Source organism: Lactiplantibacillus plajomi, from assembly GCF_005405405.1.
GTDB classification, from domain to species: domain Bacteria; phylum Bacillota; class Bacilli; order Lactobacillales; family Lactobacillaceae; genus Lactiplantibacillus; species Lactiplantibacillus plajomi.
In genome coordinates this window covers 1-44,953 of record NZ_BJDZ01000025.1, presented here as the reverse complement: position 1 = coordinate 44,953, position 44,953 = coordinate 1, and the positions used below count along the sequence as shown (strand labels likewise).

39 protein-coding genes and 1 pseudogene are annotated in these 44,953 nt (G+C 43.8%); 33 read left to right on the top strand and 7 right to left on the bottom strand.

Features of this window, described 5'->3' with window-relative positions; all coding sequences use genetic code 11:
* Positions 1 to 108: 108 nt before the first annotated feature.
* From FFM82_RS10325 to FFM82_RS10265, 13 genes are all read left to right on the top strand, one after another.
* A complete protein-coding gene (locus FFM82_RS10325; protein WP_137645757.1) occupies positions 109 to 2,070 on the top strand; it encodes a BglG family transcription antiterminator in 1,962 nt (653 codons plus the stop codon).
* A 1-nt stretch (position 2,071) separates the two neighbouring features.
* Positions 2,072 to 2,356 (top strand): PTS sugar transporter subunit IIB, encoded by a 285-nt coding sequence (locus FFM82_RS10320; RefSeq protein WP_137645756.1) that lies wholly within the window; start codon positions 2,072 to 2,074, stop codon positions 2,354 to 2,356.
* 36 nt (positions 2,357 to 2,392) lie between these two features.
* On the top strand, positions 2,393 to 3,760 hold the full coding sequence (gene ulaA / locus FFM82_RS10315; protein ID WP_137645755.1) for a PTS ascorbate transporter subunit IIC: 1,368 nt from the start codon (positions 2,393 to 2,395) through the stop codon (positions 3,758 to 3,760).
* Between the two features lie 29 nt (positions 3,761 to 3,789).
* Positions 3,790 to 4,635: a transketolase gene (locus FFM82_RS10310; RefSeq protein ID WP_137645754.1), complete on the top strand. Its 846-nt coding sequence runs from the start codon at positions 3,790 to 3,792 to the stop codon at positions 4,633 to 4,635.
* A gap of 5 nt (positions 4,636 to 4,640) precedes the next feature.
* On the top strand, positions 4,641 to 5,603 hold the full coding sequence (locus FFM82_RS10305) for a transketolase family protein (protein WP_137645753.1): 963 nt from the start codon (positions 4,641 to 4,643) through the stop codon (positions 5,601 to 5,603).
* A 29-nt stretch (positions 5,604 to 5,632) separates the two neighbouring features.
* Positions 5,633 to 6,307, top strand: coding sequence for a deoxyribose-phosphate aldolase (gene deoC, locus FFM82_RS10300; protein WP_137645752.1), 675 nt, complete (start codon positions 5,633 to 5,635; stop codon positions 6,305 to 6,307).
* 50 nt (positions 6,308 to 6,357) lie between these two features.
* Positions 6,358 to 6,696 (top strand): HAD family hydrolase, encoded by a 339-nt coding sequence (locus tag FFM82_RS10295; protein WP_137645751.1) that lies wholly within the window; start codon positions 6,358 to 6,360, stop codon positions 6,694 to 6,696.
* Between the two features lie 1,444 nt (positions 6,697 to 8,140).
* Positions 8,141 to 9,388 carry an NAD(P)H-dependent oxidoreductase gene (locus FFM82_RS10290; protein ID WP_137645750.1) on the top strand — a complete coding sequence of 416 codons (1,248 nt, stop codon included), beginning with the start codon at positions 8,141 to 8,143 and terminating at the stop codon, positions 9,386 to 9,388.
* Positions 9,389 to 9,544: 156 nt separating this feature from the next.
* On the top strand, positions 9,545 to 9,907 hold the full coding sequence (locus tag FFM82_RS10285; protein WP_137645749.1) for a PTS glucitol/sorbitol transporter subunit IIA: 363 nt from the start codon (positions 9,545 to 9,547) through the stop codon (positions 9,905 to 9,907).
* 23 nt (positions 9,908 to 9,930) lie between these two features.
* Positions 9,931 to 10,506 carry a PTS glucitol/sorbitol transporter subunit IIC gene (gene srlA, locus FFM82_RS10280; protein WP_137645748.1) on the top strand — a complete coding sequence of 192 codons (576 nt, stop codon included), beginning with the start codon at positions 9,931 to 9,933 and terminating at the stop codon, positions 10,504 to 10,506.
* A gap of 2 nt (positions 10,507 to 10,508) precedes the next feature.
* Complete coding sequence (srlE, locus tag FFM82_RS10275; RefSeq protein ID WP_137645747.1) at positions 10,509 to 11,516, top strand: PTS glucitol/sorbitol transporter subunit IIB; 1,008 nt, start codon at positions 10,509 to 10,511, stop codon at positions 11,514 to 11,516.
* Between the two features lie 23 nt (positions 11,517 to 11,539).
* Entirely contained in the window at positions 11,540 to 11,911 is a 372-nt protein-coding gene (locus tag FFM82_RS10270) for a transcriptional regulator GutM (RefSeq protein ID WP_137645746.1), read from the top strand.
* Between the two features lie 107 nt (positions 11,912 to 12,018).
* On the top strand, positions 12,019 to 12,966 hold the full coding sequence (locus FFM82_RS10265; RefSeq protein WP_137645745.1) for a sugar-binding transcriptional regulator: 948 nt from the start codon (positions 12,019 to 12,021) through the stop codon (positions 12,964 to 12,966).
* A gap of 227 nt (positions 12,967 to 13,193) precedes the next feature.
* Here FFM82_RS10265 and istB read toward each other — a convergent pair whose 3' ends face one another.
* The 5 genes and pseudogenes from istB to FFM82_RS10235 form a co-directional block, all read right to left on the bottom strand.
* Entirely contained in the window at positions 13,194 to 13,931 is a 738-nt protein-coding gene (istB, locus tag FFM82_RS10260) for an IS21-like element helper ATPase IstB (RefSeq protein ID WP_137645744.1), read from the bottom strand.
* Between the two features lie 10 nt (positions 13,932 to 13,941).
* Complete coding sequence (gene istA / locus FFM82_RS10255) at positions 13,942 to 15,162, bottom strand: IS21 family transposase (RefSeq protein ID WP_137645743.1); 1,221 nt, start codon at positions 15,160 to 15,162, stop codon at positions 13,942 to 13,944.
* 286 nt (positions 15,163 to 15,448) lie between these two features.
* Positions 15,449 to 16,169, bottom strand: a pseudogene (locus FFM82_RS13770) (transposase); the annotation flags it as partial.
* Positions 16,170 to 16,314: 145 nt separating this feature from the next.
* Positions 16,315 to 18,705: a phosphoketolase family protein gene (locus FFM82_RS10240; RefSeq protein ID WP_137645740.1), complete on the bottom strand. Its 2,391-nt coding sequence runs from the start codon at positions 18,703 to 18,705 to the stop codon at positions 16,315 to 16,317.
* Between the two features lie 107 nt (positions 18,706 to 18,812).
* Positions 18,813 to 19,595, bottom strand: coding sequence for a DeoR/GlpR family DNA-binding transcription regulator (locus FFM82_RS10235; protein WP_137645739.1), 783 nt, complete (start codon positions 19,593 to 19,595; stop codon positions 18,813 to 18,815).
* A gap of 326 nt (positions 19,596 to 19,921) precedes the next feature.
* Here FFM82_RS10235 and FFM82_RS10230 point away from each other — a divergent pair, with 326 nt between their 5' ends.
* The 7 genes from FFM82_RS10230 (at position 19,922) to FFM82_RS10200 (ending at position 26,668) form a co-directional block, all read left to right on the top strand.
* Complete coding sequence (locus FFM82_RS10230; protein ID WP_137645738.1) at positions 19,922 to 20,401, top strand: PTS sugar transporter subunit IIA; 480 nt, start codon at positions 19,922 to 19,924, stop codon at positions 20,399 to 20,401.
* Positions 20,402 to 20,421: 20 nt separating this feature from the next.
* On the top strand, positions 20,422 to 20,727 hold the full coding sequence (locus tag FFM82_RS10225) for a PTS sugar transporter subunit IIB (RefSeq protein ID WP_137645737.1): 306 nt from the start codon (positions 20,422 to 20,424) through the stop codon (positions 20,725 to 20,727).
* A gap of 22 nt (positions 20,728 to 20,749) precedes the next feature.
* Positions 20,750 to 22,021, top strand: a complete 1,272-nt coding sequence (locus FFM82_RS10220) for a PTS galactitol transporter subunit IIC (protein WP_137645736.1) — start codon at positions 20,750 to 20,752, stop codon at positions 22,019 to 22,021.
* Between the two features lie 37 nt (positions 22,022 to 22,058).
* Positions 22,059 to 23,120 carry a galactitol-1-phosphate 5-dehydrogenase gene (locus FFM82_RS10215; protein WP_137645759.1) on the top strand — a complete coding sequence of 354 codons (1,062 nt, stop codon included), beginning with the start codon at positions 22,059 to 22,061 and terminating at the stop codon, positions 23,118 to 23,120.
* 32 nt (positions 23,121 to 23,152) lie between these two features.
* On the top strand, positions 23,153 to 24,229 hold the full coding sequence (locus FFM82_RS10210; RefSeq protein ID WP_371852251.1) for a zinc-binding dehydrogenase: 1,077 nt from the start codon (positions 23,153 to 23,155) through the stop codon (positions 24,227 to 24,229).
* 127 nt (positions 24,230 to 24,356) lie between these two features.
* On the top strand, positions 24,357 to 24,986 hold the full coding sequence (locus tag FFM82_RS10205; RefSeq protein WP_137645735.1) for an HAD family hydrolase: 630 nt from the start codon (positions 24,357 to 24,359) through the stop codon (positions 24,984 to 24,986).
* Between the two features lie 191 nt (positions 24,987 to 25,177).
* Complete coding sequence (locus FFM82_RS10200) at positions 25,178 to 26,668, top strand: glycoside hydrolase family 1 protein (RefSeq protein WP_137645734.1); 1,491 nt, start codon at positions 25,178 to 25,180, stop codon at positions 26,666 to 26,668.
* A 68-nt stretch (positions 26,669 to 26,736) separates the two neighbouring features.
* On the opposite strand, the gene FFM82_RS10195 is transcribed toward FFM82_RS10200, so the two are convergent.
* Positions 26,737 to 28,494, bottom strand: coding sequence for a flavocytochrome c (locus FFM82_RS10195; protein ID WP_137645733.1), 1,758 nt, complete (start codon positions 28,492 to 28,494; stop codon positions 26,737 to 26,739).
* A 134-nt stretch (positions 28,495 to 28,628) separates the two neighbouring features.
* On the opposite strand from FFM82_RS10195, the gene FFM82_RS10190 reads away from it, so the two are divergent.
* The 8 genes from FFM82_RS10190 (at position 28,629) to FFM82_RS10155 (ending at position 37,537) form a co-directional block, all read left to right on the top strand.
* Complete coding sequence (locus tag FFM82_RS10190; RefSeq protein ID WP_170178276.1) at positions 28,629 to 30,233, top strand: cache domain-containing sensor histidine kinase; 1,605 nt, start codon at positions 28,629 to 28,631, stop codon at positions 30,231 to 30,233.
* A complete protein-coding gene (locus FFM82_RS10185; protein ID WP_137645731.1) occupies positions 30,211 to 30,939 on the top strand; it encodes a response regulator transcription factor in 729 nt (242 codons plus the stop codon). Before FFM82_RS10190 ends, FFM82_RS10185 begins: the two co-directional genes overlap by 23 nt.
* Before the next feature lie 259 nt (positions 30,940 to 31,198).
* Positions 31,199 to 32,251 (top strand): DUF871 domain-containing protein, encoded by a 1,053-nt coding sequence (locus FFM82_RS10180; protein WP_137645730.1) that lies wholly within the window; start codon positions 31,199 to 31,201, stop codon positions 32,249 to 32,251.
* On the top strand, positions 32,251 to 33,141 hold the full coding sequence (murQ, locus tag FFM82_RS10175; protein ID WP_137645729.1) for an N-acetylmuramic acid 6-phosphate etherase: 891 nt from the start codon (positions 32,251 to 32,253) through the stop codon (positions 33,139 to 33,141). The genes FFM82_RS10180 and murQ overlap by 1 nt, the downstream gene beginning before the upstream one ends.
* A 12-nt stretch (positions 33,142 to 33,153) precedes the next feature.
* Entirely contained in the window at positions 33,154 to 34,659 is a 1,506-nt protein-coding gene (locus tag FFM82_RS10170; protein ID WP_137645728.1) for a PTS transporter subunit EIIC, read from the top strand.
* A 28-nt stretch (positions 34,660 to 34,687) separates the two neighbouring features.
* The gene (locus tag FFM82_RS10165; RefSeq protein WP_137645727.1) at positions 34,688 to 35,536 is read left to right on the top strand and encodes a MurR/RpiR family transcriptional regulator; all 849 of its coding nucleotides are present in this window, start codon (positions 34,688 to 34,690) and stop codon (positions 35,534 to 35,536) included.
* A gap of 11 nt (positions 35,537 to 35,547) precedes the next feature.
* Positions 35,548 to 36,030, top strand: a complete 483-nt coding sequence (locus FFM82_RS10160) for a PTS sugar transporter subunit IIA (RefSeq protein WP_137645726.1) — start codon at positions 35,548 to 35,550, stop codon at positions 36,028 to 36,030.
* A gap of 298 nt (positions 36,031 to 36,328) precedes the next feature.
* Positions 36,329 to 37,537: an MFS transporter gene (locus FFM82_RS10155; RefSeq protein WP_137645725.1), complete on the top strand. Its 1,209-nt coding sequence runs from the start codon at positions 36,329 to 36,331 to the stop codon at positions 37,535 to 37,537.
* A gap of 66 nt (positions 37,538 to 37,603) precedes the next feature.
* On the opposite strand, the gene FFM82_RS10150 is transcribed toward FFM82_RS10155, so the two are convergent.
* Positions 37,604 to 38,533, bottom strand: coding sequence for a LysR family transcriptional regulator (locus FFM82_RS10150; protein ID WP_137645724.1), 930 nt, complete (start codon positions 38,531 to 38,533; stop codon positions 37,604 to 37,606).
* 144 nt (positions 38,534 to 38,677) lie between these two features.
* Between FFM82_RS10150 and FFM82_RS10145 the strand changes: the two genes are divergently transcribed.
* The 5 genes from FFM82_RS10145 to FFM82_RS10125 are packed head-to-tail and all read left to right on the top strand — an operon-like array spanning position 38,678 to position 44,826.
* Positions 38,678 to 39,562 carry a shikimate dehydrogenase gene (locus FFM82_RS10145; RefSeq protein WP_137645723.1) on the top strand — a complete coding sequence of 295 codons (885 nt, stop codon included), beginning with the start codon at positions 38,678 to 38,680 and terminating at the stop codon, positions 39,560 to 39,562.
* 26 nt (positions 39,563 to 39,588) lie between these two features.
* Positions 39,589 to 40,818, top strand: a complete 1,230-nt coding sequence (locus FFM82_RS10140) for an MFS transporter (RefSeq protein WP_137645722.1) — start codon at positions 39,589 to 39,591, stop codon at positions 40,816 to 40,818.
* Positions 40,799 to 41,560, top strand: coding sequence for a type I 3-dehydroquinate dehydratase (gene aroD, locus FFM82_RS10135; protein WP_137645721.1), 762 nt, complete (start codon positions 40,799 to 40,801; stop codon positions 41,558 to 41,560). The genes FFM82_RS10140 and aroD overlap by 20 nt, the downstream gene beginning before the upstream one ends.
* Positions 41,561 to 41,575: 15 nt before the next feature.
* Complete coding sequence (locus tag FFM82_RS10130; RefSeq protein WP_137645720.1) at positions 41,576 to 42,529, top strand: FAD:protein FMN transferase; 954 nt, start codon at positions 41,576 to 41,578, stop codon at positions 42,527 to 42,529.
* Positions 42,526 to 44,826: an FAD-dependent oxidoreductase gene (locus FFM82_RS10125; RefSeq protein WP_137645719.1), complete on the top strand. Its 2,301-nt coding sequence runs from the start codon at positions 42,526 to 42,528 to the stop codon at positions 44,824 to 44,826. Before FFM82_RS10130 ends, FFM82_RS10125 begins: the two co-directional genes overlap by 4 nt.
* Positions 44,827 to 44,953 lie beyond the last annotated feature (127 nt).

Here is a 44,953-nt window from a genome sequence, read left to right as displayed (position 1 = left end):
CAACTTGAAGATGAGTATCAAACTCAAATTCAAAATTTAGTCGTGGCATAGGACAAAAAAGTCTCTATTTAAATTGTCTATTTTATTGACAGGGGACCAGGTGTCACTGTGGAAAAAGCATGTAGAATATTATCGGCGGCGGCTAAAACTCACCTAATAGAATATCATTTTTCAAACCCACAAGTGAAAGTTACACCAATTACGTCAAAAGAGTGGGCCATGTTGATGACTAATTTGACACGGATACCTGTATACAGGCGAGAAGAAAGGAGGGATATCGTATATTTACTTTGTTACAGTGAGTTTGAAAGATTATCGGTTTATCATTTTCAATCATTTCTGAATGTTTCAAAGGGTACGATTATAAGTGATATTAAGCAATTACGGCAGTACTTAAGTGATTTTAAAGTACGAGTTGATTATCAACGACAATCTGGGTTTTATTTAACTGGAAATGAATTGACCATTCGATCATTAGCACAGCAAGCTATTTCAAGATTATTTAATCAAAAGAGTGGTCAATTTGCATTGTACGATTGGATAAGAATTAATCAATTTACTAGTTTTTCGGCTATGCGTGATGAAATCATGGGATTAATCAGTAAATCTAACATGACCGTAGTACCGGAAAGATTAGATGAAATCACGTTCTTTTTATGTGGCACAGTCCCAAGACTATCTAAGTTAAAGATAATGCCAGTAAGTCAATATGATGTGCGCAGCTTGCGGCTATTTGCCGAGATTAAGGAATTTTTTCCAGTTAATCTAAGGAAAGATACTCTTGATAAGCAAACGCAGGAAAAAGAAAGCGCTTATATAACATTTTCTTTACTAACTGTGGCAGACGGTAATATTGAGAGCCCGATATTTGATGAATTTTTAGAATATTCTGCGAATATTATTCAAAAAATGGAAAAGTTAATGGGAATTGAGTTTAATGACTATCGAGATCTTTTGTTGAGCGTCTTCAATCATTTAGTTCCAGCCTATTTCCGAATTGTAATGGATTTTAGGGTGATTAACAATATTTTAGACAATGTGAAAAAAGAGTATAAGGATATATATATATTTACAAGGCAATCATTAAACGATTTGTCTAAGAGCTTAAATATTAGGCTTTCCGATTCAGAAGTCGCATTACTTACTGTTTTGTTTGCAGGCTCGGTGTATAACAACAGAGAAGAATATAGAAACGCTTGTAGGGCGATGATAGTATGCCCTAATGGGACCAGTTCATCAGTAATGCTTCAATCTGAATTAAAACAAATTTTACCAGCAATTAATTTTGAAAAAATTGGTACGATACGTGAAGTTGAAAATGTTGGGTCTCAACATTATGACATGATTTTTACAACGGTTGAATTAGAAGTTAGCGAATTGGACAGTAATAAAGTGTTTATTGTTCATCCACTTATGTCACAAGCAGAAAAAAACAAGCTCATTTATGATGTGCAAAAGCGTGTGTTATTACCAGAGCTTTCTGTCCCTAGTAGTACAGAGGTAATTGAAGCTATTAAACCGTATGTTTCCTTAAACCCAGGAGTTACATTAGAAGATTTATATAAAGCAGTTAATAGGAAGTTTAATAAATTTTGTGCAATTGAGGAAGATGATAGACCAATGCTAACAGACCTTATAACTAAAGATACTATTCAAGTAACTGATGAAAAATTGAATTGGAAAGAAGCAATTGCATTTGCAGCCAAACCTTTGGTTAAACAGGGGGCTGTAGAACCAAGATATGTAGATGCAATGATTGATAAAGTTGAACAGTATGGACCTTTTATCCATATAGGTCGTGGAATTGCAATGCCACATGCTCGACCAGAGGATGGTGTTAACAAAATAGGTATGTCGGTACTGAAAGTTAAACATCCAATTTTACTTCTTGATCAGGCAGAGCATGAGGTTTCACTCTTCATTTGTTTGGCAGCAATCGACAATACAACGCATTTGAGGGCGCTTTCAAGTTTAGCGGATATCTTATCGGATGAGAAAGTGCTGGATGAATTATTGAATGAAAATGATACAAATAAAATATTAAGCATTTTGCAAAAAGGAGATAAGTAAAATGAAAATTGCAGCTGTTTGTGGATCTGGATTAGGCTCAAGCTTTATGGTGGATATGAATATGCAGAGTATTTTAAAGGAAAAGGGGATTGGAAGCGTAGAGACAACACATTTTGATGTTGGGAGTGCTGTACCAGGTTCTGCAGATTATTTCTTTGTTGGTAAAGACTTAGAAAATAGTGTCCATAATTTAGATAACGTAATTGTACTTGACAGTATTATTGACAAAAAAGAACTAGGAGAAAAGCTCCAAAAAGTTTTAGACGAAAACGGTATTACTAAATAAAAAATATTGTGGAAGTTTTGAGAGGGGACGATTTTAATGAAGTCAGTACTTCAAATTATTGTGGATATTTTTAGTATCCCCGCCATATTGGTTGCGTTAATTGCTATTTTAGGTCTGTTATTACAAAAAGCGAAGTCTACTGAAGTTATCAAGGGCGGAATAAAGACTTTTGTCGGGTTTTTAATTTTAACGCAAGGCGCAAACATTATTACGTCAGCATTAACTCCGTTTGGCCAAATGTTCCAGCAGGCATTCCATGTTACGGGTGTCGTTCCAAGTAATGAAGCAATTATTGCTGTGGCCATTAAGAGTTTTGGAACGACAAGCGCTTTGATTATGGTTACTGGTATGGCCTTCAACATCCTTTTTGCAAGATTTACTAAGTTTAAGTATGTCTATTTAACTGGACATGCGTTCTTCTACCAAGCATGTATTATTGCAGTTATTTTAACTGGAGCTAAAATGAATAATGCCTTGATGATCTTAGTTGGTGGGGCGTTCTTAGGTATGGCTGGGGCAATTTGGCCGGCAATTTTGCAACCGTTTACAAGGAAAATTACAGGTACTGATGATGTAGCATTGGCCCATACAGGTAATTTTGGGTATATGATTTCTGCATTTGTTGGGAAAATTTTTGGTCGAAAAGGAAAGAAAACAAAATCTACTGAAGACATTAATTTTCCGCAAAGCTTGGCTTTCTTAAGAGATTCGACAGTAAGTATTGCTATTACCATGACGATTGTTTATGTCATTGTTGCAATTGTAACGGGGCCTGAGTACATTCAATCAAAACTGAGTGATGGTACAAACTATATCGTTTATTCTATTCAAGAAGCAGGATACTTTGCAGCTGGAGTTTACATCATTTTAGCAGGTGTTCGAATGGTCTTGGGTGAAATTATTCCTGCGTTTAAGGGAATCTCCGAACGATTAGTGCCAAATTCAAAACCTGGATTAGACTGTCCAATTGTATTCCCATATGCACCAAACGCTGTATTGATTGGGTTCTTCTCATCATTTATTGGCGGAATTGTCTCGATGATCATCATGGCATTTGCAGGTACAACAATCGTTATTCCTGGTGTTGTTCCTCATTTCTTCTGTGGTGCAACTTCTGCAGTTTATGGCAATGCGACTGGTGGAATCAAAGGCGCCGTGGCAGGCTCTTTTGTTCAGGGAGTAATTATTAGCTTTATGCCACTATTCCTAATGCCACTTGTAAGCAATCTTGGATTTACAGGTTCTACGTTCTCAGACACAGATTATGGTGTTGAAGGATTGCTACTGGGTCAGGCATCGCGTATGGGAGGACAGATGGCAATCATCGCTGTAACGGTTATTATCCTCATTATCATGTTTGCACTTACGGCGTTTAGTAATAAGAGTAAAAAAGTTGCGGATTAGTTCAATATATCGGAAAGTGAGTGTTTATATTGAAACAGGAAGAACTTCAAAAATTACAAAAATTAGCGGCTCATATTAGATTTGATGCAATTCAGGCTATTAAAAATGTAGGTCAAGGTCACATTGGCGGCTCTCTATCCATTTCAGATCTATTAGCAGTTCTATATGGTAAACAGATGAAATTTAATGCTGATGATCCAAACTGGGAATTGCGAGATCGACTAGTTCTCTCAAAGGGACATGCAGGTCCCGCGTTATATAGCGCACTTGCAATTTCTGGCTTTTTCGATGAAGAAAAATTAAGCACTTTAAATAAAGGCGGTACGTCATTACCGTCACACCCTGATCATTTACGTACCCCTGGTGTAGATGCCACGACAGGTTCTTTAGGACAAGGAACTTCCCAGGCAGCTGGTATTGCAACAGGATTGAAACTACGAGAATCAAAGAACTTTGTTTATTTAATTGTTGGTGAGGGTGAGCTCAATGAGGGACAATGCTGGGAAGCGTTTCAGTACATTGCAAGTAACAAGCTTGATAATTTAATTGTAATTATTGACGATAATAAAAAACAGTTAGATGGTTGGACGGATGATGTTATTAAGCAGTGGGATATTGCAAGTAAGATGAGATCTTTTGGCTTTAATACTATTCAAGTTAAAGGGGATAATCTGGAATCAATTGACGACGGCATTGAATATTTAAAAACTACAAAGGATACCGCAAATTGTATGGTTCTTGATTCTGTTAAAGGTGCTGGTGTTCCGTTATTTGAGAATATGGAGAACAATCATTCTGTGAAGTTTAATGATGATGAGCTTAATTCTCAGACGGATGAAGCATTAGCCAAATTGCAGTCTATCTACGAGGGGTAAAGTATATGTTTAAATTGGATGAAAGACGAGAAAATGGTAAAGAGTTGCGTAATGTTGTTGTAGATTCATTGATGGACTTAATGAACAAAAATGATAAAGTTATTGCGCTGGATGCTGACTTAGCAGGAGCAAGCAACTTTAATCGCATTAAAAGTGCTCATGGGAAATCATTTATCGATGTTGGAATTTCTGAGGCTAATATGATTGGTGTTTCTGCTGGACTTAGTCTAACGGGGTATACGCCATATGTGCATACTTTTGCACCATTTGTTGCACGTAGAGCATTGGATCAAGTTTACATGTCAGGCGCTTACTCTAAAAACACAATTAACATTTATGGTTCTGATCCTGGATTTAATGCAGGTTTTAATGGGGGAACACACACTTCTTATGAAGATGTTGCCATTATGAGATCGATTCCGGAAACGATTGTATGTGATCCTGCTGATGCAGTTCAAATGGAATGGATTATTAAGGAATTTAGTAATTTGGGTCAGGGAATCCATTATGTACGTGGAAATCGAAAGTCAGTACGGAATGTTTATGCGGAAAATTCCTCGTTTGAAATTGGAAAGGGAAATCTTTTATACGAAGGATCTGACTTACTGATTATTGCTACTGGGCAACTTGTTTCTGAAGCAATCGATGTGCATGATGAACTAAGCAAAATTGGTATTTCATCTGATGTAGTAGATATGTTCACAATTAAACCTTTAGATACGGATTTATTATTGGAACGAGCAAAGAACAAACGCGGTATAGTTACAATTGAAAACCATAACATTATTGGTGGATTAGGCAGCGCTGTATCAGAAGTAATGGCAGAAAAAATGGTTGGTGTACCATTACTACGCGTTGGTAACGAAGATTATTTTGGACAAGTAGGGACTCCGGACTACCTTCAACAAGCGTATGGTTTAACATCGAAACAGATATTAAGTAAGGTAAAAAAACATTTTTCGTTTTAATAGTGTAGTCGGCGAAAGGAAGCGTCACAGTGAAAAGTAGGATTTCGAAATATATTGATAATACATTGTTGGACCCAACTGCCACCGAAACTGAAATCACAAAATTAATTAGCGAGTCAATAGAGAATGGATTTGCTTCTGTCTGCGTTAATCCGTGTTGGACAAAGTTTTGTTCAGATAAGCTAAAACAGGCAGACGTCGATGTTGTTACCGTTATTGGCTTTCCTTTAGGTTCAACGACAACTGCCGAAAAAGTTTATGAGGCGAGTGAAGCTATAGAAGCAGGTACTGATGAAATTGATATGGTTATGAACATTGGTTTCTTCAAAAGTGGTAAATTAGCTGACGTGTCGCACGATATTCAATCCGTTTCAAAAGTAGCTCATGATAATAATTGCAAGCTTAAAGTTATTATTGAAGCAGGACTGTTGTCGGATGAAGAAATAGTTACTGCATGTAATATTGTCAGAGATGCTAATGCTGATTTTGTGAAAACCTCAACGGGATTTTTAGCAGGTGGTGCGACTGTACATGCTGTTAAGCTAATGAAACAGACGGTTGGAGATCAGTTAGAAGTAAAAGCTGCTGGGAAGATTCATAATTATACAGATGCTCAAAAGATGGTTGAGGCTGGTGCAACTCGCTTAGGTGCTAGTGCAGGAGTTCAAATTGTCAAGGAAGAGTTATCGTTGATTAATAATTAGTTTTCTACCGTTTGTAGCTTTTTAAGATATGCTAAGGTATGGTGGTTGTATTGAGTATTGATCTGCTAGTAGTTGATATAGATAGGACTAACTTAAAATCGAAGAATGAAATATTTCAAGTGAAAGGTTTTATTTATGGGAAAACAAGGTTGGCTATTTGTACAGCCTCAACCTATCATGATACTAAGATCAGGTTGGAAAAACTTGAATTGAGTCGATGTGAGAATACCTACATGATTTGTTCAAACGGTAGTATGACTTTTACAACAGATGGACGGTTAATTGATGCACGTCCATTAACGGATAATACTAGTAAGAAGTATGCCGTGCAAGTCCTTCATGAAAAGTTAGGGTTAAAAAAGCCAAAGATTAAAATGGTCAATCTATAAGAAATGTAAAATATTTTTATTTGGTTTATATGATTTTCAGAGCAGTGTTTCGAAATATCTGTTGCTTGTAATCAAGTATATCTTGGTTACTAGTAACGGATATTTTTATTTATTGTACAAATCAGCCAATAAACTACAATTATATTATTTGTCTGAAACAGCAATTTAATTAATTATTGAGTTGTCGAATGAGATGAAACGCACACAGAACATTCTTAGATGGTGATTTAGTCAGGCAAAATAAATAGCTGCTAGTTCGAAACAGCTTGTATAGTTTAAATTGTGGTAATGGTCAATCCTCATATTAAACGTCCTTGGGAAACAAATTTACGGATCGTACAGCTTTGATTGTCGTTCTTAGGGTGAGTATAACTATGTAAAATAGAATTACTATGTTAGTTACTTGAGACGAGTTACAGACTTAGAATCATTATTAAAAGTCACGATTTTGGAGTTGTCATCGTGAATGATGCTTTCCGTAGCGACTAACTTATTTGATTAAAATCGTCCGATTTTTTTTACTGGATACTTATTAGCCCTTTACTAAATCGTCGTACTAATAGTCAACTTTAGTCTGCTCGACAGTCGCGTTTGGTGGATATTTAATAGATTAACCCAAGGAGTGCTTAACAAAGGGGGGCTTATCTGACTCGACAGCGTAGCTTCATAAATATTAGTCGGCTCTAGCCGGCTTTGATCAGTGTAGTAAGCGACCTGTGTATCGAGGGGGAGGTGTTATTAGACTTAAGTCAGTGAATGAAACTTCCAACATGTGACCCCGTGGTTTTCGATGTAGTTTTACAAGTGGTTGATGCCAGATAAGCCGTACAATGGTTCTTTGTCAGTATTCGAAAAATGCATATTGAAATATTTGTGTTAAGCAAGATTGACAAACTGTTCTATTTTAAATTTAGGACTAACCATACTAGTATTACGGCGTAGCTTCTAAGTGATTTACCGGTAAAAATTAATTGCCGGATTGGTGTGTGATAATAAAATTGAAGTTGTTAGTTATAACTAATAACGGTATTTGGGTCATGAGGGTTGCTCTTTCTATTGTTTAGAAACGATAAGAAAGAGCGACCTTCATGGCCATTTTATAGTCTCTTACGTTTCGTACTTAGATTTTAAATCTTGTAAAAATTTTTGTTTTTACAAGTTTCATATTGATGATTGCTAATCAAGCCTTATTGTAATGTGGTTTTAAATTGGTGTTTTCAGACTAAATCCCAATATGTGAAAGAAAATTTTGTGTTGATAATGTTCAAGTGTCAAAAAAATATGGAGAATATAAATCGCATAAACGCCGGTATGAAAGGTAGTTTGAAAGTTTCAATATAACATATATGATTTTTTTTGTGAAAAAGCATTGACACGTAAGCGTTTTCATACTAATGTAACAAGTGTTCAAGAGGTTAACAAATGTTAAGGAGAGTGCTTAATTATGACTTTGTATAAACAGTTACAACAACGTGAAGCAGAAAATAATCCGATTAAGGTTGGGGTTATTGGTGCTGGTCAAATGGGATTTGGGATGATTTCTCAAATCGCAGGAATCCCTGGTATGGTTGTTAAGGGTATTAGTGATATTAACATCAAAAATGCTGAACGCGCCCGTGATTCTTTTAATGCCAACTCAAAGAAACCAGAAGAGATTCTTCTATCAACCGATTTCAAACAAATTGTTCATTCTGATCAAGTTGAAGTAGTTGTAGATGCAACTGGTGTGACCGAAGTTGGGGCACAATTAGCACTTGAAACATTGATTGCCAAAAAACATTTAGTTTTACTTAACGTTGAAATTGACGTTACCATTGGACCGTTAATGAAGAAATTATATGATGCTGGTAACCTTGTTTACACGGGTTCTGATGGTGATGAACCTGCCGTGACAACTGGATTATTCGAATTTGCTAAGTCAATGGGTATGAAAGTGTTAGTTGCTGGTAAGGGTAAGAATAATAAGATTAAGTTGGAAGCTAACCCAGATACTGCTAAGGCAGAAGCAGATAGTAAACACATGTCGCCACATATGTTAGCTGCTTTCCAAGATGGGACTAAGACAATGGCAGAAATGACCTTGTTATCAAATGCCACTGGGTTAACTCCAGATATTACTGGTATGCACGGTATCAAAGGCGACTTGGACGAAACTGTTAAAGACTTAGACTTGAAAGAAAACGGTGGTGTTCTTGACAACTTTGGCGTTGTTGAATACGTTGATGGGATTGCGCCAGGTGTCTTCGTTATTGTTGAAGGTCAAAATGAAGGCGTTGCCAATGAAATGAATTACTTGTTGAAGAAGGGTGATCGGAAACATCACATTCTTTATCGTCCATTCCACTTAGCTAGTTTGGAAACACCACTTACAATTGCTAAGGCGGTTCTTAACCATGATCATGCCATTGTTCCAATCGGTGCACCAGTTTCAGAAACTATTGCTGTTGCTAAGCGTGACATTAAAGCTGGCGAAACAATTGATGGTATTGGTGGTTACTCAGTTCGTGGTGTCATTGAAAAGTATGAACAATTTGTTGAAAATGAACACGTTCCAGTTGGCTGCATCACTGGTAACACGATTGCAAAGAAAGATATTAAGAACGGAACACCACTTACAAAAGACTCCGTAGAATTAGATTCTAACGCAGTTGTTGTGAAGTTGCGTGCACTACAAGATCGCGTCTTTCATTAAATAGAAGTTCTATGAAAAGTAATTACACGGGTCGAATGCAGTTGTAGGTTTATTTATAAAGAGACTGCAATATAAGCGGAAAATGCTTATTTGAGAAAGGTGTAATTACTTTTCTTTTATAAATCAATGAAAGCGCTAACAACGGAGGGAATACAAATGAAAACAAAAATTACAAATATTGGTGAAGGTGTACAAGAATTATTAGACGGTGGTGTATTAATTATGTTTAATCCGAATGCACCTCAAGAGTTGCAAGATGTTGCAGCGTTACACGAAAAGCAAACTAATGATACAAATGTTTTGCATGAAAATGGAAAAATTATTTTTGGTAATCAGGAGTTCAATATTGATTTTGTCGGTAGCGAAGCGAATAAAAACTTTGACAACCTTGGTCATTTGTCAATCTATTTTAATAATACTGATGAAGACATGGGTAAGTTACCTGGCTCTGTATTTGTTTCATCTTCAAAAGTTAGCGTGCCTGAAGTAACGGTAAACCAAATCGTTGAAATTCAGTGATTTAGAAAGAGTAGAGGTAAGTTATGGATTATTTAACAACAGCGGCGTCAGCGTTTATTGGATTATTTAAGGCTGGCGGAAAAGTTTTCATGGGGTATATGACAGATATCATCCCCCTATTGATTACAGCTATTAATGCATTGGTAAGCTTCATTGGTGAAGATCGTGTCAATCGCTTTATGTCAAAACTGACTAAATTTACTTTGTTACGTTATACATTGCTACCTATATTAGGTGTGTTCTTCTTTACTAACCCAATGTGTTATACAGCAGGACGTTTCTTACCTGAAAAGTATAAGCCTGCTTATGTTGATTCATGCGTTTCTTTCTTACACCCGGTTACAGGATTATTCCCACATGCCAACTCGGCAGAGTTATTTGTGTTTTTAGGTATTGCTAGTGGCTTTAGTAAGGCTGGGGGAGATCAGACGAAGCTGGCCATGTTATACGCTCTTACCGGTATAGTTGTTATTCTTATTCGTGGGATTGTCACTGAGCGCTTTAGTATGTTTTTCTTCAAACGAAATGGAAATACTAACATTTTAAATCAGGAAATGGATGTTAATGATTTGAAGAAGACAAATGCAAAGGAGGCTTAACCATGAGTAATTATAAAAGTGTTACCGTTAATAAAGGCAGTCACGGTTGGGGTGGGCCGTTAGTTATTCAACCTACTGATGAAAAGCCTTATGTTATCAGTGTTACTGGCGGTGGTATTGATCCAGTTGCTCAAAAGATTGCCGATTTGACTGGGGCTAAAGTGGTCGATTCATTTGAAAATCCTATTCCAAAGGAGCAAACTTTTGCTGCTGTTATTAATTGTGGTGGGACTGCACGGAGTGGTGTATATCCTAAAATGAAGATTCCCACTATCAATACAGTTGCTATTACGCCTGCTGGGCCGTTGGCAAAATATATTAAAGAAGACATTTTCGTATCAGGGGTAGACAGTAGTAATGTTGATGCTGGTGGAGAAGCGCTTGAGAAGGATACTTCCGAAGAGTCCGAGCCACAAAAACAAGATACTGCAGCAGCAACAGTTACAAATAATTCAGGATCAAGTAAAAAGGAAGAAACTGGATTTTTGAAGCTTATTGATGTAGTTGGTAAAGTTGCGGGAGACTTTGTCAATACGTTTTATCAAGCTGGTCGAGATACAATCGACACTTTAATTAAAAATGTTTTACCATTTATGGCGTTTGTTGCGACGTTAGTCGGTATTATTAATTATTCAGGCATTGGTAAGGTACTTGCTAATATTTTAAGCCCACTAGCAGGTAATATTGTTGGCTTAGTAATATTGAGTATCATCTGTGCATTACCATTTTTGTCTCCGATTTTAGGCCCTGCGGGTGTTATTGCAGCGGTCGTAGGTACCTTAATTGGTCAACAAATTGGTACGGGTGTTGTTCCAATGTATCTGGCATTACCAGCTTTATTTGCGATTGATGCACAAGCAGGATGTGACTTTATTCCAGTTGCATTAACTTTGGGTGAGGCTGAACCGGATACAATTACTTCTGGTACACCTGCCATGTTGTTTTCAAGATTATTAACTGCACCGATTGCGGTTTTAATTGCGTATGGCTTTTCGTTTATGCTGAGATAGTGTATATATAGGGGAGGATTACCATGAATGGGTTATTATTTGTGCTATTTTTGATTATTATTGCGGTACTCAGGCAGATTTTAGGTATTATCAATAGCCGAGTTTATACGACTGAATACCGTGATATCTTACAGGATAATCAAAATGGATTTTTCGGTGTTGGTCAATATCAGCCAAAATTTAAGATTAGTGAAGTTTGCCTGGTTGTGATTGATTCAAATAATACCATTAAGGACTGTAGAATAATTCGTGGTATATCTATCTTTGCAAGGTTTCATTATTATGAGGATGTAATTAATCAGAACGTAAGTAGTGCTAAAGTATTAAGTAGTCGTCATCATCGAGTTATACAGGAAGCAGCAGCAAATGCACAACGACAGATCATAAACAGCTAACAGCGCACTTCTATTTGTGATATTTAGATTGAAGTGTCTCACGATATGATATAAGTTAGCTATTGATTTTGTTGGTAGTTATCTATATTAAGTGAGGCCTATATGTAATGAAAAATGAATCGGCAAATCGTGACTTGTTACTTAGAGCTGCGATACTATATTATGAACAGAATATGACACAAGAGAAGGTTGCCAAGACAATTGGTGTGTCGCGCCCTGCGGTTTCAAAAATTCTTCAGCAGGCAAGAGATAGTAACTTGGTTGAATTTTTTGTGAAGGATCATGATAAAGAGGTAGTGGAATTAGAACTAAAGATACAGGAAAAATATCATTTGAATAGTGTACGGGTAGTATCGACACGTTTTAATAGATCAACAGATGCAATTTTTGATCAAGTTGGTTTATTGGGTGCTCAGTATTTGAAAAGCATTTTAAAAAAGAAAATTAAAATAGGGATAGGTTGGGGAAATGCAATATCTCATTTTGTAGACGAGGTAGATTACCAAAAGTCAGAACAAGCAGTAATTGTTCCGTTAGTTGGCGGTATGGGTTTGCTGAATCTAAATATTCATGCAAATTATTTAGTCTCAGAGCTTGCTAGTAAACTGGATTCTCAATATTCTACTTTTTATGCGCCGGTTATAGCAGATACTGCGGAGAATGCGAAAGATTTACGGCAGACTTCATTAGTGTCATCGGCACTTAAAGCCGCAAAAAGTGTTGACGTGGCATTTATTGGTATTGGTAATGATGTTCGTGAATCAACATGGTGTAAACTAGGATATATCACCAAGAATGAAACGGATGAATTAGAGCGTGTTGGTGCAATTGGTGATGTGGTGTCAGATTTCTTTAATTCAGATGGAAAAACAGTAAAAACTGATTTTTCAAAACGATTAATTGGTATTACAATTAACGATTTGAAAAAAATTTCTGATGTAGTTGTTATGGCAGTTGGTGAGCAAAAGGCGGCGGGAATTCAGGCAATGTTAGATCAAGGTGTAATTAATACGCTGTTTATTGACTGGGACATTGCAGAAAATTTATGTTTGTAGTCTACGTGTGTTTTAATTTTGAGTAGATATTAACAATATAGCAACTAAACATTAGTTCTTGAGGTTCCTTGTAAAGAGGCGAACTAATTTAGGATTAAAGTTTACATGTACTAGCCAGCGTCTTTGCACGCTGGCTTTTGTATATATAAATTGTGGCTCTTTGTCAATGTCAAGGGCAGTTATAAAATGTAGGTTTATGGCGGTTTAAAAATGTAGGTTTTGGGCGGTTAATTAACACCTTTTAATCGATAAGACTTTCCGGTGATCTTGACAACATGCACATGGTGAACTAAGCGGTCAAGAATAGCCGCTGTAACTGCCGGATTTTGAAATATTTCTACCCAGCCGGAAAGATCGCTGTTACTGGTTATAATCGTCGAATGTCGTTCATAACGGGCATTTATGAGTTGAAAAAAGAGATTAGCTTCGTCGTGCCCGATGGGCAAATAGCCGATTTCATCGATAACCAAAAGCTCATAACGGGCATATCGGCTAATACAACGCTCTAAGGTGCCTTTCTCGTTGGCAGTCCGTAATCTCAATAACAGTTCATGACAATTGATGAAGAGTACCCGTTTACCTTGATGGCAGGCTTCAATCCCAATGCCAATTGCTAAATGTGTTTTACCGACCCCCGGACTACCAATAAAAATTAGGTTTTCTTTCTTCTCCAGAAACGCTAAGTCTTGAAAACCAAGTACCTCTTTCTGATTGATGCTAGGCTGAAACTTAAAATCAAAGCCCTTTAGTGTTTTAGCTTGGGGAAAACGTGCACGTTTTATAATACGGGCTATCTGCTGTTCTTGATTCCAGTCTATCTCGGCATTAGTTAGCGCCAACATGGCCTCTGTAAAAGGCATTTGCTGTTGATTTATTTGATCGACGTACTCAGGCAAATAGGCCGCCATTTTAGTGAGTCCTAAGGACTCCAGGTTAATCAGTAGCTCTTGAAATTTACTAGTCATTTTCATCACCTTAAACTTGGTCATATTCTGTTAAATGTTCTTCAATGTATGCCTGTATATCCTGCTCACTCTGGCCCTTTAAAAGGTCTGAGCCCAGTATCCGAACACGGTCATGATTTTCATAATTGAATTGATTTGTCGTTATTTTGTGCGAACGAATCAATTCTCCGCTATAATAAATTTGGATACGCTGCTCATCATCGGTCAGCTCAATATCGACTGTGCGACCAATGTAGCGTGGATCAACGGAGTACTTACATTTACGAAAGTTAACCATCGATTCTTTTGAGACGATACGGGTAATATCTTCCTCGAAGAATGGTTTTAAAAGGTTAGCTGGGAGTTTATGTAAGTACTCCTTTTCTTCATGCTCCCACATATCTAGCGGAACCTGATTGGTAACTTGAGATACCTCAAGATTCAAATCCTGGCAGAGATCAGTCACTAAGTTATTTAATTCCACCTCATCTTCAAATTCATAGTTATACGGCCGTAATCTTTCCATTGTTCTGGCTAAGGCTTCAACGACGCCCTTAGTTTGTGGGCGGAATACCCTACATGCAATCGGATTATAGCCGGCATCGTGGCTAAATTGACGAAATCGTTCATTAAAGACTGCTTTACCAAAACTAGATTTAGTATGATCGACAACCTGTTTCATATTATCGAACCAGACTTCTGTAGGAACCCCTCCAGTAGCTTTAAAAGCGTCATTAAGGCACTGAAAGAGGGTATCCTGGCTACGTTCAAAGACCAAACTGATATACTTTCGTTTTGAAAAGGGAAGTACATAAAGAAAAATGTTGAAACGAACTGGTTTGCCTGCCTTGTTGTATAGTGTCATTTCCTCTTTCCAGTCAACTTGGGCCGATAGGCCCGGCGTGTGTTCAACTCGAATGGTGGCTTTATGAGTTTGCTCTTTGCGGACGGTAGCACAGTATTCTCGAACGATTGTGTACTTACCCTGAAATCCTTTCTTCTGAATAAATTTGTAAATTGACTGAGCTGAACAATTCAGGTCTAATTTACGGCAGATGATGTCTCTATAATTATCCAACAAGCTAGCCCTTTTACGCTTTACGGGCATGGCATTTTTACCTCTCAGTGCTTCTTCGTAAGCTCTTTTAGCGGTTCGGTAATCAACACCATATTGTCTCCCAAGTGCTGCATAATTTGGCTTAATTTCGTTATTCACGTACTGTTTCGCTCCTTCGCGGATATCATGTCTCACATTGAAAACCTCCTCTTCAATGTGATTCATAATATCAAAAAATGTAGGAAAACCGACAATTCTCTCGCCGCCATTTTCCTACATTTTATAACCGCCATGCACATCAACCGGTATTGATGGGGATTAATTTGAGAATCCAATTCATTTACGAATTGGGTCCTTTTTTTGTAATGTTGATTCTAAATGAGATTTGAATTCGATAGATAAAATTTTACCTGTTTAGATAACCATATGCAGGTCGTTTAATCTGTTTGGTTAATACCCTCGATGGGACCTTTTGACAGCCGTGTTTAAGCGTCCGGTATTCGTGGGTATCTGGTTTGAACTGTTTCATCAGTTGAACTCGGGTCTGATTGAGAGATTGCAACGTCTGAAAGTTATCGGTCACTAGTTTGGCGTTGGGAAATAGTTCCCGTACGACTGGCTGATACTGGGAATTAAAATCCATAACAACGCGAATCATTTGCTGCTGATAAAGCTCATCTGATTGCTGGTGGATCTGAATTCGCCGATACAAAGAGTTACTGGTGATCCGCTGAAAACTGGCTGAGTGCCTTATCCGAGTAATCATAACCGCCGAACAATCGTATTGGTTGAAACGTTATATTGAGCCGCAATGCTACTCATCGTGTGATCTTCAGTCAAGGTCAAATCAATGGCGTGAAGAACATTTTCTGAGATTTGATGTTGTTTTTTTCTAATGAAGTTTCTGCCAGAACCGTGGCACCACAAGTTTTACAGATGAAAGGTTGTTTTCTTAAGTTGAAGATTGTAATGAGTTCACTAACACGAGAAAGGCGAATGTTAACTAGTTTATGCCTATTTTTAAGCATGGGAGTTTGGCCACAGCGTGGGCAATATTTAACATCATAGGTTAGTACCCCGCTAACTCTTAAAATTCTTTTTACAAGGTCATGCGTGACTAATGTTTTGATCGACTTGATTGTAGCATAGGACGGTATGTCTTTTTGTTGTACAAAAAAATGGTATTGATGGATCTTGTCCATCAACACCAAATACCATAGAGCCCTTATTGACACTTTTTATTCTGATTGAGAACATCTTAGAATCTAAGACTATAGAAAAAAACTCCAAACCAGGCACTAGGTTTGGAGTTTTAAAAACTTAGAAAGAGATTTTAAAAATTAATTGTTACTTTAATGGCGTCCATTTCCAGTTAAGCACTTCTGGTAAGTCGTCACCTTCAGCACGAATGTAATCGTGGTGCTTGTCTAATTCACTGTTCATTTCTTGAATAAGATGTGCGCCCTTAACGGCGTATTCAGGTGAGGCTAACAAGGCAGCCTTAACTAAGTGGAAGCGGTCGAGTTCGTTACGTACACGCATGTCGAATGGTGTCGTAATGTCACCTTCTTCACGGTAGCCGTGAACGTGTAAGTTATGGTTGTGACGATCGAAGAAGATGGTCTTTACTAAGTCATCGTAAGCGTGGTATGCGAAGATAACAGGCTTGTCCTTAGTGAGGAAGGCGTCGAATTCAGCGTCTGATAAGCCACGAGGGTCATCCTTCTTCAACTTCAAGAGGTCAACAACGTTAATGAAACGAATCTTCATTTCTGGGAAGTTAGCGTGCAAGATTGAAACGGCAGCTAAACTTTCAGTAGTAGGTTCTGAGCCGGCAGTTGCAAAGACAACGTCAGGTTCTTCACCGTTATCGGTACTTGCCCAGTCAACAACGCCTAAACCATCGTTAACTAAGTGCTTAGCTTCATCCATCGTGAACCATTGTGGACGTGGGTGCTTGCTTGCGATGATCAAGTTGATCAATTGCTTACTTTGGATAGCTTTATCAAAAGCAGCAATTAAAGTGTTGGCATCGCCTGGAAGGTAAGCGCGAACGTAACCGGTCTTCTTTTCAGCCAAGTGTGAAATGATACCTGGGTCTTGGTGAGAGTAACCGTTGTGGTCTTGTTGGAAAGCAGTTGATGAAGCAATCACGTTCAATGAAGGTACATCGGCACGCCATGGTGTTTCTTCATGGGAATTCCGTAACCACTTGAAGTGTTGGGTCAACATTGAGTCTACGACCCGCAAGAATGATTCGTAACTTGCAAAGAAGCCGTAACGACCAGTTAAGTTGTAGGCTTCCAACATCCCTTCGTCCATGTGTTCTGACAACATGGAGTCAATGATCCGGCCTTGAGGTGCTAATAAAGCATCGTTTGGTTCGTGAATTGGTTCCATCCATTGACGGCGAGTGTCTTCAAAGGCAGCGCCTAACTTGTTAGATAAGGTTTCATCAGGACCCCAACCACGGAAGTTCTTGTTATGTTCGTTTAACTTGATTAAGTCACGAATATACTTACCTAATTCGGTCATATCAGAACCGTCTTCTTTACCATGTTCCTTGTTATCAAGAGCATAGTCATCGATGTTTGGTGTGATAAGATCCTTAGTCAACTTACCACCGTTAGTAACGGGGTTGGTTGACATCCGAGCGTCTTTAGCTGGTACAATTGCTTCAATTTCGGGCTTCAAAGCACCGTTTTCGTCGAATAATTCTTCTGGCTTGTATGACTTGAGCCATTCAACCAACTTGTCAGCGTGTTCCATGTGGTTACCGTCAACAGGAATTGGAATTTGGTGAGCACGGAATGAACCTTCAATTGGTTCGCCGTCCCATGACTTAGGGCCAGTCCAGCCCTTAGGTGCGCGGAAGACGATCATTGGCCACTTAGGACGTGATTGGTCATCGTTGTCCTTGGCATTCTTGCGAATAGCCTTGATTTCTTCAATAACCTTATCCATTTCGGCCGCCATTAACTTGTGCATCTTGGCAGGGTCGTCACCTTCAACAAAGTGAGGATCCCAGCCAAGGCCCTTAAAGTAGTCTTCAAGTTCTTCATGTGATTCACGTGAAAGAACGGTTGGGTTAGAAATCTTGAAACCATTTAAGTTCAAGATTGGTAATACAGTCCCGTCTGAAATCGGGTTGAGGAATTTGTTAACTTGCCAAGAAGTTGCCAATGGACCAGTTTCTGATTCACCATCACCAACAACGGTTGCGGCAATTAAGTTCGGGTTATCCAAAACCGCACCGGCACCGTGTAAGATTGAGTAACCAAGTTCGCCACCTTCGTGGATTGAACCTGGCGTCTTAGGATCGGCATGGGAAGCAACCCCGCCTGGGAATGAGAATTGCTTGAATAAGCGCTTCATACCAGCGGTATCCTGGGTAATCTTTGGATAAGTTTCGGTATAACTACCATCTAAGTAGGAGTTGGAAACCATAACTTGGCCACCATGACCCGGGCCTTCGATGTAGAACATGTCCAAACCATACTTGTTAATGACCCGGTTCAAGTGGGCGTAGATGAAGTTTTGACCAGCAATCGTGCCCCAGTGGCCGATTGGGTGCACCTTAACATCAGAAGCCTTCAATGGCGTCTTTAATAATGGATTGTTTTTTAAATAGAGTTGACCAACAGATACATAGTTAGCAGCACGCCAATACTTGTCGACGAGATTTAAATATGAGTCTGAAGAATAATCAACGGATGTGTCTTTAACTGTTTCACTCATTATTTTGCAACTCCTTTGCAAATGTTTGTTTTATTTATCATTACGGTTACTATGATAGCGGTTCCAATTATAAAGTCAAGAGAATTTAGAAAAAACGTTTAGACAAATTATTTTAATTTCTTGTTGGATGCGACGAGTACAGGTACGGAAGCACTTTTTAAGTCACTTTCCATTTTGGATTCTACTTGGCAATCCGAGATTAAAACATCAATAGCATTTACGCCTGCAGTTTTATACATGGCATTTTTCTTAAATTTAGTATGATCAGCCAGAACAACTTTAGTTCTGCAATGTGTCATCATCTTCTTTGAAACTTCGACTTCTTCCACGTAATGGTTGGTAATTCCAGCTTCGAAACTAACACCACCGCAGCCAAAGAATCCAATGTCGGCATATATGTTGTGAATATTATCGAGTGTGATTGGTCCTGATAGAGATCCCTCACTTGTCCGCATACTTCCTCCGAGTACGACCATTTGTATATTTTTTATGAATTGCAGTGAGGTTACGACAAACGAGGAGGTAGTAATAATCGTTAAATTTTGAAGTTTACTATGTTTTATTGCCTCTGCAACTTGAAAAGCGGTTGTACCATAATCAATAAAGACAGAATCACCATTATGAATTAACGAAACCGCACTTTCTGCAATTTTTTTCTTTTCAGATACTTCTTGATGCTGGCGCTTTCCATATCTGGTCTCGCTAATGCTTTCAGGCAAAGTAGCACCACCACGAACAGCATGGACGAGGCCTTGTTGATCAAGAGTATAAATATCTTTTCGTATTGTTTCCCTAGATACGTTTAACTGCTTACTGATATCTGAAATTCGGACACTTTGGGATCTGTTAAGTAAATCAATAATATATTTCTCTCTTTGAGCAACTTCCATCGACTTCATCTCCATACTGAATTGAAATTAACAGAATAGTATAACAGTTGGCGTTTTTTTGCAAATAAAGATGATTAATATAATTTGGCAATGTATTTATTGGCTTGCAAAATTATATGTTGATAAAAGTATTGTAATTTAAGCTTTTATAATAGCCTAAAGTAGTAGAAAAATCATTTGCAATTGAATTTTGCAATGCAATGCTTCGATAGTGAAAATAATCACTTGATCTTTTTTAAAGAAAATGCTTGCAAAGCAAATGCAAAATGATACAATTTAGACATGAAAGCGATTACAGCGCTTTGAAATGAAAGGAGTGGAAGAAATTGACAACAAATAATACGGTTGAAGTTAGCGATTATTTACGTGATCAGTTAATCTTCCTGCATACATCGTTTAAGAGTACAGATGAATTATTTGGTGCTGTTAGTGATGTTGCGAAAGAGAATGGATTTGTAACGGATCAGTTTTTACCTAAAATCACAAAACGTGAGGCAACTTTTCCAACGGGTTTGCAACTGGAACATCGAGGAGTAGCAATTCCTCATACGGATGCGGATACCATCAAGAAAGAGTTTGTGGCTGTTGTTGTAAATGATCAACCCGTGAACTTTAAACGTATGGATGACCCTAGTCAAGAAGTTGGAGCAAAGTTGGCATTTGTGTTGGGACTTAATAAGCCACACGCGCAACTCGAAATGTTGCAAGCACTTATGTCGATTATTCAAGATGATGCGTTAGTTGAAAAATTGGAAAATGTTGATTCTGTATCAACTGTTCATGAATTACTAAGTAATAAAAATTAAAAATATAGGAGTGTATTATTATGACCAAAAAAGTAAATGTATTAGTTGCATGCGGTGCTGGGATTGCTACTTCAACCGTTGTTATGAGTAAGGTAGAACAATTATTTAAAGATAACAATATTGACGTAAACTTAATGCAAATTAAGATTGCTGAGGCTGCATCTAAGCAGGAAGATGCTGATATGTTAATCTCAACTACTGTATTACCAACTACGTATAGTATTCCTACTATTAAGGCGATGGGTTATTTAACTGGTATCGGTGTCGATAAGCTAAATAAGGAAGTTATTGATACTGCTAAAAAGATTCAAGACGAAGCAAATTAATTAATTTACGGAGGTATAAATCATGCAGCAAGTTGGGAATGTTGTTCAATACGTTTTGAACATGGGTGCATCTGTCATGCTCCCAATCATGATTTTTATTATTGCTCTTATTTTTAGAGTTAAACCAGCGAAAGCTTTACGATCTGCTTTGACGATTGGTATTGGGATGGTTGGTATTAACTTAGTTATTAATTTATTAACAACTAATATTGGTCCGGCTGCTAAGGCCATGGTTAAGAGATTTGGTTTTAACTTAACTATTGTTGATGTTGGTTGGCCGTCAGCCGCAGCCGGTGCTTGGGCACAACCGATTTCTTCAATTTTGATTCCAATCCTATTGGTTGTTAACATTATTCTTATTCTATTGAAAGTTACTAAAACACTGGATATTGATATTTGGAACTATTGGCACATGGTTGCTGCCGGCTCAGTTGCGTATATTGTAACGAAGAGTTGGGTATTTAGTATTATTTCAGCTATTTTATACATGATTTTCTGTTTAGTAATTGCCGATAGAACGGCAAAAAGTGTTCAAGATTTTTATGGTCTAGAAGGAATTAGTTTTCCTACCGGTTCTAGTGATGCCTTTGGTTTGATTGGTATTCCTGTTGCTTGGGTTGTTGCACGTATCCCTGGGCTAAAGAACTTGCATGCTGATGCTGAAACTATTCAAAAGAAATTTGGTATTTTTGGTGAACCAATGATGATGGGTATTATTATTGGTGCAGCTATTGGTTTACTAGGTGGATACGATGTTGCCGGAGTTTTGAAACTTGGTATTAACATGGGTGCCGTTATGATGCTGATGCCACGGATGGTTAAACTATTAATGGAAGGCTTAATTCCAATTTCTGAATCTGCACGTGACGTTTTGACGAAACGTTATGGTGAAGATCGTGAAATTTACTTAGGGATGGATGCTGCACTTTCAACGGGTGCTCCTGCAACTCTTGCTACAGGTTTGTTGCTTGTTCCAATTACTTTATTTATTGCCGTTATCCTTCCAGGTAACCGTGTCTTACCTTTCGGTGACTTGGCAACCATTCCATTCTATGTTTCATTGATTGTTGCTTCACGTAAAGGTAACATTATTCACTCAGTTATTTCAGGAGCAATTGTTATTACTTTAGCATTATTAATGGCTACGGACTTTGCTGATGTTCATACTGCAATGCTTGAAGGTGTTGTTAAGATGCCTGCAGGTTCAACCCAAGTTTCATCACTTGATATGGGTGGTAACTTCTTGAACTGGATTCTATTGAAGCTAGCAGATGTTTGGAACGCGGTATTTTAGTTTGGATTAATTGATTTGGTAAAAGAGGTTATTTATGATGAAAGCTTCAATGCTAACAGCGCTTAATAAATTCGAAGTTCGTGATATTGATATTGCGGATCCTAAAGAAGACGAAGTTCAAGTTCAGGTTATGGCTGCAGGAACTTGTGGTTCTGATAGTCATAAAATGAAATCTGGGTGGAGATACGGATACCCTTCTGTTATGGGACATGAATTTGCTGGCAAAGTTGTTAAAGTTGGTAAAAATGTTACAAATGTTTCTGTTAATGACAGAGTTGCGGTTGCGCCTTTTAAGCCTTGTTATCATTGCTACTACTGCAAGGTTGGAATGTTTCAAATGTGTGAAAACTATTCCATGTTAGGACAACAAGAAAATGGTGGTTTTGAACAATTTGTAAACGCTCCCGCAGCAAATGTGTTGAGTATTGGTGAAATGTCGTATGAAGACGGAGCTTTGATCGAACCAATGGCCGTTGCAGCCCACGCTGTTTTTGGAATTGATGCAAAAATTGGTGATACTGTGGCAGTGTTCGGTTTAGGAACGGTTGGCGATTTAGTTGTCCGTCTCCTCCAGACCGCTGGTGTTAAAGATATTATCGGTATTGATATTGATGATGCGAAACTCCAAAAGGGTATTGAAGAAGGTTGCACGCACGTAATCAATTCAGCTAAAACTGATTTAGTTGAGGAAATTAATAAGTTGACTGACAATCGTGGTGTGGATATTTCTATGGAGTGCGCTGGATCAAAAATTACTGAAGAGCAGACCATGTTAGTTACAGCACGGCGAGGGAAAATTGGCTATGTCGGTATTGCATATGCTGATGTAACTTTACATCAACAAGCTTTTGAAAGCATTTTCCGGCATGAATTAACGCTTAAGGGGTTCTGGAATTCTTATTCCGCACCGTTCCCTGGCAAAGAATGGACAACATCAATTGATTTTGTAAATTCTGGGAAAATAAAGATTAATGATTTGATTACGCATAAATTTACTTTAGATCAAATGCAAGATGCGTATGACATGATTACTAGTCGTTCGGAATCATTCAATAAAGTTATGTTTTACCCGAACGGCATTGAAAGTGGAGAAAAATAGGTTTTAATCACTTGACGGAGGCGTAGTTATTTATGGATACAACAAAAACGATGGAAGCCGTTGTAAAAACGGATGCAGGTTATGACAACATGGAATTGAAACAGATTCCAATTCCTGAAGTGACGGGTGACAAAGTATTATTGAAGGTTGCCTACACGGGAATCTGTGGGACTGATATTCATACTTTCAAGGGTCAATACGCAAATGCCGTAACACCTTTAGTATTAGGTCATGAATTCTCTGGTAAAGTTGTTAAGGTTGGTCCTGACGTTAAGAATTTAAAGCCAGGCGACCGGGTTACTAGTGAAACGACCTTTGCAACCGATGAAACTTGTATTTACTGCCAAGACAAAGAATACAACCTTTGCCCAAACCGGGTTGGTATCGGGACCAAGGCTAACGGATCAATGGCTAATTATGTTTTAACCCGTGAAGAAAGTGCCCATGTTTTACCTGACAACGTTTCTTACAAGATGGCCGCGATGTCTGAACCATTAGCATCGTGTGTTCACGCAATGTACCAAAAGACACCATTTACCTTGCATGACAAGTTACTCATCATCGGTCCTGGACCAATGGGATTACTTTCATTACAAATCGCTAAAGAAATTGGTGCTTTTGTAATCGTTTCCGGTATTACTAAGGATGCTGATCGTTTACAAATTGCCAAGGAACTCGGTGCGGATATTGTTGTGGATACCCAAAAGGAAGACTTGGAAAAGGTTATCATGGATGCCACCGATGGCGTTGGTGTGACTAAGGTCTACGATTGTTCAGGTGCTACGCCAGCTGTTAACGCTGCATTGCCACTTATCCGTAAGGGCGGTACTTTCCAACAAGTTGGTTTGTTCTCAAAACCGTTAAACGAATTGGACGAACGCTCAATTATCCAACACGAAATCACTTACCGTGGTTCTCGTTCACAAAACCCATACGACTGGCCAATTGCATTGCACCTTGAAAGCAAGGGTGCAATTAACGAAGACGCCATGATTACGAAGGTCTTTGACCTCGAACACTGGCGCGACGCTTTTGATGCAATGATGGCTGGTAAGGAATTAAAGGTTATGATTGCGTCGAACCCAGACGATCCAGACTTAGCCGATTAATTCAGTTTTAAACAAATGACATATTAGTAATCGAATTACTACCTCCTTGTTTAAAGGTGCTAAGAGCTGTGTTCTTAGCACCTTTTTTCGGGAATTAATGCATTTTTTAAAGTAAGGAGTAAATTGAATGGCTTACCACGCAATTTTATTTGATATTGACAATACACTAATTAATTCTGCAAACTTAATAGCTGAAACTCTTAGAACGGCAGCAATTAAAGTTGAAAATGTTGAAGCTCCGTTAGAAAAATATCGGCAGTTAATTGGCCAACCGGGAGATAAGATTTTAAGAAGCTTTGGCGTAAAGGACCCAGAAACAGTTTTACGTTATTACATGAAGGATTTTACAAGCAATATGCATAAGTTGGTATATTTTCCGGGTATTGAGAGTTTGTTTGAAAAGTTGAAACATGTAGATTTGAAAATAGGTGTTGTTACTTCAAAGAATAGATTTCAATTTGATCAAGAGACAAAGTATTTTCCGATGATTGCGAATACTAAAATTGTAACGACCTCAGACTTAACTGCTAAGCCAAAACCAAGCGGTGATCCGTTAATTTATACAATAAAGACGAATGGATTAGATCCTAGTACGACGCTGTATGTTGGTGATAGTGTTTATGATATGCGAGCTGCTAATGAAGCAAAAATAGACTTTGCTGCTGCTGGATGGGGTGCGTTGCCCGATGAGAAATTTGAAAACGCAAAGTATCTGCTGAAGAAACCGGAAGATTTATTAAAATTGGTTTCACTTTAATATTAAGTCTTTAAAATAGTAAAAGGTGATAATTCCATCTGGTTTTATCACCTTTTTTAGCAAGTTAGACATTGTGGAAAGATTAGTTTACTGAGTCTCTAATTTGTCACTACCGCTACAATTTGCTTATACTGACCTGTAAGGGCTATCATTAATATATTAATGAACTAACCAGAAAGGGTGTTGATTAAATGTCACAATTTCCTGAAGGATTCCTATGGGGCGGTGCAACCGCTGCTAACCAACTAGAGGGTGGTTATCAAGAAGGCGGCCGCGGCTTGTCGATTGCCGACGCGCTGCCGGGCGGGAAGGACCGCTTTAAGATTGTCAGCCAGCCGGACTTTGACTGGACGATCGATGAGGATAAATATAATTATCCGAACCACCTAGGCATTGATTTTTACCATCATTATAAAGAAGATATCGCCTTGTTTGCCGAGATGGGCTTTAAGTGTTACCGTTTCTCGATCGCCTGGTCACGGATTTTTCCGAACGGTGACGAAGCGCAGCCGAACGAGGCCGGGTTACAATTTTACGACCACGTTATTGACGAGTGCTTAGCCCAGCACATTGAACCGGTCATTACGATATCGCATTACGAGCTGCCACTGAACTTGGCAAAGCGCTACGGCGGCTGGAAGAACCACTATTTGATCGAGTTTTACGAACGTTTTGCACGGACGATTTTGACGCGGTACGCGGACAAAGTGAAGTACTGGATGACCTTTAACGAAATCAACAGTGCCGCCCAGTTCCCGGTTATGGGACAGGGCCTGGTACCGTCGAACGGTGGTAACGATAAGCGCAACGTGTTCCAAGCTTGGCATAACCAGTTCGTTGCCAGTGCCAAGGCGGTCAAAATTGCCCACAGCTTGAACAAGAATATTCAGGTCGGCTGCATGATTCTCTACGCTACGAGTTACAGTTACGATGCCAACCCGGTCAACCAGTTAGCCAACCTGCATCACAACCAGGATTTCAACTTCTTCTGTGCCGATGTTCAGGTACGCGGCGAATACCCGGCCTACACCAATCGCTTATTGGCCGAATACGACCTGCGCTTTGACGACCTCGAAACTACCGACGGCGAATTAGCATTATTGAAGGAGTACCCGGTCGACTACATTGGTTTTAGTTACTACATGTCAACGGCCAACGAAACCACTGGTCAAACCACCGACACGGTGGCCGGCAATTTAATGGGCGGCGTCAAGAATCCGTTCCTGAAAGCTAGCGAGTGGGGTTGGCAAATTGACCCAACTGGGTTGCGGATTGCGTTGAACGAACTTTATGACCGTTACCAAAAGCCGCTATTCGTCGTTGAAAACGGCCTGGGAGCTGTCGATAAACCGGATAAGAATTTCCACGTTGACGACGACTACCGCATCGATTACTTAAAACAGCATATTCAGGCGATGGCCGGGGCCATCAAGGACGGCGTCGACTTAATGGGTTACACGCCGTGGGGCTGCATCGACCTCGTTAGTGCCTCAACGGGTGAAATGAGCAAACGTTACGGCTTCATCTACGTTGATCTGGATGATCAGGGCAATGGCAGTTTAGCACGCTACCCGAAGAAGTCGTTCTATTGGTACCAGGCAGTAATTAAGAACAATGGTTTGGAAAAGCCCAAACCAAAGGATGATCAAGCTAAGGAAACAATCATTAAACCGTTAGTTTAATTGACTAGCAAAAGCGCCGCTCACAGAAAATTGTGAGCGGCGCTTTCTAGGTTAGGGTGGTAAACGAATTAAAGGTTACCGGCAGTCTTACCGGCGATCCGACCAAAGGTGATGATGTCGGCGATGGCGTTACCACCAAGGCGGTTAGAGCCTTGGATAACCCCGGTTAATTCACCGGCAGCGTACAAGCCAGGAATTGCTTGTCCCTTAGTGTTCAACACTTCGGTCTTATCATTGATGACCAGGCCACCCATGGTGTGGTGGACGGATGGGACGGCCTTTTCAATGTAGTAAGGGCCTTTTTCAAGCGAAACCAATCCGGCGCGGTGATGAAAGTCTTTATCCTTACCAGTCTTCGCGTACTGGTTGACCTTCTTGATGGTGGCCTTCAGTGCGGCTGGGTCGATATCCACGTCCTTCGCTAATTCGTCGATCGTATCGGCCTTGTAAAGGAGGTGTTCCTTGATCAATTCGTTGTATTCCGCTTTATGTGCGGCCTTGGTCTTGGAAATTCCGTCGATCTTGTCGTTCCAGATTTGGTACGTGTAGCCACCAGGTTGCTTCAAGATGGCTTTAGAAATAACGTCGCGCCGTTCCAATTCTTCAACGAAGCGCTGTCCCTTTTGGTTAACTAGGATGGCGCCGTCAAAACGGGTGTCGGCGAGCAGTGAGATCATCCCGGTCTTCGGGTTGGCAATTGGGTAGGTTTGAATGTACTTCATGTTGGTCAACTTCGCACCCACGTTTTGCGCCATGACGATTCCGTCACCAGTCGTGCCGGCCGTGTCGGTGGACTTGTAGCGCTTGTCGTATTCCTTGTTATACTTCGTCCGCATTTTAACGTTGGAACCAAAGCCCCCGGTCGTTAAAATGACGGCCTTCTTAGCGTTAAAGGTGACGTTCTTCTTGTCTTCGTAACGGGCCTTAACCCCGGTGATCCGGCCGTTTTTCTTAATTAACGAAGTGGCCTTGGTATTCACGTAAATCGGGATGTTGAGCGAGTTTGCCTTGGCATCCAGCTTAGTAATCAGTTCCTGACCGGTGTGGCCAACGGGAATCAGCGCCCGTTTATAGCTATGGCCACCGAACTGGAAGAGTTGGTCGTCTAAGAACTTCACGTGAACGTCGTCGCGCAACCACTTGGCGGAACCGAGCGCGTTATTCGCTAAGATGTGGACCATCTTCGGGTCACCGAGGTTGTCGCCGCCCTTCATGGTGTCCTTATAGTAACTCTTAACCGAGTCGCCCTTGATACCCAGCTTCTTTTGAACCCAGTTGCCGGGCGCGTTCATTTCACCACCGGAAATCAGGGTGTTCCCACCAACCGTTGGCATTTTTTCCAAAATAGCGACTTTTTTGCCGGCCTGCTTGGCTTCAATCGCCGCGGCAAAGCCGCCACCGCCGGAGCCAACGACGACGACATCGTAGTTATTGACCTTGGCAACTTTCGGGTCGCTACTGCTGGACTTTACTTTAACGGCTTTTAGTGAAATGCCGGCCTTTTTAACGGCGTCCTTAACGGCAGCGATGTAGCCCTTACTAGTGGCAGTTGAACCACTGACGACGTCGACGTCGGTCGAGTTCTTCGCCACGATGGTGTCTTTCAACTGGCTATATACCGGTTTTGCCAACACCTTATTTTCGTTTTGACTCAGTACCTTGATACTGTCGATCTTGTCACCTTTGAACTTAACGGACACCTTGATGTCCCCGTGCTTCCCGGAGCCGGTCCCCTCGACCGTTTGGTTCTTGCTACCGGATGAACAGGCGGTCAACGTAAAAATTGCAATGACTGTGAATAATAGTCCCCACCAACGTTTCTTCATAATGTGGCCTCCTCTAAAGACTTGATTTACCCTTAGTATAGCGGGGAAGCGCTATTTTTTCGTTGGACAATCCTGACATCAGGTGGACTTTTCGGTACATTTCGTGAAATAATATACAAAACGGAGGGATGACCATGCGCTCGCTGAAAACGCAAATTGTCAGTTTGTTTTTACTGATTTCAATTACCTTGATTGGGATGATCTACGTGGCCATGCGCCTGGAAATGACCCGCAACGTGTTACCAATCAATACGTCGATGACCCAGCAAATGGTGGACGACCGCGCCAATCAAATTGACGGCTGGTTCGGGGAACGGCTGTCCGAGCTACGCTTATTGGCGAACTTGCCGGCGCAACGGACGTACACCCGCGCGCAGTTCTTTAAGGAAACCGACGCGGTCACGAATTTTGACTTGGATAACTACGTGTCGCTGCGACTCGTGTCGACCGACGGGGTGTCGCACTCGGCGACCTACCCCGATTTTTCGGTGAAAAACCGCGATTACTACCGCGAAATGCAGCGGACGCCAGCTAAGGCTTACACTGTCAGTAATTTGTTGACGTCCAAGGAGGACCGCCAGTCGATTGTCATCATCCTGTACCGCTTAGCAAAACCGCTGGCGGACCACACCGCCTACATTGCGGCCGCGGTTCCGTTGACCAAAGTGGAAGCGCTTGCGCATAACCTGTCGATTTACGATGGGAGTGGCGAGCTGTTAGGGGGCGAAGCCAAGGCCCCGCGGATCGACCCGCAACGGGAGGTACTGTTGTCGACGCGGTTAGCCCAACTGCCGGGCTGGAAAATCAACTACATCGTCCAGAAAGCGGACCTCCGCGAAAGCACCCAACAGATGATGCGGCTACTGCTGGTCATTGCCCTCGTTGTGAGTGGTTTACTGGGCGGTCTACTGCTGATTTTATGGCGGCGAATCGTTCACCCGTTAGTGGGGTTAACGACGACTATGACCCGGATTCAGGCCGGGGGGCACGATATTCGGGCCACGGTTGAGGGGCCGCAGGAAATTCAGACGCTGGCGACGACCTTCAACACCATGTTGGCGCGGGTGTATGAAAATGAGGCGAAGTACCGCGAGGCCTCGATTCGGGTTTTACAGGGCCAAATTCAGCCGCACTTCCTTTATAACACCTTGGATACGATTCAGTGGCAGATTTTAGGGGGTGAAGCGGACGCGGCCGTGGACATGCTGGAAAACCTGAGTACCTTCTTCCGCAAGGGCTTGAACCACGGCCAGGAACTGATCAGCTTACGCGATGAACTAGCCCACGTGAATAGTTACGTTAAGATTCAAACGGTGCGTTTCCCGCAGTTGGCCCACTTCGACGTGCGGGTGGCCGCCGACCTATTAGACCAACCGGTGATGCACTTTATCTTACAGCCGTTAGTCGAAAACGCGATTAACCACGGGATTCGACCATTAAAGCAGCCGGTTGGGCGGCTGACCATTCGTGCTGAACGGGGAACCGACGCGACGCTCGTGATTACGGTGGCGAATAACGGGGTGCCGATTGCCCCGGCAGTGCTGACCGCCTTAAACGACGGTAGTTACCGCGAAGGGCGCGATGGGTACGGGATTTATAACGTCTGTCACCGGCTACAACTGTTCTATAACGGGCACGCTAAGCTCCGGTTCCGCAGTCAACCGGACTTGACCAGCGTCCAAGTGACGGTACCGATTATTAAGGGGGAACTCGATAATGAAACGATTACTGATCGTTGATGACGAACGCGCGCTCAGGACGGGGCTGGCGCGCTACTTACAAGCTAGCACGACCCCGTTTGGTGAAATCATCACGGCTGATAGTGGTCAAGCTGCCTTGCACGAATTCGAACAGCACCCGATTGCGGCCGCTCTGATCGACATTAATCTGGGTGACTTAAACGGGTTGGACCTGATCGAACTACTCAATCACCGCTATCCGCAGACGTTGATCGTGATCATCAGTGGTTTTGACGACTTCGACTTTGCGCGACGGGCCATTAAGTTGAACGTGCTCGACTACTTATTAAAGCCAATTCCGCGTAGCGACTTGCAAAAGCTGATGACGACCTTCGCCACCAAGCTGGCTGACCAGCCGGACGAGCCGGCTCAACCGGTCAGTTTAGCGGCGCAGGTGAAGTCCTACATCGAAACCCACTACTTTGAAAAGGACTTGACGTTATCGCAAGTGGCCGGCTGTCTGTTTGTGAGTGAGACCTACCTTAGTAAGCAGTTCAAGCAGGCGTACGGGCTAACCTTTTCCGAGTACCTGATCGATACCCGGATGCGGCGGGCCCGCGAATTATTGCGGAGTCCGATCTTGCAATACAATGTCAGCGCGATTGCTAATAAGATCGGTTACGAGGACGCCCACTACTTCAGCCGGATTTTTCGTAAGAAGGTTGGTCAGTCACCGATTCAGTACCGCCAAGCCGTGCTTGAATAGGACTTAAGCTTTGCAAACCAGTCGTTGGTTCGCAAAGCTTTTTTACGTTAAACTTCACCGGTAGATTTCATGAAATAATTTAGAACGAGGATGCGTTAGGAGTGAAATGCTGATGAAAATTAATCCCAAAAATAAGTTTGCTTTTAGAAACATAGTTTCACAAAAACTGGCAATTATTTTTTGACATTGTAATTTAATTACAGCAATGCTATATTTGAATTGTACATGAAAGCGATAACAAAGACGGAGGTGTTCATTAATGTTAGGTTTTTCCGTGTACTTGAATCAGTCGTTGAGTGCTGAACGGATCGCACAAATACGCCGGATGGCCGCGGCCGGCTTTTCCGGCGTTTTCACGTCAATGCATATTCCGGAAGACGACCCGCGCCAATATTTACAACGGGTTTCAGCACTCGGACAAGCGTGTCACGACTTGGGACTGGCGCTAACGGCGGACGTATCGGCAGCGGGGATGCAACGGATGGGCGTTGCGATTGACGATACGGCGACCTTGAGCCAACTCGGGTTAACGGCGTTACGGGTGGACGACGGTGTCGAGATGACGATGATTGCTGACTTGTCGCACCGGTTACCAATCGCGCTGAATGCCAGCACAATCAGTTCGGCCGATGTCGCCGAATTGACGGCCGCCGGGGCTGATTTTGATCACTTGGAAGCTTGGCATAACTATTATCCACGACCGGAAACCGGCTTAGACGCCAACTGGTTACGGTTAAAAAATCGATGGTTGAAGGAGCAGGGATTTACCACCATGGCGTTTGTGGCGGGTGATACAGATTTACGGGGACCGCTTCACGCCGGCTTGCCGACCTTGGAAGCCGACCGTCACGCTAACCCGTTAGCTGCAACTTTACGACTACAACGCGAATTACTAGTTGATAAGGTGTACGTTGGCGATTCGGTGCTGAGTCCGGCGGCGTGTGAACAATTTGATCAATTTTTTAATCATGCAACGGTGCAATTATCCGTTCACACGCAGCGACCGGAGTTGACGAAACGGACGTGGCACAACCGGCCGGACGTCGCGCGCGACGTGGTTCGGTTAGTCGAAGGTCGGCGCTTGATCAAGCAGGTGCCGCCAACCGCACCGCAAGCGCGGCCAATCGGCGCAATCACGGTCGACAACGACGATTACGGGCGCTACGTGGGTGAGTTACAGTTGGTGAAAACGCCGTTACCGGCGGACGCGAAAGTTAACGTCATTGGTCAGGTGGCCGCTAGTGATTTGGCTTTGTTACCGTTAATCGGCAGTAACCAGGCGGTCACGATGAAGGGAAAGGGTGAATATTAGTGAACTTAGGAAACTTAACGACCGAGACGCGTAACCAGCAGTCGATGACGCTGGACACGCTCTCGGTCAAGCAAGTTTTGACTTTGATGAACGAAGAGGATCAAAAGGTGCCGGCCGCGATTCACGCGGCGTTGCCCCAAATTGAAAGCGCGGTCAATACGATTGTGGCCCACTTTCAGGCGGGCGGGCGCTTGATTTACATGGGCGCCGGAACCAGCGGTCGGTTAGGCGTCTTAGACGCGGCCGAATGCGTGCCGACGTTCGGGACCAGTCCCGAGATGGTGCGCGGGTTGATTGCTGGCGGGATGTCCGCCATGACGGTTGCCGTGGAAGGTGCCGAAGATTCGGAGACGCTGGGGCGCCAAGACTTAGTCGACTTGAAGTTAACGGCTAACGATACGGTCGTTGGCATCGCTGCTAGTGGGCGGACGCCGTACGTGATCGGTGGCTTAGATTACGCGCAAAAAGTTGGTGCGGCGACCATTAGCGTGGCCTGCAACGCCCACGCGGTCATCAGTGCCCACGCCAAAACGGCGATCGAAGTCGAGGTCGGGCCGGAAGTCTTGACCGGTTCGACCCGCTTAAAGTCCGGGACAGCGCAAAAACTTGTGTTAAACATGTTATCGACGGTTTCGATGATCGGCATTGGTAAGGTGTATAAGAACTTGATGGTCGACGTGAAGCCAACCAATGAAAAATTGGTGGAACGGGCGAAGCGGATCATCGTTCAAGCGACCGATTGTTCGGCAGCAACGGCGGCATCGGCCTTTGAAGCGGCCGACCAAGACGTTAAGTTGGCCATCGTAATGGTGTTAACGGATATGGATAAGGATGAAGCAGCGCAGCGGTTACAACGAGCGAAGGGATTTGTTCGTCAAGCCGTCAAATAGGAGGGATTTAACATGGCTGAAGATAAGTACTTACGGCTGGCCCACGCGATTTATGATCACGTTGGTGGCCCACAAAACGTGGCAAAACTGATTCATTGTATGACCCGGGTACGGCTGACGATTCGCGACGAATCGTTAGTCGATATGGACGGCTTAAAGGCGATTGATGGCGTGATGGGGGTCGTTCAAGAAGATACCTTGCAAGTTATCGTTGGTCCGGGTACCGTGGATAAGGTTGCCGCGGAAATGGTCAAAGAAGTGGGCGTCGGTCTCGGTGACCCGTTCCCAGATCCGAGCACCTTTGCTACTAAGGATGCGGCCAGCGGTAAGTCGGAACATCAACGTGATAAGGAAATGGTCGAGGCTAAGGCGAAGGAAGTTCACGCTGCCCAGAAGGCCAAAATTAAGCAAACCCCAATGCGTAAAATTTTAAGTTCGATTTCAAGCATTTTTATTCCATTAATTCCAGTATTCGTTGGGGCTGGTTTAATTTCCGGGATTGCGGCAATTTTGTCTAACATGATGGTTGCCGGTGATATCGGCAAGAACTGGACCGATTTTATTAACGTCCTCAAGGTCATCAATAGTGGGCTGTTCTCGTACTTAGTGATCTACGTCGGGATCAACAGTGCGACCGTCTTCGGTGCGACCGCTGGTTTAGGTGGAGTTATCGGGGCCGTCACCTTGCTGACCGGGGTTACGCCGGAAGCGCCAATTCATAACATTTTTAACGGCCAAGCCCTTTCCGCTGGTCAAGGTGGGATCATCGGGGTTATCTTCGCCGTTTGGGTCTTATCATTAGTTGAAAAGTGGTTGCATAAGGTTATTCCGGACTCAGTTGACATCATTGTGACGCCAACGATTACGCTGTTAGTTATCGGGGTCTTCACGATTTTTATCGTGATGCCGATTGCCGGGGTTATTTCGACCGGCTTAGTTGGTGGCGTTCAGTGGGTCTTAAACGTTGGTGGGGCCTTCTCCGGCTTCGTTTTGGGTCTGTTCTTCTTACCAATGGTTATGTTTGGGTTACACCAAATTTTGACGCCAATCCACATTGAAATGATCAACAAACTTGGAATGACGCCGTTACTGCCGATCTTAGCGATGGCCGGTGCCGGCCAAGTCGGTGCGTCGATTGCACTATGGCTCCGTTGCCGCAACAACCATCAATTAACGAACATGATCAAAGGGGCCTTACCCGTTGGGATTCTAGGTATCGGTGAACCGTTGATTTACGGGGTAACCTTACCACTCGGCCGGCCGTTCATCACCGCTTGTATCGGTGGTGGTATCGGTGGTGCCGTTATTGGGGGCTTAGGCAACATCGGCGCGATTGCCATTGGACCTTCCGGGGTCGCCCTGATTCCATTGATCAGTAACGGACACTGGTTGGGTTACGTTATCGGCCTGTTATCGGCCTACGCCGGTGGTTTCTTAGCCACCTACTTCTTTGGCGTACCAGCCAGTGCGAAGGTGGCCAAGGACGTTGACGGCCACGTCGTCGAAAAAGCGGTTTAATTTTGATAAACGTAGGAAGTGAGCGCCAATGACAAGTGTGTTATTAACGATTCGTAACAAGTTAGCCTTATTTTCACACGCGGAGCAAAAGGTCGGGCGCTACATCTTGGCACACACCCATAGTGTGATTCAAATGAGTACCGCTGAACTGGCGACCGCGGCCGGTGTTAGTACCGCGACGGTCGCGCGGTTCGGTAAAGCGTTGATCCCAGACGGCGGTTACCCGGCGCTGAAACTGCGACTGTCGGCTGAACGGACCGTTGACCAAAGCCTCTACGACGAAATCAACCCACACGATACGCTGGAGGCGGTCAAATCCAAGCTGGCGTTACGGGTGACCCACACGATTGAGGAGACCAACGCCCGCTTAGACGCCGCCGCACTGACCAAAGCCAGCCACTTAATTGCTAGCCGGGCGAACGTCTACGTCTACGGTTTAGGCGCGTCCAACGTGGTCGCCGCCGACTTTGAGCAGAAGTTTGTCCGGGTCGGCAAGGCGGTCGTTCGGTCGCTGGATACCCACCTGTTAGCCGTTGGACTGGTCACGCAGGCAGCCGATGCGGTCCTCGTATTGATTTCCAATTCGGGTGAAAAGGCGGCGAGCCTACAGTTAGCGAAGTTAGCGCGTTCGCTCAAAATTCCGGTGATCGTACTGACTAGGAAGGCGACTAGTTCGCTGGGTGAACTGGCTGACGTCGTGTTATTAAATGACGACAGTGAGGAAAATCAAACGGCGCGGACGACCGCCACAACTTCGTTAATGGCGCAACTATTCGTGAGTGACTTACTGTACTACACCTTTGTCACCACTGATTATGATCACCACATCGAGCAACTCGTGGCGACGCGCGACGCAATTCAACATTATTTTGATTAGGGGATGGCAAGTTGTTTGGATTTAAGAAAAAGCCGGCACCAACCACGTTGGCGGCACCGGTGAGTGGTCAGTTAATGTCGATTACGGCGGTGGCCGACCAGGTCTTTTCACAAAAAATGATGGGTGACGGCTTTGCCGTTACCCCGAGCGACGGACAAATTGTCGCACCCGCGGACGGTGAAATCAAAACCGTGGCGGAAACCAAGCACGCCGTGATGTTAACGACAACTAGCGGCTTGGAATTGATGATCCACTTAGGCCTAGATACCGTGGAGTTGAAGGGTGCACCCTTTGACGTTCAGGTCAAAGTTGGTGATCAGGTCACGACTGGCCAACCGCTCGCAAAGATGGATCTAGCCGCGATTGAAGCGGTTGGTAAGCCGACGACCGTCATTACCGTGATTACTAATATGGACCAGGTAAAGACGCTGGCCTTAACGGCAACCACGACGGTGACGGGGGGCGCTTCCGCGGCCACGGTCACGTTAAATTAAGGATTAAGCAGTTAGAGCACCGGGTGCCAACACGCAACCGGTGCTTTTTTGTAGCGCTTTAGTATGAGCAAAACACCGGTCTAGCAAGGTTAACCAGTAAAGCGCTACGGTGACGCTATGGGGTAACTGGTAATATGGTTCACAAGGCTTAATGATTACGTGTCATCAGCGTTAGGGCTTGGTCAGCGTGCCGGCGACCCTTGACAAATGCAACCGTTTACTTTTAAATTGTTGTTAATACATGAGCAATTAGTGGTTTGTTACTCAATTCAAATTTAACAAGGCACGGGTGACTCATATGACATCGACAGAGCGAATTAAGACTACTGTTTGTTTGTACCTAAACTACCTCGTTCACGGCATGGCCATCGTGATTCTCGCACAGAACATGACGGTTTTGGGCCGGCAATGGCACGTTGGCGATGCTGGCGTTTCGTTAGTCATTTCATCTTTAGGAATTGGCCGGTTGCTGGTGCTGTACCTTGCGGGGACCTTCTCTGACCGTTGGGGCCGGAAGGTATTTGTGCAAATCGGGATTGCGACCTACACGCTCTTTTTTGCGGGTATCGTCCTTTCACCGAACATGTATACCGCGTATTTCTTCGGGATCCTCGCCGGAATGGCCAATTCCTTCCTTGATTCCGGGACGTACCCGGCGTTAATGGAACTTTATCCGCAGCGGCAAGCTACCGCTAACATTATGATTAAGGCCTTCGCTTCGATCGGCGAGCTACTCTTACCGATCCTGGTGGCTGGGCTCGACCATTTTCACTTGTGGTACGGCTGGTCATTTCTGCTATGCGTGGTTTTGATGGCGGCGAACTTCGTCTTTCTACGTGCGCGCCGTTTTCCGAAACTTTCGACGGTACGGACGGAACAGACGGACGCCGGGACGCCGGTTAAAGAACACTGGACGCCGCGCAAACTGGTCCTAGGGATCGTTTTAACAATTTTTGGCTACGTTTCAATGGCGATCTTCTACCTGGTCAGCCAGTGGTTAACCAAGTTCGGTACCGACGTGATCGATTTGAACCTCGTCCACGCCCGGATGCTGGTCAGCATTTACAGTGTTGGCTCAATTTTGGGGGTGGTCGTGACCGCCCTGTTGGTCGAACGGGTGATCAAACCGGTGTGGTTCATGTTGGCTGATACCGTCATTTCGTTATTGGCCCTGCTGGCGTTGACCTTAATCCCGGCTTGGCACGTAGCGCTGATCAGTTCGTTTGTAATCGGCTGTTCGGCCGCTGGTGGCGTCATGCAACTGGGGCTGACCATCATGAGTAATACGTTTCCGAAGGCTAAGGGCCGAATTACGGGGATTTATTACACGGCGAGCGGCTTGGCGTCGTTCACGATCCCGGTGTTTACCGCTTGGATTTCGCACGTTGGTATTTTAGAGATTATGTGGTTCGACGTGGCGATTGCCTTAATCGGGGTCGTCTGCAGCGTGATTGTGCTCGGCCTTGCTAGCGCACCGCAAGTAGCGTCAAAAATTGAACAAGCGTAAAAAAATGAGCAATCTGCTTAACGTCTTTTTATAAAGGCGTTAGGCGGGTTGCTCATTTTTGCGTGCTTATAGCAGGCGCTTTTTATTCGTGTAGTTTTGCCAGCAGTAGTTCCGACTGAACTCCTGGAACCGGTGCACGGAGGGCGTTAAGAAGTGGTTACGCTTAACAATCAGGTAAATCTGGTGCTGGAGCGGTTGGTCTTCGAGTGGCTTTAGCAAGACGCTACTTTGATCGAGTAGTGGGAGGTCTGGCATGATGGCGATGCCCAAGTTAAAGCGGACGAATCCGGCCATCGTGTGGTCTTCTTCGACTTCGTAAGCAACTTTGGGCTTGACGTGCGCCTGGGAGAGGACCTGGTCGATCAACGGCCGTAGCCCACTGTTTTTGGAAAATAGAATCATTGGGTAGGGGGCCAAGTCGCGGACAGTCAAGCTTTCCTTCAACGCCAACGGGTGGTTGGTCGGAACCGCGGCAACGATGGCCTGCTGCACAATCGGAATGAAGTCGAACAGGTTAGCAGTTGGCTGTTCACCGAGTTTATCCACATTGGAGGCGAGAACCAGGTCGTACTTTTCGTCAGCGAGGGCGGCGAGTAACTCGTTAGAATTCCCCTGACCAAGCGAAAAACTAACCGCTTGATTTTGCGGGTCGAGTTGAAACTGGGTGATGAGTTCGGGAACCAGTTGCTGGCCCATTGTGTAAGTGAAACCGAGGTTAATGTGCCCGGTATCGGGATTCATCAACTGCTGGACGAGCTCGTTACCTTGTGATAAATCGTTTAAACTAGCGGTAATATACTTTAAATAGACCGCCCCAATCGGGGTTAACTTGATGTTACGGCCGTCGGGCTCAAATAATGGCACGCCAATTTCTTTTTCTAGCTTTTTGATGGCGTAACTTAAGGAAGGTTGAGAAATCCCGAGATTATCAGCCGCTTTAGCCATGTGTTGGGTGTGTGCTAATTCTTTGAAAAATTCTAAATGCCTAAGGTTCAAACTACTGATACCCCTTTCATTCATAAAAAAATTCAATTGATTAAACGAAGCATTCATATTTATTATACTAAAGCATTTTGTTACGATAGCAAGTGAATTGAGTAACAAATCATCAAAAAATTAAATTTTTAGGAGTGGATTAGCATGACAGAACGTATTGATGGACACACTTTATTGATTGGGTTAATGGCATATCCGATTCGGCACTCGATGTCACCAACCATGCATAACAACGCTTTTGCCAAATTAGGATTAAATTACGCATACTTGGCATTCGAAGTGGATAACGATACGTTACCTTCAGCAATTCAATCAATTCGCACGTTAGACATGCGTGGTTCTAACATTTCGATGCCTAACAAGCAAAAGGTTATTCCGTTATTGGATAAGTTAGACCCAGCTGCTGAAATGGTCGGTGCGGTCAACACGGTGGTTAACGATGACGGTATTTTAACCGGTTACACGACCGACGGAATCGGCTTCATGAAGTCCTTGGACGATGAAGGGATCGATATCCGTGGTCAAAAGATGACCTTAGCGGGTGCCGGTGGTGCCGGAACTGCGATTGCCGTTCAAGCTGCTTTGGACGGGGTCAAGGAAATGTCGATCTTCAACCAACACGATGCTGAATGGGAAAACGCTAAGCGCAACGTCAAGTTGATCAACGAAAAGACCGACTGCCATGCAACCTTACACGAATTAGAAGACCGCGACGATTTCAAGAAAGAAATCCAAAGCTCGTTCATCTACACGGATTCAACCGGTGTCGGTATGAAGCCGCTTGAAGACAAGACCTTAGTTGACGACCCGAGCTGGTTCAACAACCCTGATTTAGTGGTCTTCGATACGGTTTACGCACCTCGCGAAACGAAGTTGATGAAGGTGGCTAAGCAAGCTGGTTTGAAGCACGTCTTCAATGGCTTAGGCATGATGCTCGAACAAGGGGCCGCTGCTTTCAAGCTTTGGACTAATAAAGATATGCCGGTTGATTACATTCGCCACATCTTATTCGATGACGACGCTAAATAATTATAGATAATTAATGAGGTTTTAGTATGAAAAATAAGTATATGCCGACTGCCATCAGTCTATATTTAAACTACTTCATTCATGGGATGGGCGTCATCATCTTGGCGCAAAATATGGAGGCGTTGGCTAAGCACTGGAACACAACGACCGGTGGTGTCGCCGTCGTTATTTCATCCCTCGGGATCGGGCGGTTAATCGTCTTACTCGTTTCCGGGTGGTTATCCGATAAGTTCGGTCGTAAGCCGTTCGTTATCTTAGGGGTCATCACCTACCTGTTATTCTTCGGTGGGATTCTGCTCAGTACCTCGATCGCGGTGGCTTACATCTTCGGGATCTTAGCGGGAATCGCCAACTCCTTCTTGGATTCCGGGACTTACCCGGCCTTAATGGAAATGTTCCCAGAATCAAAGGGGACGGCCAACGTTATCATCAAAGCGTTCATTTCCGTTGGTCAATTCGGGTTACCGCTATTCGTTAGTTTCTTAGTGGCCAACAGCATCTGGTACGGCTGGTCCTTCGTATTATGTATCGTCGTACTGTTAGTTAACCTGATCTTCATGGTAACGGCCGGCAAGTTCCCGGTTGCCAACCAGGATGCTGAGGTTGAAGAAAAGACCGCTGAAGCCGAAGATAAACCAGTTTCTAAGGGTAACTTATGGCTTGATGGGACGCTCTTCATCTTATACGGCTATGTTTCGCAAGCGACCTTCTACTTGGTCAGTCAATGGCTCAGCCAGTACGGGACTAAGGTTGCCGGCATGGGTGATGCCAGTTCGCGGGCGTTGATCAGTTATTACAGTATCGGCTCGATCGTCTGCGTGTTGGTCACCGCTGCCTTGGCAAAACGTGCCGTTAAAGAAATTCAATTCTTGGGCGTTTACACCTTGATTTCATTCGTTTCACTGTTATTGATGTACCTCTTCCCAACGGCATTGATGTGCTCGATCATGTCATTCGTTGTCGGCTTCTCCGCTGCCGGTGGGGTGATGCAACTCGGGTTGACCGTCATGTCGACCTTCTTCCCATCAGGTAAGGGGACCATTACCGGGGCGTTCTATACGGCCGGTTCAATCGCATCGTTTACGATCCCGTTGTTTACCGGGATGATGTCTGATAACTTAGCCGGGATCTTCCTCTTTGACGTGATCATCGCGTTGATTGGATTCGTCCTCGCCGTATTGATCACCGTTCGGTACTACCGGTTATTCGAAAAAAATCAAAAGGGGGCAACGACTCATGAATCAACCAGTCGTTAAATTACGTAATTTAAGTCTGGGTACTGGCCGACCAAAACTGGCCGTGCCGATTACCGGCAAAACGACCGCGGATATTTTAGCCGCCGTCGATCCAATTAAGGCCGCTGACCCGGACGTTGTTGAATGGCGGATCGACTTCTTTGAGGGCGTGACCGACGTTGAACAACTCCAACAAACGGGGCGGTGGTTACGCAGCGCCCTCGGTTCGATCGCCTTGTTGACGACTTTCCGGACTAAGGGTGAGGGCGGTAACCTCGAACTTAGCGACGCCGATTATTTCAAGGTTTGCGAAAACGTCTTGGCCGGTGAATTCACCGACGCGTTGGACGTTGAACGTTATCACGATGAAGCGGCCGTTAGGGGCTTGGTAAAAATGGCTCACGCCGCCAAAGTCGTTGTAATCATGAGTAACCACGACTTTGACAAGACGCCGGGTAAGGCTGAAATCGTGAAGCGCTTGACCAGCATGGTCGACTTTGGGGCCGACGTTGCGAAGATGGCCGTCATGCCACAGTCAGCCGATGACGTTTTAACGTTACTGCAAGCGACTAACGCCGCCCACAAGACGTTGAGTCAACCAGTTATTACGATGTCGATGGGCGATTTAGGCAAGGTTTCCCGGTTAGCTGGCGAAGTCTTCGGCTCCTGCTTATCATTTGCAACCGTGGGTGCGGCTTCCGCACCGGGGCAAATTGCGTTGGATCACCTGCGTCCCGAACTTGAAGATTTGAAACTTAACTAGAAAGGGCGTTCGGAAATGACCGTTCCACAAAAAAAGTACGTGTCACAATTCACCATGATGGGGACCGTCATTTCCCTGACCCTCTTTGAACCACGTCAGGCGGTCGTTGAGGCCGTCTACGATTACTTAGAAAACATGGACCGGGTTTTCTCAGTCAACCGGCCGGATTCAGAACTAAGTGCCGTGAACCAGGCTGCGGGTCAGTACCCCGTTACGGTCAGCCCAGCCTGCTTTACCCTGATTCAAGATGCGTTGGCCTATTCCCGTCAGCACGCGGATAGCTTTAACGTGTTGATTGGCCCGCTGGTTAAATTATGGCGGATCGGTTTCGGTGGTCAGCAGGTCCCGGACCAGGCGGCGGTTCAGGAACGCTTACATTTGATGACTCTCGATCAAGTGGCCTTAAACGCTACGCAGCGTAGCGTTTTCCTGAAGCGTTCCGGCATGCAACTCGACCTCGGTGCGATCGCGAAGGGTTACTTTGCGGATCAAATCGTGAGCCAGTTGCAAGCCGCGGGTGTGAGGCACGCCATTGTGAACCTCGGTGGGAACGTTAAGCTCCTCGGAGACAATCCGTTAAGTCCGGATGGTCGTTGGCAAGTTGGCGTCCAGGCCCCAGCTGCCCCGCGCGGGTACCCGTTATTACAGGTACAAACCCCGGCGCGGACCGTGGTAACGTCCGGTATTTTTGAACGTTACTTTGAGGCTAACGGCCACCGTTACCACCATATTCTGGATCCACAAACCGGTTACCCGGTAGAAAATCAGGTCGACCAGGTCACAATTATTACGGCTCAGTCAGAACTAGCCGAAGTTTTATCGACGGTCACCTATTTTAAAGGTCCGATAGCGGGTGCGACGCTTATCGAGCAGTTACCCGATACCGAAGCAATATTTATTGATCGACAGCAACAAGTGACGGTTACAAGTGGATTGCAACCGCGACGTAAAGGAGTGTTTTATTTATGAGTGAACAACAAGTAACGGGTCAAGCGATGGGCCATAACGGCATCATCAACTATGAAGTTGACCTGCAGGATAATAAAATTGAAGATTTAAAGATTTTAAAGCATTCCGAAACGTCCGGAATCTTTAATCAGGTGATCGATAAACTCAAACATAATATTATTACGGAACAATCATTTAACGTTGACACCATTAGTGGTGCCACCGTTATGACCAAGGCGCTCCTGACTTCCGCTGATAAGGCCGTTGAAGCGGCCGGTATCAACGTGACGCCAACGCCTAAACAGGAACAAGCGAGTCAAACGAAGCATATTAAGACCGACGTGTTAGTCATCGGTGGTGGGGAAGCTGGCTTGGTTGCCGCTTGCCGGGCACTCTCAATGGGTCAAAAGGTGACCTTAGTTGAAAAGAACGGTTATTTAGGTGGCGCTACGATTTTGAACGGTTCCAACGTGGTTGGTACCGGTTCGAACGTGTCCGCCCAAATCTTTGATAACAATCACGATACGCCCGAAATGCTAGCCCAAGACGTTAGCCGTGAAAGTTTGGAAACCAACTACCCGGCCTTAACGGACTTAATGGTGCATAACATTGGTGATGCCATCGACTTTATTAGCAAGTTTGCCGACTTGCACTACCAAAAAGCGCAGACCCAAACGCCGGAACACTCGATCGAACGGCAAATCGAATTACCAAGTGCCAGCAGCTTTGAATTTATTCAAAAGGTTTCAAAGGCCTTTGAAGCTGCCGGTGGCCAAATTTTAGTGGATACCCGGGTTGAAGAATTAACTTTCAATCGCCGTCACGAATTAAACGGCGTGGTGGCCAAGCAACATAACGGCGACGTTAAGATTAAGGCGAAATCGGTCGTATTAGCCGCTGGTGGTCACGGTGCCAGCCAGAAGATGCGCGGTGACGAAAGTCAAGGGATTGACTACTACGGCCCGATGACGTCAACTGGTGACGCTTATCAATTTAACCAGAATTTAGATTTACAGACCCACGACCTGGGTTGGTATAAGATCTATCCACACGGGGTCGAAGTTGAACCCGGCGTGGCCAAGTTAACCACTTACGCTTCTAAGGAAGCCACTGACATGGGCGCCATTTACGTTAACAGTAAGGGTGACCGCATCGTTAACGAATCCAACGTTTATACGGCTTTCCGGAACGCCATCTTGAAGCAGGACGACAAGGTCGCCTACCTCGTAATGGATGCCCGGACTTGGAAGAAAGTTTACGACTTACTAGTCCTACACGACTTCACCGCTGAAGAAATCGAAAAGTTCTTCGCTGATCCAACCAAGCGGCCGATCTTCGTTAAGGGGAACCTCGCAACGGTTGCTAAGCAGGCCGGTATTGATGCCGACGAATTAGCGAAGACCGTGGCCAACTACCAAGGCTACGTTAAGGATGGCCACGACCGCGAATTCGGCCGTGATCCGAAGTTCTTACACGAATTTGAAGGCGACACCTTCTACGTGATCGAACAACGTGACCGCTTCGCCACGACTTTAGGTGGTTACAGTGTCAACGCTGATAACCTGCAACTCGTGACGACTAAGAACGCACCGGTTGCGAACTACTTCGGTGCCGGTGAAATTATCGGTGGTGCCAATGGTCACGATTCCATGCCAAGTATGATGAACACTTGGGGCATCTCTTCCGGCTTCGTTGCCGGGGCGGCTGCCAGCGAAAACGCCCAAAAGCAAGCCGCTGCGGGTGATGACGAACCCAACATTGTGGCAATCGTCGGTACGAACGCTTCGAAGTCTTACAACCGTAAGTTACTTTACGCCATGAAGGACCTGTTCGAAACCGAAGTTAACTTCGATATTTGCGAAATTAAGGACCTGCCACTGTTCAACGAAGACGACGTAGATAGCGAACCAGCCGTCGTTAAGGACTTGGCCGCGAAGGTCGAGGCCGCTGACGGGGTGGTCTTCGGGGTTCCCGAATACGACCACGCCGTACCAGCCGCTTTGAAGAGTGCCATTGAATGGTTATCCTGCGCGGAACATCCATTCAAAGAAAAGCCCGTGATGATCGTTGGGACGTCGCTTGGGATTCAAGGAACGGTTCGGGCGCAAATGAACTTACGTCAAATCTTGGATTCACCAGGGGTTGACGCGCACGTGATGCCGGGTAACGAATTTATGTTGCCACAAGCTGGCACGAAGTTCGACGCAGCCGGTCGGATCAACGACGACGGCAGTGTGCACTTCTTAAAGCAATGCTTCAGTCATTTCTTGGACGACTTACCAGCAACCGAAACTAAGCCGGTTGTCGGCAGTCACTAAATAAGTTAATGAAGGACCCGTGATTATCAGGCTCTTTGTCAACCGGTGTTGATGAGGACTAATTTGAGAATCCAATTCATTTACGAATTGGGTTCTTTTTTGTAATTTTGATTTTAAATGAGACTTG

Bases quoted from the DNA above. Each gene is read 5' to 3' on its own strand.
- FFM82_RS10215 (WP_137645759.1), top strand. From the start codon at position 22,059: ATGAAAGCTTCAATGCTAACAGCGCTTAATAAATTCGAAGTTCGTGAT.
- FFM82_RS10210 (WP_371852251.1), top strand. From the start codon at position 23,153: ATGGATACAACAAAAACGATGGAAGCCGTTGTAAAAACGGATGCAGGT.
- FFM82_RS10165 (WP_137645727.1), top strand. From the start codon at position 34,688: ATGACAAGTGTGTTATTAACGATTCGTAACAAGTTAGCCTTATTTTCA.
- FFM82_RS10235 (WP_137645739.1), bottom strand. From the start codon at position 19,595: ATGGAAGTTGCTCAAAGAGAGAAATATATTATTGATTTACTTAACAGA.
- FFM82_RS10225 (WP_137645737.1), top strand. From the start codon at position 20,422: ATGACCAAAAAAGTAAATGTATTAGTTGCATGCGGTGCTGGGATTGCT.
- srlE (WP_137645747.1), top strand. From the start codon at position 10,509: ATGAGTAATTATAAAAGTGTTACCGTTAATAAAGGCAGTCACGGTTGG.
- FFM82_RS10140 (WP_137645722.1), top strand. From the start codon at position 39,589: ATGAAAAATAAGTATATGCCGACTGCCATCAGTCTATATTTAAACTAC.
- FFM82_RS10195 (WP_137645733.1), bottom strand. From the start codon at position 28,494: ATGAAGAAACGTTGGTGGGGACTATTATTCACAGTCATTGCAATTTTT.
- FFM82_RS10125 (WP_137645719.1), top strand. From the start codon at position 42,526: ATGAGTGAACAACAAGTAACGGGTCAAGCGATGGGCCATAACGGCATC.
- FFM82_RS10265 (WP_137645745.1), top strand. From the start codon at position 12,019: ATGAAAAATGAATCGGCAAATCGTGACTTGTTACTTAGAGCTGCGATA.
- aroD (WP_137645721.1), top strand. From the start codon at position 40,799: ATGAATCAACCAGTCGTTAAATTACGTAATTTAAGTCTGGGTACTGGC.
- FFM82_RS10205 (WP_137645735.1), top strand. From the start codon at position 24,357: ATGGCTTACCACGCAATTTTATTTGATATTGACAATACACTAATTAAT.
- istB (WP_137645744.1), bottom strand. From the start codon at position 13,931: ATGACTAGTAAATTTCAAGAGCTACTGATTAACCTGGAGTCCTTAGGA.
- FFM82_RS10155 (WP_137645725.1), top strand. From the start codon at position 36,329: ATGACATCGACAGAGCGAATTAAGACTACTGTTTGTTTGTACCTAAAC.
- FFM82_RS10270 (WP_137645746.1), top strand. From the start codon at position 11,540: ATGAATGGGTTATTATTTGTGCTATTTTTGATTATTATTGCGGTACTC.
- FFM82_RS10320 (WP_137645756.1), top strand. From the start codon at position 2,072: ATGAAAATTGCAGCTGTTTGTGGATCTGGATTAGGCTCAAGCTTTATG.
- FFM82_RS10170 (WP_137645728.1), top strand. From the start codon at position 33,154: ATGGCTGAAGATAAGTACTTACGGCTGGCCCACGCGATTTATGATCAC.
- FFM82_RS10180 (WP_137645730.1), top strand. From the start codon at position 31,199: ATGTTAGGTTTTTCCGTGTACTTGAATCAGTCGTTGAGTGCTGAACGG.
- FFM82_RS10130 (WP_137645720.1), top strand. From the start codon at position 41,576: ATGACCGTTCCACAAAAAAAGTACGTGTCACAATTCACCATGATGGGG.
- FFM82_RS10285 (WP_137645749.1), top strand. From the start codon at position 9,545: ATGAAAACAAAAATTACAAATATTGGTGAAGGTGTACAAGAATTATTA.
- FFM82_RS10145 (WP_137645723.1), top strand. From the start codon at position 38,678: ATGACAGAACGTATTGATGGACACACTTTATTGATTGGGTTAATGGCA.
- FFM82_RS10290 (WP_137645750.1), top strand. From the start codon at position 8,141: ATGACTTTGTATAAACAGTTACAACAACGTGAAGCAGAAAATAATCCG.
- ulaA (WP_137645755.1), top strand. From the start codon at position 2,393: ATGAAGTCAGTACTTCAAATTATTGTGGATATTTTTAGTATCCCCGCC.
- FFM82_RS10190 (WP_170178276.1), top strand. From the start codon at position 28,629: ATGCGCTCGCTGAAAACGCAAATTGTCAGTTTGTTTTTACTGATTTCA.
- FFM82_RS10240 (WP_137645740.1), bottom strand. From the start codon at position 18,705: ATGAGTGAAACAGTTAAAGACACATCCGTTGATTATTCTTCAGACTCA.
- FFM82_RS10220 (WP_137645736.1), top strand. From the start codon at position 20,750: ATGCAGCAAGTTGGGAATGTTGTTCAATACGTTTTGAACATGGGTGCA.
- srlA (WP_137645748.1), top strand. From the start codon at position 9,931: ATGGATTATTTAACAACAGCGGCGTCAGCGTTTATTGGATTATTTAAG.
- FFM82_RS10305 (WP_137645753.1), top strand. From the start codon at position 4,641: ATGTTTAAATTGGATGAAAGACGAGAAAATGGTAAAGAGTTGCGTAAT.
- FFM82_RS10200 (WP_137645734.1), top strand. From the start codon at position 25,178: ATGTCACAATTTCCTGAAGGATTCCTATGGGGCGGTGCAACCGCTGCT.
- FFM82_RS10185 (WP_137645731.1), top strand. From the start codon at position 30,211: ATGAAACGATTACTGATCGTTGATGACGAACGCGCGCTCAGGACGGGG.